Here is a 57,671-nt window from a genome sequence, read left to right on the forward strand (position 1 = left end):
TGACGCGCCAGCGTCTTCGTGATCGCCGCCGTCAGCGTCGTCTTGCCGTGGTCGATGTGTCCTATCGTACCTATGTTGAGGTGCGGCTTATTACGTACAAAATGTTCCTTTGCCATAGTTCTTAACCTCCTCTGATAATTCTCTAGGTATTCTACGCTTTAAGCAGCTCTTCGGCTACATTGCGCGGTACTTCTTCATAATGGTCGAAGCTCATCGTATAGGAAGCGCGCCCTGAAGTTTTGCTTCTCAGGTCCGTCGCGTAGCCGAACATCTCCGCGAGCGGGACGAATGCCTTGACGATGCGTGCGTTGGCGCGTACGCCCATCTCAGCTACTCTGCCGCGGCGCGACGAAAGGTCTCCGATAACGTCGCCCATGTATTCTTCCGGGACAACGACTTCGACGTTCATAACAGGTTCCATAAGGACCGGATCGGCCTTCTTCAGAGCTTCCTTGATCGCCATGGAGCCGGCTATGCGGAAGGCCATTTCGGAGCTGTCAACCTCGTGATAACTTCCGTCGACGAGCGCGACTCTGATTCCGATGACCGGATAGCCGCCGAGTACGCCGTTGTTCAGCGCGTCCTCGACGCCCTTCTGAGCAGCGGGGATATATTCCTTCGGCACCACGCCGCCGACGATCCTGTCTTCCCACTCGAAGCCTTTGCCGTCCTCGAGCGGCTCGATTTCGAGCACCACATCTCCGTACTGCCCTTTACCGCCGGACTGTCTTACGAACTTGCCCTGAGCTCTCGCAGGCTTGCGTATGGCTTCGCGGTAAGCGACCTGCGGACGGCCAACTTTGACCTCGACGTTGAACTCCCTGCGGAGACGGTCGACGATTATCTCAAGGTGAAGCTCGCCCATACCGCTGATAAGAGTCTGACCGGTATCCTCGTTGACCGAGACACGGAAGGTCGGGTCCTCTTCGGAGAGGGCCTCGAGCCCCTTGGCAAGTTTTATCTGATCCGCCTTGCTCATCGGTTCGACGGAGAGAGAGATAACAGGCTCGGGGAAGATCAGGTTCTCGAGGAGAACCGGGCGCTTTTCATCGCAGAGCGTGTCGCCGGTGCGGACCTGCTTTAGACCGGGAATAGCGACGATAAGCCCAGCCTGAGCCCCGTCCATTTCCTCTCTCTTGTTGGCGTGCATACGGAGGATGCGTCCGACTCTTTCGCGGCGTCTCGTGTTGGAGTTGTAGATTGACATACCGCTTTCTATCTTGCCGGAGTATATACGGCAGAACGCGAGGCGTCCGACAAACGGGTCAACCATGATTTTAAACGCAAGAGCGGCAAAGGGTTCGTCCGCAGACGCGGTTATCTCTATTTCTTTAGAGGTGTCGTCGGGATCCACGCCTATTACGTGAGGCATATCGAGAGGACTCGGAAGATAATCGACGACAGCGTCAAGCAGCGGCTGTACGCCTTTATTCTTAAATGCGGAGCCGCACATAACGGGGACTATTTCGAGGGCTATCGTGGATTTTCTGATGACCTTCTTGATGAGCTCGACGGGGATATCCTTGCCTTCAAGGTACATTTCCATCATTTCGTCGTCATGGTCGGCCAGCATCTCGAGCATTTCCATGCGGGCGAGAGCGGCTTCCTCTTCGAGCTGCGGCGGGATCTCAGCGCTGTGGAATTCGGTTCCGAGCGTATCGTCGTAAATGACCGCCTTATAATTCACAAGGTCCACCATGCCAGAGAATCCGTCCTCCACGCCTATCGGAAGCTGGATCGGCACAGCCTTGGCGCCAAGGCGTTTACGCATCTGGTCTACGACAGCGGCGAAGTCGGCGCCGACTCTGTCCATTTTGTTGACGAACGCTATCCTGGGCACACCGTACTTGTCCGCCTGGCGCCATACCGTTTCCGACTGAGGCTCGACTCCTCCGACGGCGCAGAATACAGAAACGGCACCGTCGAGAACGCGCATGGAACGCTCAACTTCGACAGTAAAGTCCACGTGCCCGGGCGTATCAATGATATTGATCAGGCAATCGTGCCAGAAACAGGTAGTCGCGGCCGAAGTGATAGTGATGCCACGTTCGCGCTCCTGCTCCATCCAGTCCATCGTCGCGGCGCCTTCGTGCGTTTCCCCGAGCTTATGTTTACGGCCTGTATAGAACAAGATACGCTCAGTAGTCGTCGTCTTACCCGCATCTATATGCGCAGCTATTCCTATATTGCGCACTTTGCTTAAATCGATGCCCTGCATCGTCAACACCACCAAACAAGATTAAGATTTATCGTTTTCACTACCAACGGTAATGAGCGAAGGCACGGTTGGCTTCAGCCATACGGTGAGTGTCCTCGCGCTTCTTTACAGAACCGCCCTCACCCTTGCAGGCGTCGCCGAACTCTCTCGCGAGACGCTCGACCATCGGAATGCCCTTGCGGGAACGAGAGTAGCTGATGATCCATCTGATCGCCAGCGCCTGCGCCCTGTCGGGCTTCACTTCGACGGGGACCTGGTACGTGGCTCCGCCGACGCGCCTTGGACGGACTTCCACCAACGGGCGGACGTTCGTCATCGCTTTTTCAAATACTTCGCCGGGCTCCATATTCAGCCGGCTTCCGGCCAATTCCAGCGCACCGTAGAGTATACGCTCGGCGGTGCTCTTCTTTCCGCCCATCATGAGACAGTTGATGAACTTCGTCACAGACGGATTGCCATAGATGGAATCGGGCGGCGTTACACGTTTTTTTACATGACCTTTACGCGGCATAAATAACTACCTCCACTGAAATTCCAAAACTACTTCGGCCTACGCGCACCATAGAGCGAACGGCTCTGACGGCGGTTTTCGACTCCACCGCAGTCGAGCGTGCCTCTGATTATGTGATAACGGACGCCCGGCAGGTCTTTTACACGACCGCCGCGCACAAGCACGACAGAGTGCTCCTGAAGATTGTGCCCTACTCCGGGGATATAGGCGGTAACCTCTATACCGTTCGTAAGACGGACACGCGCGACCTTGCGAAGAGCCGAGTTCGGCTTCTTAGGCGTAACTGTGTATACGCGGGTGCAAACGCCGCGGCGCTGGGGATTTTCCTGGAGCGCAGGAGCGCTGGAACGGCGCCTCTTCTCTTCCCTGCCCGTGTGAATGAGCTGATTAATTGTTGGCAACTAGCTCCCTCCTTTTCATAGTAGTCGTTCTACTTTTTAAGAATCGCCGCGACTGCCGTTTTGTGTGGCATTACGCAGGCTCTTCCTAACTTCACCGAATCTTCCGCTGTCTCTATGGGAGTCCGCGTTTCCTCAGAAACACGCCTTACCTCTCCCGCAAGCTTTTCGTCAGCGTCGTCCGCCAGAAAAATCTTCATCACTTCGCCGCGCCGCAGGCTCCTCATGACGCTGTTGAAACCCGCCGTCCTCGGTGAAGAGGATAATTCGATTAAAGGCACACGAACACCTCCTGTGCGCAGCCGCACCGATATATATTAACAGCGCGGGGCATACGTGTCAATAAAGACGATGCCCTGCGCTGTTAAAATTAACGCTGAATGCCGAGCGGAAAAGATTCTATTCCGCGAACGAGACCTCGGTCGGTTCGGATTCTGTCGCGTCGTCGCCGATTTCGGTTATCTCTACCTTGCGGTGACGCTCGACTCCGGTTCCAGCGGGAATCAGGAGGCCGATGATGACGTTTTCCTTCAGGCCCGCCAGGGTATCGACGTCGCCTCTCACTGCCGCAGCGGCGAGGACCTGAGCCGTCTGCTGGAACGACGCCGCTGAGAGGAAGCTGTCCGTCGCGAGCGCCGCCTTCGTCACGCCGTGTACGACGGGGCGCCACTGCGGCTCTTCGCTGAGCCGTCTTACAAACGACACTCTCTGCATAAGTTTCTTGTACTCAGAGGCAGACGACTTGGAGCGCACCGTGATCGTACCGTGCGCGGCGGAGGCTATCTTATCGAGCAGGGAGCTCGTGATCTCCTGCGCGCCGGCGACGGCGACGCCGCCCTTCTCGTCGGTGATGGGCTCGAGCAGTATCTTGCCGAGCACGCGCTCAGTGAGGAGAAGCTTCAGTACGCGCTCGCGCGTCAGAATCATGTCGTCGCATTCAACGCCGCTTATGGAGCCGTCGATGAGTCCGCTTATCACCGCGCCGTCTATGACGTGCGGGATGTCGGTTATAACTTCGCCGTCGGCGTTCATCGCCTGCTTCACGGCTTTCCCGAAGAAGTGCTCGATAAGCACGTGGTGCATCGCGTCCGTGAGATTGATAACCTCTGGCGACTTCCAAAGCTTTATCTGCTTCACGTTATGCTTTCTGAGCAGGGCGATAACGTCGTCGTTCAGCACGGCGTCTGATTTTACTATGACATTTCCTTCCTCGTCCGTTATGTCGCCTGATATCCATGCCTTGTCTTTGTTCTCTTCGAGCAGGTTCATGTCACGGATGCATACAGGTCTCGGAGCGAATCCGGTTATCGCGGAAAGGTCCGAGGATGCGAGGCGCGTGCCTTCTTTTATAAGCACTTCGCCGCTCTCGGGCGAGGTGAAGTCGCTCGTCAGCTCAAGGCCTTCCATAGCGCGTCTGAAATTGCTGTCGCCTATGATCACGCGCACCTCTCCGGCGGAGTCCTCGGCGATTATCTCTGTCGCCGGGCTGCCGGGCTGCAGTATGGTCTCCAGCATTCCCTTCGAGAACGAGGAGAAGTCCTGCGAGCCGTTCTCGGGCGCGGCGGCCCCTACGACGTCGGTCACCTTGTAGTTCTTTATAAACTCGTAGGACTCGTCGAGCGACTGCGCGTTCTGCTCGCGTATCTCTTCGACGGCCTTCTCGAGGTCGTCCTTCCAGACGAGTTCGCCGGAGACGAAGGCGCTGTCGCCCTCCTTCATTACGCGGACCCGGTTGACCGGAGCGACCTTGCGCAGGATCGTCTCGATGTGTTTGTCGTTGATGGAGACGCCCTGTGAACGGTAGACTTCCTGGATGCCGTCGAGCAGATAGTGCTGTACGGCTTCGAGCCCTTCGACTTCAAGGAGCTGCTGAGGATCGATATAGCCTTCGGTGAGGAGCTGCCCCTTCTTGATGTGGCTGCCCTCTTCTATGCCGGAGAGAAGGTTCTGCGAGGCCGGGATGTTGTAGGAGACGCGCTCTTCCGTTCCGTCCTCGTGCTCTTTCGCTATTATCAGTTTGCGCTTGCCGTCCATTTCGCGCACCTCGACGAGCGTGCCCTCTTCCTCCGCGAGGATGGCGACCTTTTTCGGGCGGCGGACTTCAAAGAGCTGTTCGATTCTCGGAAGGCCCTGCGTGATGTCTTCACCGGTGAACTGGCGTACGCCTCCGGTGTGGAATGTGCGCATCGTAAGCTGCGTACCCGGTTCGCCTATCGACTGGGCGGCGACGACGCCGACCGATTCGCCTATGGCGACCTTCTTTCTCGTCGCCAGGTCGCGTCCGTAACAGGTGCGGCAGATGCCGTGGCGCAGGCCGCAGGTCAGCGGGCTGCGTACCCAGACGGAGGTTATGCCGAGGGATTCGATATATTTCGCCTTCTCGGCCGAGATTTCTTCGTTTCTTTCAAGAAGGAGCTCGCCCGTCTCCGGGTTCTTAACGTCCTCGAGGCTGACTCGGCCAGTCAGGCGCTCGGACATGCTGATCGTCGCCTTGCCGTCCTGCTGCAGGAGCGGACGAATCTCGACGCCGTGATGCGTGTCGCAGTCCTCTTCCATTATTATAAGATCCTGCGCGACGTCTACGAGACGGCGGGTCAGGTATCCCGATTTAGCGGTACGAAGGGCCGTGTCGGCGAGTCCTTTTCGGGCTCCGTGCGTGGATATGAAGTATTCCAGCGTATTGAGCCCTTCTTTGAAGTTCGCAGTGATCGGGTAACGGATGATGCGTCCCGACGGGTCGGCCATGAGTCCGCGTATACCGGCCATCTGCGCGACCTGTCCGCGCGAGCCTCGGGCTCCCGAGTCGACCATGACCCACAGCGCGTTGTTGAGGTCCATGCCCTCCATTATCTTGTCGGAGATGCGGCGTCCCGCGTCGGACCAGAGTATATCTTTCTGGCGCATGTACTCGTCCTCGGTGAGGATACCCATTTCGTACTGGCTCGTGAGGTCCTCCTCCTGGACGAGAGTGACGTCGAGTATCTCCTCTTTTTCCTTCGGAACGATGACGTCGCCGACGCCGAGGCTGATGCCGCTTATCGTGGACCACTTGTAGCCGAGCGCCTTGATGGCGTCGAGCATGACGACCATGCCGGTCTGTCCGACTTTGTCGTAGGCCTCGTCAAGAAGCTTGCCCATTACTTTCTTATTTATTATCTCGTTCTTGTAGCGGAAGCCGGGGTGCAGCGCGCAGTTGAAGAGCACGCGGCCCGGAGTCGTCTCTATCCATTTGCCGTCTACAGTGTCGCACTCCCACGCCGGGTCTTTTTTGAGCAGCACCTTTGAGTTGACGTGGACGAGCTCGTGATCGAGCGCCGAGAGCACGTCGTCCATGTCGCGGAAGTGCATACCCTCTCCCTTCATGCCGTCGCGCATCGTCGTGAGGTAGTAGACGCCGAGGATGATGTCCTGCGTCGGCGTTACGACCGGCTTGCCGCTCGCCGGCGAGAGCAGGTTGTTCGAGGAGAGCATGAGGACGCGCGCCTCGGTCTGCGCCTCGAGCGAGAGCGGGACGTGGACGGCCATCTGGTCTCCGTCGAAGTCTGCGTTGAAGGCTGTGCAGACGAGCGGATGCAGGCGTATCGCCTTTCCTTCTATAAGCACCGGCTCGAACGCCTGTATACCGAGGCGGTGGAGCGTCGGCGCGCGGTTGAGCATGACGGGGTGGTCCTTGATGATGTCCTCGAGGATTCCCCATACCTCGTCGCGTCCGCGTTCGATGAAGCGGCGGGCGCTCTTGACGTTCGGAGCGAGGCCGCTCTCGACGAGCTTGTGCATGACGAAGGGCTTGAAGAGCTCGAGCGCCATCTGCTTAGGCAGTCCGCACTGGTATATCTTGAGGTGCGGGCCGATGACGATGACGGAGCGGCCGGAGTAGTCGACGCGCTTGCCGAGAAGGTTCTGACGGAAGCGGCCTTTCTTTCCGCGCAGAAGGTCGGTGAGGCTCTTGAGCGGACGGTTGCCGGCACCAAGCACCGCCTTGCCGCGGCGTCCGTTGTCTATAAGCGCGTCTACGGACTCCTGGAGCATACGCTTCTCGTTGCGCACGATTATCTCGGGCGCGCGGAGCTCCTGAAGCTTGCGCAGACGGTTGTTGCGGTTTATGACGCGGCGGTACAGGTCGTTGAGGTCGGAGGTCGCGAAGCGTCCGCCGTCGAGCTGGACCATCGGGCGAAGGTCGGGCGGGATGACCGGAAGGACGGAGAGCACCATCCATTCTGGGCGTGAGTCGCTCTTGCGGAAATCCTCGGCCACCTGGAGGCGCTTGATCAGCTTGCGCTTCTTCTGCCCTGAGCACTCGGCTATCTCCTCGCGGAGCTGGTCGACGAGCGTGTCGATGTCTATCTCGTGCAGCAGCGTGTAGACGCCCTCTGCTCCGATGCCGGCCTTGAAACCGCCGTCGTAGGCTGCGCAGATATCCTGCTCTCGCTCGAGGATTATGTCGCCGCGCTCGAACGGCGATTCGCCGCCGTTGATGACGATGTAGCACGGGTCTTCTATCGTCTCCGTCTCCTCGACAGCCTGAAAGCGCTTCGGATATTTCTGCGTGTAGAGACGAGACTCGCTTTCTGATATTACGTCGTTTTTCGCGAAAGGAAGGTGGACGACGGCCGTGACTATGTACGCCTCCTGGTTGTTGAGAACCGTGCGGTCGGCCTTGAGCTCCGGATCGCGCTCAAGCATCACCTTTTTCTTGGTTTCCGATACGGTCTTGGCATCTTCCAGGGCTTCACCCTCTTTGTAGACCCTGTAGGCGGGCTCGACCTTGAAGAGGTCGTCTCCGAAGTCGCTGCGGAAACGGCTGACCTGAGACGCGGTGATGATATCGCCTTCGTCGACGGGGACGTCTTCGACCTTCGTTATGCGGTAGGCCTCCTCGGCCTTGAACTTCGGGTCGTAGAAACGATGGATGCGCTCCTCCGAAGCCGACATGAGAGAGCCGCGGCGGGCGAGGTCTATCCTGCGGCCTTCGCTGACTACCTTATATACCTTTTCACGGCGGCGAGTCGGAGCGAAATATACGACTTTCTCAAGTTCCTTCGTCGAAGCGCCGAGCAGCAGGCTGAGGCGGCTCGGTATGCCGCGGAGGTACCAGATATGGACGACGGGAGCGGCGAGCTCGATGTGCCCCATCCTCTCGCGGCGCACACGGTTGTCCGTGACCTCGACTCCGCAGCGTTCGCAGACAACGCCGCGGAATTTCGGGCCGCTGCGCTTATATTTGCCGCAGGCGCACTCGTAGCTCCTGATTGGGCCGAATATGCGCTCGCAGAACAGGCCGTCCTTTTCGGGACGGAGCGATCTGTAGTTTATGGTTTCGGGCTTTTTGACTTCCCCGCTGGAGAGCTCCCTGACTCTCTCCGGGGAAGAAAGCCTCATTCTTACTCCGGCGATTTCATGGCCTATGTTAGTCATTAATCTTCATCCCCCTGGTCACCGGTCTCCGGGCCGCTTTCAAATAAATCGTCGCTCAGCGCCGCGGCCTCTTTTTCCTCGTCGGTCTCGTGCAGTTCGAGCCCGCTGTATTCCGCGGCGTTCTCGTGGAACAGGTCGTCTATGCCGCTCGCGTGCGGCTTGACGGCGTCGCCCTCTCCGAGGAAGGCCGCGTCGATGTCGTCGACGGTCGCGTCGGGCTTGAAGGAGACGCGGCGCGAGCCTCTGTCGTCGTCGTCGCTGAGCACGAGCTCGCCGAATGTGCCGTCGGCGTACATTATCTCGACGTCGAGCGCGAGTCCCTGCAGTTCCTTTATGAGGACGCGGAACGACTCGGGCACGCCGGGCTTCGTGAGGTTTTCGCCCTTGACGATGCGCTCGTAGGTCTTGAGCCGTCCGCGGATGTCGTCGGATTTGACCGTAAGCATTTCCTGGAGCATGTGCGCCGCGCCGTAGCCCTCGAGCGCCCAGACTTCCATTTCGCCAAAACGCTGTCCGCCGAACTGGGTCTTACCGCCGAGCGGCTGCTGCGTGATAAGGCTGTACGGCCCTATCGAACGCGCATGGATCTTATCGTCGACGAGGTGTATGAGTTTAAGCATATACATGACGCCGACCATGACCTTGTTCGCCATCGGCTCCCCGGTGCGTCCGTCGTATATCGTTATCTTACAGTCGTCGCGCATCTCCGGGTATTTCGTGTCCTGTATCTTCTTGATGTCGTCAGCGATGTCCTCGGCGGTCACGGACTCGAATACCGGCGTGACGACCTTGTAGCCGTTCTCCCTCGCTACGAATCCGAGCATAGTCTCGAGAACCTGTCCGAGGTTCATACGGCTAGGAACGCCGAGCGGGTTGAGGACGACGTCTACCGGCGTGCCGTCCGAGAGGTACGGCATATCCTCTTCCGCCATGATGCGGGAGACGACGCCCTTGTTTCCGTGGCGGCCCGCCATCTTGTCGCCTTCCGTGATTTTGCGGAACTGCGCTACATAGACCTTGACGACTTCGTTGACGCCGGGGCTCATATCTTCGCTGTTCTTTTCGCGCGAGAGGCGCTTGATCTCGACGACCTTGCCGCCCTCTCCGTGCGGTACGCGCAGCGAGGTGTCGCGGACTTCGCGGGCCTTTTCGCCGAATATCGCGCGGAGCAGCTTCTCTTCGGGCGACTGGTCGGACTCGCCCTTCGGCGTCACCTTTCCGACGAGTATGTCGCCGGCCTTGACTTCCGCGCCTATTCTAACGATTCCGTCCTCGTCGAGGTTTTTCAGCGCGTCCTCGCCGACGTTCGGGATGTCGCGCGAAATTTCCTCTGGGCCGAGCTTCGTATCGCGGGATTCGACCTCGTATTCTTCTATATGTATAGACGTGTAGTAGTCTTCTTTGACGACGCGCTGCGAGAGCAGGATGGCGTCTTCGAAGTTGTAGCCTTCCCAAGAAACGAAAGCTACGAGCACGTTGCGTCCGAGCGCGAGTTCGCCTTCGTCGCAGGCCTGTCCGTCTCCGATTATCTCGCTCGCGTCTACGTGCTGCCCGTGGGAGACTATCGGGCGCTGGTGTATCGCGGTGCCCTGGTTCGAGCGGCGGAACTTCTGCATGCGGTATTCGTCGTAGCCGCCGTCGTCGGTCTTTATCTCTATGCGGTCGGCGTCCACGTAGGTGACGGTGCCCGCGCGGCGCGATACGACGCAGGAGCCGGAGTCCTTGGCGATGCGGTGCTCGATGCCGGTGCCGACTATCGGCGAGTCTGGGAACACGAGCGGAACGGCCTGGCGCTGCATGTTCGACCCCATGAGCGCGCGGTTCGCGTCGTCGTGCTCGAGGAACGGGATGAGCGCCGTCGATACGGAGACTATCTGTTTCGGCGATATGTCGAGATAGTCGAGCTCCTTCGGGTCTATCTCTATCGTGTTGTCCTGGTGACGGACGTAGATGCCGCCGGTGGACGACGGGACGATGTATCCGTTGTCGTCTATCGGAAGGTCGGCGCGTCCGACATAGAATTCGTCTTCTTCGTCCGCGGAGAGGTAGACTATCTCGTCCGTAACCTTTCCGTCGACGACTTTGCGCCGCGGGCAGACAAGGAAGCCGTATTCGTTAATGCGCGCGAAAGTCGCGAGCGATGTGACGAGTCCGATGTTCGGGCCTTCCGGCGTTTCTATCGGGCAGACGCGTCCATAGTGCGTATGGTGGACGTCGCGGGCCTCGAAGCCGGCGCGTTCGCGCGATAGGCCTCCGGGGCCGAGCGCCGAGAGACGGCGGCGGTGGGTAAGCTCAGCGAGCGGGTTCGTCTGGTCCATGAACTGCGAGAGCTGTCCAGAGCCGAAGAACTCGCGCAGCGCTGCGGATATCGGGCGGACGTTGATAAGGTCTTTCGCCATCGCCGTCGCGAGGTCTGGCGTCGTCGTCATGCGTTCACGCGCGATGCGCTCCATGCGCAGGAGTCCTATGCGGACCTGGTTCTGGAGAAGTTCGCCGACGGCGCGCACGCGGCGGTTGCCGAGGTGGTCGATGTCGTCCGTGTGCTCTTCCCCGTCGCGCAGACGGATGAGACCCTTGACTATCGCGACGACGTCGGTGACCGTCAGCAGGCGCTCCGACTGCGCTATGTCGAGCTGGAGCCTGCGGTTTATCTTATAGCGTCCCACGCGTCCGAGGTTGTAGCGTCTCGGGTCGAAGAAGATGCTCGAGATGTACTCGCGCGCGTTCTCCATACGCGCCGGTTCGTTCGGGCGCAGCTTGCGGAAGAGCTCGAGCATCGCCTCGTCGGGCGTGTTCGTGTTGTCGCGCTCTATGGTCACGGCGAGCGACGGGTCTATGTCCCAGACCCAGACCTTCGTGCGTCCGTGGTTCCATAGGATCTCCATGTGCTCTTTCGTGAGGCGAGTGTTCTTGCGTATCTCGACCGTGCCGGTGCCGTCCGGGGAGATTATGTCCTCCGCGAGCAGCATTCCGCGCACGTCGTCGTCTACGAGGTCCTTCTCCACTTCCTTGCCGTCGAAGAGATGAATCAGCTCGTCGGTGCTCTGCACGCCGAGGGCGCGGAGCATCTGCGTGACGGGTATTTTCTTACGGTTGTCTATCTTCACGGAGAGCACGTCGCCAGCCGCGAGGTCGAACTCAATCCACGCGCCGCGGTCCGGGATGAGCTTCGCGATGAAGGTCTCCTGCCCGGGGATGCCGAACTCCGCGCTGTAATAGACTCCGGCGGAACGCGCAAGCTGGTTGACTACGACGCGCTCCGTGCCGTTGATGATGAATGTTCCCCTTTCGGTCATGGCGGGGAAGTCGCCAAGGTAGATGTCTTCTTCTTTGATTTCGCCGCTCTTTTTGTTCACCAGACGAATCGTCGCGCGCAGAGGTCTCGACCATGTAAGGTCCCTGCTGCGCGCCTCATCCAGACTGATGGGCACGGGATCGACGTAGTATCTTACGAATTCGAGCGCGAAGGAACCGTCGTAGCTTTCGATGGGGAATATCTCATCGAAAAGTTCCTGGAGCCCCTGAGAAGCGCGTCTGTCAGGCTCGGTGTCCGCCTGAAAAAACCACTGGTATGAGTTGCGCTGTACCTCTACAAGGTCCGGCAGCGGAATCAGATTTTTTCCCTTGCCGAATGTCTTGCGGCGTTCGTATGCTTTGCCCGAGGTCTGTCTTACCTGCATGGGCGCATCCTCCCCATTCAAGAATTTATAAGAATGTACAATCGTACAAATGGAAATTATAACAAAAAAGCGACAGCTGTCAATAGACAGGTGTCGCCTGTTTTTATATTCGGCAAGTATTTCCTCTGCGTCCGGTTTCCCGACGTAGGCTATTATGTAACAGCGGACGGTGTTTTGTCAAGCTTTTAGCGCGCCATCACACCGCGCCCAGCGTGATGGCGTTGCCTCGCGGCGCGACGCGCGCTAATATGTCGCTTGACGCGCGCGGAAGTCGCGGCGCGCGGTACAAAGGAGTGTTGTGAGTGAAGAATTATGAAAATCTCTCGTCTTTCAGTAAGGACGAGCTGATAAGGCTCATTGAGATATATTCAAAGAACTGGCTGGCGATGGACGGCGTGTGGTTTCAGTCGGTCGAGCGGCGCGACGGCATGGACGCGGCTATGTATCACGACGCGGAGGCGTGGCGGCGCTTCACGGTCATCGAGGCTAAGCGGATCAAGGAATTTCTCGGGTTGCCGGAGCGCGCGGGGCTCGAAGGGCTGGCTAAGGCGCTTCGGCTTCGCTTCTACGCGAATCTCAACGAGGACGAGCTTACGATAGAGGGGGACAGGCTCGTCTACACGATGGTGAAGTGCCGCGTGCAGACGGCGCGCGGGCGCAAGGGTATGCCCTTCCATCCGTGCAGGCCGGTCGGCTGCATCGAGTACGCCGGCTTCGCGCGAACGATAGACGACCGTATCTCATGCCGCTGCCTGAGCTGCTATCCAGAGGTGACGGACGAGGGCTGCTGCTGCAAGTGGGAGTTCGCGCTCGAAGACGTGGAGGAAGCGTAGCGCAAGGACGGCCGGTCCGCGTGAAGTGACGTTAGAAAATTCCGAGTGGGGCCGAAACGCGCCGGCGCGCGGCAGTTTGCGCCAGGCGCGCCGTCCCGGCGGCGTCCGGATAAAACAGGCGCCGCTTACTCCACGCGTGCAGACGGAGCGGCGGCTTCGCCCGCGCGCCGTGAGTATGCGGCGCTTTTGTTGATTTATGGATTTTTCGAAGAACCCGCAGGCTTCTCCGCGGCGCATGGAAATTTCCGCGGTTCTGCGGATTTTTCCAAACTAATGGAATTCTCCGTAAGCTTACGACGTTTTCATAAGTTCCGTTAAGATTTCCTTTGGCGCGCGAAGCTTTCCAAAGCTTCCGGAAATTGCCGCGCTCGCAGCGTTTTCCGGCGCGCGGAGCTGATTACGCGCAGCGCGCGGCTACGCCTCGCTTTCGTGCTCCTCGGCGTATTTGCTCGCCTCGCGCGTCATGCGCTTGTATATCGCGGAGCAGTAGAGCGCGCCCATCGGGTTGTGCGCGAGGACGCGGTCTTTCGCGGCGACGGGGACGACCGGCGCTTTAGAATATTTTATGAAGAGCGCGTCGTGTCCGACGCAGAGGCCGAGCAGCAGGTTGAGGTCGGTTTTAGCTTCTGCGAGCACTGCGGCCTGTTCGATGGGGTTGCACGAGACTTTGCCGACGCGTTCGCTCTGCATCGCGCCCATCTCGGCCTTCGGCACGCCGCAGACTTTGCAGTTGACGGTCGCTATCTCGAAATATTTTTCGAGTATCGCCGAGAGCTTGGCGGCTTCCTCCGAGAAGGCCGAGCAGAAGGCGAGGCCGAGCTTTTTATAGCCCATTTTCTGCGAGAATATTATTATCTCCTGTATGCGGTTCGCCTCGCCGTAGTATTCGGCCTCGACCTCCGAGGCCGCCCGCATCATGCGGCGGTCGGTCTCGTCCGCGTAGAGCGCCGCGGCGTCGCACGAAGTGCAGGCGTTTCCCTCGCGGCACGGTTTTTCAGTGCATTTGTCGCATCTCATCTATAACTCGCCTCTTTCGTATTTTTTCATATCGTCTGGTATCGGGGCCTCTATCGCGCGTCCGCGCAGCGCCGGCGGCAGGGCCGGGTCGTCGGGGAATTTCACGAGCCGCGCGTGGAGCAGCGGCCGTTTTCCCATTTTGCCGCCGTATTTCGCGTCGCCGGCTATCGGGTGGCCTATCGCGGCGAGGTGAGCGCGCGCCTGATGCGGGCGGCCCGTCACGAGCTCCGCCTCGACGACGCTCCTGTCTCCGGCTGTCGCTATCCTTCTGTATATCGTCAGCGCGCGCTGCCCGCGCTCGTCGGGGCGCACCGTGTTCGTCCGCGCGTCCTTGAGCAGCGGGATTTCGATTCGCCCGCTCTCCTCCGTCACGCCCTCGACGACGGCGCGGTATATCTTTTTTATTTTCCGTTCGCGTACCAGCTCGGCGAGCACGCGCTGCGCCCGCCCAGTGAGCGCTATTATCACCGCGCCCGATGTGTTCCTGTCGAGGCGCTGCACCGTCGCGGGGCGGTAGTCGCTCCGGCTCCAGCCGAGCTCCGCGAGCGCGCGCGTAATCAGCGAGTCGCCGCCGCGCTCGTCGGGCTGGGTCAGAAGCCCCGCCGGTTTGTTGACTATCCAAGCGAAATCGTCCTTGTAGAGCGTTTCTAGCGGCTTCGCGCGGACAGGCCCGCGTTCCGGCGCGGCCGTCTCTTTTAAGCCGTCTTCCCACGGCACGGTCAGCCGCTGGCCTTCGGCGAGGCGCGCTTCGCCTTTGGTGCGCTTCCCGTCGAGGCGCACTTCGCCGGTGCGTATCGCCTTCATTATCGCGCCGAGCGGCACGCCGGGCCACAGGGTCCGCAGCACGCGGTCGACCCTGCGCCCGTCGTTGTCGGCGGATATTATCAGCTCGCGCGCCATGCTATTTTTTCCAGAAACGGCGCTGCGTCGAGTTGTTCCACGCTGATATGGGCTGCTCGTCCGTAAGGTTCTTGACCGAGTCCTTCCAGCAGAACATCTTGAAGTCGAGCTCGTCCGCCGACGAAACTATGAGCGCCTCGGGCGTCGCGGGGACGACGGGCGAGCCGTACTCGCGCAGCCCGTGGTGGCTGAGCAGTATGTGCGAGAGGTGCGTCCTGAGCTTTTCGGAGAGGCCGAACTGCGCGGCGAGCTCCGAGAATTTCAGGTAGCCCTGCGCGACGTGGTCGAGCAGCGCGCCTTCGACCGTGATTTCGGGGACGGGCGTCATGCGGTATGATTCGAGCTTGCCGATGTCGTGCAGCAGGGCCCCCGCGATTACAATTTCCTTGTCCACGTCGTAGCCCGAGGCCGCCATAGACTCGGCCATCGCCTTCGCGCACGATGCGACGGAGACCGTGTGCTCGAGCAGACCGTTGGCGTAGGCGTGATGGTGGCTCACTGCGGCCGGCCAGTCGCGGAAGCGCGTCCAGCGGTCGCCGCCGAATACGAAGCGCAGGAACTTCCCCGCCTCGCCGCGGCACTCGTTCACGAGCCCCTCAAAGCGCGCAGTAAGCTCGCCGACCGGTATCGGCGAGTGCGGCAGGTAGCCCGCGGGCGGATATTTTTCCTGATTGAGCAGAGTTATCTTGTTGAAGTTGAATTGAAGCAGTCCGCGGTACTCGGCGACCTTGCCGTTGACGCCGACCGTGCGGCCAGTTAGCTGGACTATGCGCTCGGGCGGCAGCTTGTCGTCGTCGCTCTGCGGCGCGGCCTCGGACTTGTCGAGCCACTGGGCGTCGGACCAGACCTTCGCCTCGACCGTGCCGAGCGCGTCGGTCGCGGTCACGTCGTAGTACGGCTTGCCGTTTTTATCGCTTTTCTGCGAGATATAGCTGATGACGAATATCGCCTTGAAGAGCGCGCCCGCGGGGAGCTTGCGCACTTCCTGGCTGTTGAGAAGCGTGTTGGAGGTCATACTTCATCTTCCTTCCGTAAAGGCAGTTTCGCATTTGCTAATGATAGCATTTTTCCGCCGATTTCAAAGCGCCGCGGACATTTAATACATCAGCGCTTCGGACAGCGCGCATGCAGCGGCGCGTGTATAATATGGATATGCCATGATTGCTCATTAAAAGGGGGAAATGTCCATGAGTACGGTCAACTGGGAAACAAGGCTTTCCGAGGCGGCGCTCAGCGTCAAGCCGTCGCCGATACGCGCGCTCCTGAAGTACACGAAGACGCCCGGCGTCATATCTTTCGCCGGCGGCAACCCCGACCCCGCGGTCTTCCCCGTCGCCGAGTTCGCGGAGGCCGCGCAGATACTCTCACGCGAAGGACGCGACGTGCTCCAGTACGGCGCGACGAACGGCTACGAGCCTCTCAAAGATTATGTTGCGAAGTGGATGGCCCCGCGCATGGGACGCGAGACAGCGCCCGACGAGATGCTTATCACGACCGGCTCGCAGGAGGGGATGGACCTTCTGTGCGCCGTCCTCATAAACGAGGGCGACACGATAATAGTCGAGGGGCCGACATATCCCGGAGCGCTCCACGCGATGCGCAACCGCGGAGCACGCTTCCTTTCCGTACCGTGCGACAAGGACGGCCTGCGCGTCGATCTTCTGCCTTCCGTCATAGAGGAGGGACGGAAGAACGGGCACAATATCAAATTCATCTATACGATAGTGAATTTTCAAAATCCATCCGGCGCTACTCTGACGGCGGAGCGGCGCGCGGAGCTTCTAAAAATTGCCGAAAAGTACGACCTCGTCATATTCGAGGACGACCCGTACGGACATCTGCGCTACGAGGGCGCGGACGTGCCTACAATCTTCTCGATGGACAAAGAGCGCAGCGGGCGCGTCGTCTACGCCTGCTCCTTCTCGAAGATACTCGCGCCCGGCACTCGCGTCGCGTGGATAGCCGGCGACAAAGAGCTTATAAACAAGATGGTGATGATAAAGCAGGGGACGAACCTCTGCACCAGCGTCGTCGCGCAGGCGCTCGTCTACGAGTACTGCCGCCTCGGCCACCTCGACGGCTTCCTGCCGAAGATAATCTCGCACTACGCGAAGAAGCGCGACGCTATGGACGCGGCCTTCAGGAAGCACCTGCCGCGGAACGCGGTCTTCCACAGGCCGGAGGGAGGCTTCTTCTTCTGGATTCAGGTTCCCGGCGTAGACTCGACGCAGCTCTTTATGAAGGCGATAGAACACGGCGTCGCTTTCGTCACGGGGCCTTCCTTCTACGCCGAGCCGGGAATGGGGACGGACTTCATGCGCACATGCTTCACCTTCGCGCAGCCCGAGGAGATAGAAGAAGGGGCGAAACGTCTCGCCGCGGCGATAAAAGAGCTGTAACGCCGCAGATTTAAGAAAAGCGCGAAGCCGGGGGCGAGCCTCCGGCTTTTTCGTTTTCTTTACAGCGGCGGCGCGCGGTGCTAGACTTTGCCGGAAAACTTGGATTTACGGGGAGAACATGCAAAAAATGGCGGAAGACATAATCACTGCGCAGGCGACGGCGTGGGGCGAGGGCGGCATCGCGATAGTGCGCCTCTCGGGCGAGGGGTGCGCGCGGCTCGCTGGGAAGATTTTCAGCGGGCGGCGCCCGTTCGAGGAACAGCCGCCGCGATATATGGCGCTCGGCACGCTGCGCACGCGCGGCGGCGAAGCCTTCGACGAGGCTCTCGCGGTGCGTTTCCCGCGCGGCGCAAGCTATACAGGCGAGGAGAGCGCGGAGATACACTGCCACGGCGGCCTCCTCTCGGCGCAGAAATGCGTGGAGGAGCTCTGCGCGCTCGGCGCGAGGCTCGCTGAGCCCGGCGAGTTCACGCGGCGCGCCTTCGTCAACGGGCGCGTGGATCTCGCGCAGGCCGAGGCGGTGCTCGGGATAATAAAGGCGCGCAGCGACGAGGCGCTAAAAGCCTCGGCCCGCGCCCTACAGGGAGGGCTGACCGCCGAAATCAAAAAATTCATGGACGAGCTGACGGAACTCGCCGCGGCGCTCGAAGTAGACCTGGATTTTCCCGAAGAGGGCGAGGGCTTCATAGCGCCGGACGAAAGCGCGGCGCGCATAAAGGCTCTCGCGGCACGCGGCGCCGAGCTGCTTTCGAAATGCCGCGCCGGGATGCTGCTCCGCGAGGGGGCGCGCGTCGCCATAATAGGCCGCCCGAACGTCGGCAAATCCTCGCTGCTCAACGCCCTGCTGGAAGAAAACCGTGCGATAGTTACCGCCGCGCCGGGCACGACGCGCGACAGCATAGAGGAAACCTTCATATATAAGGGACTCCCGATACGCATAATAGACACGGCCGGCATCCGCGAGACCTCCGACGAGGCCGAGGCGATAGGCGTCGGCCGCTCGCTGCGCGCGATGAAAGAGGCCGACGTAGTCCTCTGGGTCATAGACGGCTCGGCCCCCGACCTGTCGTGCGGCCCCAACGGCGGTTCCGCCGCGCCCGACGGAACGATAATAGTAGTGAACAAGAGCGACCTGCCGCAGAAAATCACCGAAGAAACCCTGAACGCGGAATACCCCGGCGCGGAAACAGTCTCCATATCGGCGGCGCGCGGCGACGGCATCGAAGAGCTCAAAGAAATAATATTCCGACGCGTCTCCGGCGGAGGCGCGCTCGCGGGCGGCTACGCCGTCACGGCGCGGCAGATGGAATGCCTGACAGAGGCCGGGAAGGCGATAGACGAGGCCGCGGCCTCGATAGAGGCCGGAGCCGGAAACGACGCGACGATAGCCTGCGTGGCGGAGGCGCGCGCCGCGCTTTCGTCGCTGCTCGGCCTCGACGCCTCTGAGAACCTTCTCGACAAGGTCTTCGGAAATTTCTGCGTCGGGAAATAACGTCTTGCCCGAAGAATTTCCGCAGAAGTGCCGCCGCGCGAAGTCGTAAAAAACTCTCCGTTGCAATTTCATAGCGATATGATAGGATTATAAAAAGTTACGGATTCAGGAAATTGTCCAAAAAGGGAGGGGTGCGGCCGATGAAAACGCTGAGAATACATAATTGTAATCTAATAGCCATTACCCCCCCCCCGTGCATACTGTAAGTATTCGTCATTAACTCCACGTGCCAGATATACTCGGACTAAAACGGCGCTCCGTGCGCGGCGTTTTCCTGACGCCGCCGCGGAGCGCCGTCTTTTCATGCAGTACGGAAAATTCGCCGACGACTCGTAGCGCGCGAGGACGGCGCACGCCGCCTGCCTTTTTATACTCGTCAACATCCTAGAAATAATCCAAACCCAACGGCATAAAGGAAGGAACACGGCGCGCATGCTGCTGTTGGTGGTGTGCGCTTCGGCGGACGGTTTTGCGGAACGGCGCGGATTTCGGGAATGCGCGCAAAAACATGCGACAAAAATTCTTAGAAAGGAAGCAACGCAAAGATGATTTCGTCAAAAAGCAGGAAGAAAAAATTTTTCAGAGCGCTCGCAGTCTGCGCGGTCGCGCTGATGTTCAGTACGTCGGTAGTTATTAGCGTGGAAGCGGCAAACGTCGCTCATCCAGACGGAGATGCAAGCGCTACGGGAGTCAACAGCACCGCACTAGGCTCAACAGCCAAAGCAGAAGGCAATCTCAGCACAGCAGTAGGCTACGGCGCTCATACAGACACTACACATGAGGGTACTGCCATCGGATACAACGCACAGACAGGCGGATATCAGGCTACAGCCAGCGGTTCAGGCGCTAACGCAACGGCGCTTCGCAGCACAGCAACAGGAGCTGCCGCCGAAGCGTCTGGCACTCGCGCCACAGCAAGCGGGTACAACGCAGAAGCAACAAAGGAAGATAGTACTGCAACTGGGGTAAACGCATCTGCGTCGGGTACGCGCAGCTCGGCATACGGCAATGCGGCACAAGCCAGTGCAATGGAAAGCACCGCCATCGGTGACGGCGCAATCGCAGAGGCCAATCACAGCTCCGCTTTCGGCGTTGGGGCACATGCGCAGGGAATACAGAGCACGGCCATAGGGCACGATTCACAAGCATCCGGTGTTCTTAGTTACGCAAGTGGGTATCAAGCGAACGCCTCTGGCAATGAAAGCATTGCTATGGGTACGAACGCGACATCAACAGGCTACGCCAACGTCGCCATCGGAAGTAACTCCCAGACGGCAAACCACTACAGCGTAGCAGTCGGAGCAAACAGCAGTGCAACTGCGGAAAACTCTGTCGCAATAGGATACGATTCCATAGCCAACCGAATGAACACCGTCTCCTTCGGTAACGACACGCTCAAACGCCAGCTGACGAACATCGCGGACGGCGGTGTCTATCAGGGAAGCTCTGACGCCGTGACGGGCAATCAGCTCTGGAACGCATACCAGCGCATGGACGACCTGAAGGAAGACATCAACATCGTCGGCGCGCACGCCGCGGCTCTCTCGGGGCTTCACCCGATACAGTACGACCCAGATATGCCGACGACCCTTTCCGCCGCCGTCGGCACGTACCGCGACGAGTACGCAGTCGCGGTCGGCGTCTTCCACTACACGCGCGAGACGGTGATGTTCAACCTCGGCGCTTCGATATGCTCGGACGGCGACCTCATGGGGCGCGCGGGCGTGAGCTTCGCGGTCGGCAAGGGCGGTGAGAAGTCGAATAAGCGCGCGAAGGACGCCGCCTCGATGCAGAAGCGCATGGACGAGTTGGAAGCGATGCTCGCGAAGCTGATGGAGGAAAACGAACAGAACAAGCAGACCATCATCGAGCTTACGTCGCAGCTCGAAGCAAAGAACTGACGAAATTCCGCAGGAGCGACTCAGCTCCGCTCCTGCTTAGGCACGGCCCGCGCGCGGGCGCGCGCCGAAACTCTTAAAAAAGTAAAAAAGTTTGGCGCGCCGCCGCGATTCTGCCAGGGGGACGGCGGCGCGTTACAAGAATCGGGACGGCGAAATCTGCCGTCCCGATTTGGTTTACGCTGTCCGCGAACGGAGCGCGGAGTTTAGTACGACTTCGCGAATATCGCCTTTCTCGCGTTTTCCTTGCCCGTGTAGAAGCATTTGCCGCGCTCTTCGGAGTGGGCGAAGGGGAAGCAGCGCGGGGTCGCGCCTGTCGCTTCTTTGATTGCCTGCTCGTCTTCCTTGCTTCCCGCGAAGAACACTTCGATGAAGCCGCCCTTTTCCTCGAGCACTTTCTTGAATTCCTCAAGGCTCCCGGCCTTGTGGGTGTTCGCGATGCGGAACTGGAGCGCGCGGTTGTAGAGGTTCTGCTGTATCTCGTCGAGCAGCGCGGGAATCGCGGACGCGGCTTCGCTCCACGCTATGTCGAGCTTCTCGCCTGTGTCGCGGCGCACGACGCGCAGCTTCTCCGCAGCGTATTCCTTTTCTCCGAGCTCGATGCGGAGCGGCACGCCTTTCTGGAGGTGCGAGAAGAAGCGGTCGCCCGGGCGCATGTGGAACTGCTTGTCGATGTTGACGCAGCGTCCGCCGAGCGCGGCGTTGAGCTGCGCGCGGAGCTCCTCTGCCTTCGGCAGCAGCGCGCTCTCGATCTTCGCGTCGTCGGTCGAAATCGGGACTATGACGCATTTGACGGGGGCGATGCGCGGCGGCAGGACGAGGCCGTCGTTGTCGGAGTGCGTCATTATGAGAGCTCCGATGAGGCGCGTCGAGACGCCCCAGCTCGTCGTATAGGCGTATTCCATCGCGCCGTCCTTGTTCTGGAACTGGATGTCGAAGGCCTTCGCGAAGTTCTGTCCGAGGAAGTGGCTGGTCCCGGCCTGAAGCGCTTTCTTGTCGCTCATCATGGCCTCGCAGGTGTATGTGCTGTCGGCTCCGGGGAAGCGCTCACCCTCGGTCTTTTCGCCCTCGAGCACGGGAAGCGCGAGGTATTCCGTCATTATGCGGCGGTAGACTTCGAGCATACGCAGCGTCTCTTCGACGGCCTCTTCTTTGGTCGCGTGGGCGGTGTGCCCTTCCTGCCAGAGGAATTCGGAGGTGCGGAGGAAGAGGCGCGGGCGCTTCTCCCAGCGCATGACGTTTGCCCACTGGTTGATGAGTATGGGCAGGTCGCGCCACGACTGCACCCACTTGCTGTACATGTGGCCGATGACGGTCTCGGAGGTCGGGCGCACGATGAGCGGCTCCTCGAGCTCCTCGCCGCCGGCGTGGGTGACGACGGCGCACTCGGGCGCGAAGCCCTCGACGTGCTCGGCCTCTTTGGAGAGGAACGACTGAGGTATCAGCAGCGGGAACGAGGCGTTGACGTGCCCGGTTTCCTTGAATGCGTCGTCGAAGTGCTTCTGTATCATTTCCCAAATCGCGTAGCCGGTCGGGCGTATTACCATGCAGCCGCGCACCGGCGCGTAGTCCGCCATCTCCGCGGCGCGGATGACGTCGAGATACCACTGCGAATAATTTTGTTCCTTCGGCGTAATGTTCTTTGCCATATCCTGTCCTCCAATGAAATTCTATCTTGACGCTTTTTTCAAAGACTTTTTTCCGTAACGGAACGCAGCGCCGCCGCGAGGCCGCGCTTACCTCCTATTCTATCACTTTACGCGCGGCTTTTGAACTTTTACGCGTACGGCGGAGCGCCGCCCTCCGGAGGCGAAGCTCTGGATAACGCCGCCGCGTACGGATTGGCATGGCGCTATACAGATGAATGCGGCTCACGCTTGACTTTTGCCGCTTCGCTGGTATATTTTAATATAGTCGCGAACTAAAGCGCTGAATAAAATACCGGAGGTTCAGCAATGTCAAATCAGTGGAAAGACGATTTTACGGACCAGCTTTGCGACGCCATCGTCGCAATCACCGACAGGGACGAAGCGTACCGCTTCCTCGAGGACCTGGCGACCTTTTCTGAAATCAAGGCCTTTTCGCAGCGGCTCCAGGTCGCCGGGCTTCTCATAAAAGGCTTCTCGTATCCGCAGATTGTCCAGGCGACTGGCGCGAGCACGGCGACTATCAGCCGCGTCAAGAAATTCGTCGAGTACGGCACGGACGGCTACCGCGACGTGCTGCGCAAGCTCGAGAGCAAGGCCGCCGAGGAGGCCGCGCCGAAGAAGAAAAGCGTGAAGAAGTAATGCGCTGCGTATTTTTCCCGCTCGCGCACGGCGGGCCGCTGCCGGACGAGATGGCGGCGCTTCTCGACGGCGCTTCCGTCTGGCTGACCGCACGCGGCGAGGACGAAATTTCACGGCTTTCCGAGACTCTGCCGCCGGGAGCCGAATTTGCGGGCGGTTCCGTGACGGCGGGCGCGGCGCTGTCCGACGTGGCGCCCGCCGCGGTCGCCTGCGCCGAGGCGCTCGGCGGGATAGACGCCCTCGTTTTCGCGCCGGCATTGTCGTCGAAGGAACGCCTGCTCCTCGACATATCGCCCGTGGATTTTTCGGCGCACGTCTCGGCGCTGAACGTTTTCTTCGAGGCCTGCAAATGCGCGCTGCCTTATATGATGGGGCGGGAAGCCCCCGTCATAGCCGTGCGGCTGCCCGGCGAGCCCGCGAATCTCACTGAGCGCATGTACCGCGCCGCGATGGAGTCGATGCTGGAGGACATGGCGTCGGAGCTCGGCGAGTGGGGCGTGGCTGTTAAGAAATTTTACGATTAAGAGGATTTTTCGGCTACGGCGGCCCCGGCCCAGCGCAGCAGTATCGCGTAGGCGGCGAGGTCGTCGACGTTTCTCGGCGGCGTGCGCAGCGAGAGCGGGACGAGCTTCATGAGCCCGCGCGGCGGGTGCAGCCGCCAGTATATTTCGCGCGCTTCGAGCGTGGTTCCGTATTCTTCGACGACCGTATGAGGAAACGTCAGCGCCGAGCGAAATTCCCCGGACGAGGTGCCGCTTCCGACGTATACGGCTTCGGGGCGGATCTGCGGGATTTCCACGGCGCTCCCCTCCTGTTCCCACTCCGCGAGAGATTTCCAGTCGCCGCGCTCTATGGCGAGAATCAGCCTTTTTCTCTCGTCCGACGGCACGATTGCGGAAAAGAGCAGCCGCCCGCCGTCCGCGAGCGCGAAGCCCGTCTTCCAGCGGCCCGGGTCAATTCCCGCGATCATTGAATATCCCGCGCTCGACCGACTCCCAGCGCGGATACATCCACATCCACTGCTCGGGGTGGGCCTTTATGCCCTCCGATATGACGGCGTTGAGGTCGTCTGTGCTTGTCTGTATGTTCTTGCCGAAGGGTTCGCCGTTCCGTCCCTTCATCGGCGGGTAGAATTTCATCGAGAAGGTCACGCCGTCAGGATTGCGCACGCATATCCCGGGAATCACGTCGCAGCCGAGCTTCGCCGCGAGCTTGGCCGGGCCGAGAGGCGTGCTCGCCGGGAAGCCCATGAAGGGCGAGACAACCCCGGCCTCCTTCGCGTCCTGGTCTACTGGGACGGCTATTATTTCGCCGTTTTGGAGCGCCTTTATCATCGACTTGAGGTCGTTCGCCTTGCCGAGCGCCTTCGCTCCGCCCGCACGGCGCAGCTCTTTTATCAGCTCCGTTATGCGTTCGTCGCGCTGGTCGGCCCCGAGAGAATTTATCGGCAGGCCGTGGTGCGCCAGCCAGCAGGCGGAATACTCCCAGTTGCCGATGTGCGCCGTCGCGAGCATCGCACCGCGCCCCGACTTCACCGCCTCGAAGAGATATTCGTGTCCCTCGCTGCTTACGAGCGAGTCTATCTTGTCCGCCATCAGCGGCATACGCGCGAACTCGGCGGCGGCGCGCCCGAAGTGTTCGTATGCCCCGCGCACTATCTCCTCGGCGCGCCCGCGCGAAACCCCGAGGACGCGCGAGCAGCGTTCGGCGGCCTCGGCGACCTTCCTGCGCGAGAAGCGCGCGACGAGCGAGCCGAGCTTTCCGCCGAGCGCGACGGCGCGCTCGTGCTCCATGCGGCAGCAGAGCGCGCGGAATATATTAAGAGAATGCCATATAAGCGGCTGTCCTTTTCCCGGCATGAGAACTCCCCTTATGCGGCGCGGCTCTCCGCGCCCGCGTCATATATGCAGAAATTATACTATAAGCGCGGGGCCCCGAACGAAGCCCCGCGCCTTTCGCCTTCGCGCCGTGAAGCTAGAGAGCTGCGGCGCTGTTTTTGGTTTTTCTGAAGTAGAGTATAAGCACCGCGATTCCGGCGATTGCGGCGACACTCGCTAGGATGTCGTAATGTATCGCGGCGACCGCCGTCAGCCCGAAGGCGACGCGCTCCCAGCGGCGCAGGTTCCTGTAGAACCAGCCCTCGAACGCGCCCGCGAGAGCTATGACGCCGAGCACCGCCGAGACGACGAGTATCACGAGCTCGACCGGCTCCACGTTCTGAAGCAGCAGCATCGGGTTATAGACGAAGCAGTAGGGCAGCAGGTACGACGCAAGCGCTATCTTCGTCGCGGTGACGCCGGTCTTCGCCGGACTCGCGCCCGCAATGCCCGCGCCGGTGAAGGCCGCGAGGCAGACCGGCGGCGTCAGGTCGGCCATGATGCCGAAGTAGAAGACGAAGAGGTGCGCCGATAGCGGCAGGACGTTCATGCCGATGAGCGCCGGCGCTATTATCGTGCTGCACACGATGTAGTTCGCCGTCGTCGGGAGCCCCATGCCGAGTATGAGGCAGGCGACCATCGCCATTATAAGCGTCAGCAGCAGGCTGCCGCCCGAGATTTCTATTATGTTGTTCGAGATGGTGAGGCCGAGCGAGGTCAGAGACGAGGTGCCGACGATGAAGCCGACGAGCGCGCAGGCGAGAGCGACCCCGAGGGCCCCGCGCGCGCCCTCGACGAGCGCCTCTATGTTGTCGCGCAGCGACATGCGCGTGTTCTTCTTGAGCGCGCTGACGAGTATGACCGAGACGACGCCGATGAAGCCCGCGCGCAGCGGCGTGTACTTCATGAGCAGCGTCACGATTATAACGATGACGGGAATCAGCAGATGTCCGTCGCTCTTCATGACCTCGCGCGCGCTTGGGAGCTCCTCCTTCTTTATCCCCTCGAGCCCGTCGCGGCGCGCGCGGACGTGGACGTTGGTGAATATAGCGGTGTAATAGATGAGCGCCGGGATTATCGCCGCCGCCGCTATCGAAAGATAGGGGATGTTAAGGAACTCGCTCATGATGAAGGCTCCGGCCCCCATTATCGGCGGCATGAGCTGACCGCCCGTCGAGGCGCAGGCCTCGACCGCGCCCGCGTAGTGCGGCGCGTAGCCGACCTTTTTCATAAGCGGTATCGTGAAGGTGCCCGTAGTCGCGACGTTGGCGACCGACGAGCCGTTTATCGTGCCGAGCAGCCCCGAGGCCACGACGGCGACCTTGGCAGGGCCGCCCGGGCTGCTGCCCGCGAGCGCGAGCGCGAGCTCGTTGAAGAACTTCGCGCCGCCGCTCTTGCCGAGGAAGGCCCCGAAGATTATGAACACTATGACGAAGGTCGCCGAGACTCCGAGCGCGAGACCGAAGATGCCTTCGGAGGTAAGGTACATGTGCTGTATTATCCTGTTGAGCGAATAGCCGCGAATCTGGAACATCCCGGGCACGTAGTTGCCGAAGTAGCAGTAGAGCAGGAACAGCACGCTGAGACAGGGGAGCACGTTTCCGACGACGCGCCGCCCGGCCTCGACGACCAGCACTATCGCGGCGATGCCGAGATATATCTCGTAGCCGAGCGGCTCCGCGCCGCGCCGCGCGATGTCGTTGAAGAACACCGCGATGTAGCCGACGACGCAGGCCGATGCCGCCGCGAGCAGCCAGTCATACCACGGCGTGCTGACCTTGGACGACCTGCGCGTCGCGGGATAGAGCACGAATACCGCGACGATGGCGAACGTCAGATGCACCGCGCGCTGTATCGTTATCGGTATCGTCGCGACGCCGGCCGTGTAAAGGTGGAACAGCGACATCGCGGCGAGCCAGCAGGTTATGAAGAGCCCCTGCCCGCCCGAGAGTTTTCTGTAGCGGCTCTCCTGGTCGTACTTCTCGACCAGGTTCTGGACCTCCGCCTCGTCCATGCTCACTTTGTCGAGCAGCGACGCGGAGTTTCTGTTTTCTTCCATAAAATTTTTATCCTCCTCAAAGCCGAATGCGCGGCGCGCTTATCCCGCCGCGCGCATCAAAGCGGAATTTCGTTATTTCGCGCTTCCGGCCTCACCGTAATATCTCTGCGCTCCCGGATGGAGCGGTATCTGTATGAATTTAAGGTTCTCGGGCGACATCGAGGAAAGCCTAGACGAAACGTTGAGAATGTCGCCCTTCTTATCGTAAAGAGCCTTCGTCATGCTGTAAGCGAGCTCCTCGCCGAGTTTGTCGTTCGTAACGAGGACGTTCCAGCTCGCCATGGACCTCACGGCCTTCTCCTGTCCTTTATAAGTGTTCGCCGGTATCTCGAAGGGCAGATAGTAGGGCAGCGCCTTGCAGAGGGTCCCTATCACGCCCGGCTCGAAATCTATCAGCTCCGCCGTGTCCACCGTCGTTATCTCAACGACGCCGGCGATGCCCAGAGCTCCGACGACGAGCCCCGCGTCGATCTGCTTGTCGGAAAACGCCGAAGCCGTCTCCGAAAGGCCGAGGTTCTCCGCGCGGATGTCCTTGTCCGGATCTATGCCGTTCGCCTTGAGCAGCGCGCGCACTGTTATCTCCGTGCCGCTTCCGACCGCGCCGACCGAGACGCGCTTACCTTTGAGGTCCTTAATGCTCTTTATGCCGCTGCCCTTGGCGACGAGGAAATGTATCGGCTCGGCGTAGAGCGGCGCGATAGCGCGCAGCCCTTTCATCGCCCTGCCCTCGAACATCCCTTTGCCCTCGTAGGCGAAATAGTACAGCCCGTCGGCGAAGATGACCTCCGCCTCGCCCTTCGAAAGAAGCGAGAGATTCTGCGCCGTGCCGCCAGTGGACTGCGCGTTCGCCCTCATGTCCGGGATCGAGTCGTTCCACACCTTCGCCATCGCCGCTCCGACGGGATAGTATGTTCCTCCGGTCGATCCCGTCGCTATGTTGATAAAGGTAGCCGCCTCGGCCCCGGCCGCGCACGCGCAGAGCGCGAACACCGCAAACGCCGCTCTCACAAAATTCTTCATACTGATATACCCTCCGGCTCTCAAAAAGTTTCAAGCGCCTCATCGTTATGTGAAATTTTCACAATAGATTCGTATCACTTGCAATAGAGAGAGGGTACTATAACGCGGCGCGCGTGTATATAGTTCTACAGACGCATTTGTTCATACAAATTGTGAAATGCCTAAATTATAATAGCCGCTGAAAGGCGGCCGGCACGGCACAGGCCGGCCGCCCGGGCGCGTCTTACTTGACCGCGCCTATTTCCTTGTAGTACTTCTCCGCGCCGGGGTGGAGCGGTATCTTTATGTCCTTGACGTAGCTCGGGTCCATCTCTGACATTCTCGCGCTGATGACGACGAGTTCGTCCTTGTGATCGAAGAGCGCCTTCGTCATCTGATATACGGACTCGTCGGAGAGCTTTTCGTGGACGGCGAGGATGTTCGGGCTGCAGAAGGTCTTTACGTCGCGCTCCTGCCCCTTGTAGCTGCCTTTCGGTATCGTGAGCGGAGCGTAGTAGGGGGTTATCTCTATCATCTTCGCGACGACGCCGTCCGGCACGTCGATAAGGTCCACGATGCCGAGCGTCATAGGCTCGACGACGCTGGCTATGCCTATCGCGCCGACAGTGATGGCGGCGTCGATGTGCTTATCCTGGAAGGCCGCGACGGATTCGCTGTGTCCGAGGTATTCCTTCTTTATGCTCGCGGGGTCGATACCGGCGCACTTGAAAAGATTCTCCGCCGTAAGCTCGACGCTGCCGCCGACCGCTCCGACAGAGACGCGCTTGCCCCGCGAGGTCGGCGAGCGTCTTGATGCCGCTGTCCTTGTGCGCGACGATGTGTATCGCCTCGGGATAGAGCGGAGCCATCGCGCGCAGGAAGGTCTTGGGCTGTCCCTCGTAGCTGTCGCGCCCGTTGTAGGCGTCGTAGTGCAGGCCGTCGGCAAAGATGACCTGCGCCTCGTCCGACTCCATGAGCTGGATGTTGTTGCGCGTGCCGCCGCTGGCCTGCGCGTTGGCGCGCATGTCCTTGACGTTGGCCGTCCATATCTTGGCTATGCCGGCTCCGACCGGGTAATACGTGCCGCCGGTCGGCCCCGTGCCTATCGTGACGAACTCGACCGCCTCGGCGGGACTGCTGCGGACGCGACGGCGAAGGCCGCCGCTACGGCGAAAAATTTCCTGAACGACTTATTCATGATTATCCTCCTGTTGTCTCATGTTATTCCTGATGCCGTAAAAGAAACGACCGCACGGCACAGCGCGCGAGAAATGCTTCAGAGTAGGACAGAGAGCGGGAGGCGGAGAAGACTTTATTTGAAAAGAAGCGATGAAGCGCCGCTTCCGGCCGTCGCAGCCGCCCTCTTAAAACGCACGCCGTGCGCAAAGACCGGGCAGCCGCGTCAGAGATGTAACGGAAGCATCGCCTCACCGCCTTTCATTTAATACAAGCGAGAAATCAAACACTTTGAACAGAATAACATCTAAATATCTCGCCCGTCTATATGCAAAGCAACAAAAAAGTTACTGTATTAACTTTCTCGCCTCCTCGGGGCCGGTTTCGTACAGGTTGCCGCCGTGGCAGTCGGCTATTACGGTCAGCGGCATGGCCTCGACCTCGAGACGCAGCACGGCCTCGGGGCCTAAGTCTTCGTAGGCTATCGTTTCGGCGCTTTTCACGCAGTCGGCGAGCAGCACGGCGGTTCCGCCGGTCGCGCCGAAGTAGACGGCCTTGTGAACCTTCATCGCGTCGAGCACGGCCTGAGTGCGCTTGCCCTTGCCTATCATGCCGCGCAGCCCTTTTTCGATGAGCAGCGGCGCGTACGGGTCCATGCGGCCGCTCGTCGTCGGCCCTATCGGGCCGATGACCGCTCCGGGCGGCGTCGGCGCTGGGCCGGCGTAGTATATGACTTCGCCGCTTATGGGAACGGGCGGCTCTTCGCCGGAGTTTATCGCCTCGACTATGCGCTTGTGCGCAGCATCGCGCCCGACTAATATCTTGCCGGACAGGCGCACGATGTCGCCCGCGCGCAGGGATTCCGCCGTTTCGTCGTCGAGCGGCAGAGTTATGTATTTTATCTCGCTCATTATGTTAGCCTCTCCCTTCAAGACGTCCGTGCGCGTGGCGCAGCGCGTGGCAGCAGATGTTGACGGCGACCGGCATTCCCGCGATGTGGGTCGGCTTCGCTATTATGTGCGCGTCGAGCGCCGTCACTGTGCCGCCGCAGCCGGACGGGCCTATGCCGAGCCTGTTGACCTCGCGCAGTATGTCGGCCTCGAGCTTCGCGTAGAACTCGGTCTTGTTGCGCACGCCGGAGGGGACGAGCAGCGCCTCCTTTGCTGCGAGCGGAGCGGTCTCGAAGTTGCCGCCGATGCCGACGCCTATCACTATAGGCGGACATGGGTTGGAGCCGGCCTCGCGAACCGTCTCGACGACGGCCCTGAGCACGCCCTCCGCGCCGTCGGCGGGCTTTAGCATGTATACACGGCTCATGTTCTCGCTGCCCATGCCCTTCGGCGTTATGGTTATGTTTATGGCCTTGCCGGGGACTATCTTCCAGTGGATTATCGCGGGCGTGTTGTCGCCGGTGTTTTTCCTGTCGGCGAGCGGGTCGCCCACGACGGATTTGCGCAGGTAGCCTTCTTTGTAGGCACGACGCACGCCTTCGTTGACCGCATCCTCGAGGCTCCCGCCCTCGACGTGCAGGTCCTGCCCGAGCTCGATGAACAGCACCGCCATGCCGCAGTCCTGGCATACCGGCATGTATTTTTCAGCGGCGAGTTCCGCGTTCTTTATTATCTCGTCGTACAAAGAGCGCGCCCTCTCTACCCTTTCCGCCGCGCGCGCCCTCCTGAGAGCCTCCGCAACGTCCTCAGGCAGATACATATTGGCGGTCAGCGCGAGCTCGCAGACCTTGTCCGAAATCTCCGCCGCCGTCAGCGTGTATATTTTAGACATAGCAACACCCCTCGCTCATATTTGTTGGAACTGTCCGCCGAATATGATAACAGAGCGAGGGGCTTTGCGGCGAGACGTGCGGCAGGACGCGCCGGATTTTTTCGTGAAGGATATGAATCTTGGAAAAGCGCCTACATGCTGTCGAAGTCGTCGGCGATTTTCAGATTTTTCAGATGTTCGGTAATGTTGAGCGTGCGAAGAGTAAAGCCGCGCTCGGGAGTGTGCGTCAGTACGCCGTAGGCGGCGTTGTCGAGGTGGAGACGCCAGAAGAACGGCGGCGCTACACCGAGCGCGCCCGCGAGCATCGGCTTGAGCAGCGCGCGGTGCGAGACGAGGGCTATCGTCCGGCCTTCGTACTCGGCTATGGTGTTCTGAAGTTCGCGCAGCGAACGGTCGCGGACTGCGTAAAGGCTCTCTGCGCCCTCGACGCGCAGTTCCTCTGGACGAGTCGTCCATGTGCGCCACTGTTCGGGAAACTCGCGCATGATCTCGCTTTGCAGTCTGTTTTCCCATGCGCCGAAGCAGATGTTGCGGAAGCCCTCTTTTATGACCGGCTTTGCTCCGACGGCCTCGCCGAGTATGCTCGCCGTCTCGAGCGCGCGCGCGAGCGGGCTCGTCACTATCGCAGTGATTCCCGCGTTTTTCAGCCGCGCGGCGAGGGCGTGCGCCTGCTTCACGCCGTTCTCGTTGAGCGGGAAGTCTACGCAGCCGCGTATCCTTTTGTCCCTGTTGCCGTCGCATTCGCCGTGTCTGATGAAATATACCGTCGTTTCGCTCATTGCCGCCCCTCTCATACTCCCACAAAAGCAGGGCCGCGCACATACGCTGCGCGCGGCCTCTGATATTTTTGCAGTATCCGTTATTCCCCGAACGAGGGGCCGGCGTCCATGCCGCCGGTGGGAGCTTCCTCTTCCGGCGCTGCTGCCGCCTGCTGGAGATGCGGGAGCGGGAGTTCCACGTTTTCCGCCTCTTCCGCTATCGCGGGCAGCGAGACCATGATTCCCGGTATCGTGCCGAGGCTGAGCCTGCGCTCGACGGTCTTGACGACTTCTTCGGTGTCCTCGTCCATCACTACGATCTTGATCGTGTGGTTCGGGCCGCGGAGCTTCACCACGTCGCGGTCTCCGGCGAAGTATTCCACCGCGTCGTCGTCCTTGCCGTCGAATGACACCGCGATGTATTCCATCTCGGCGTATTCTTTGCCGTCTATCGTAACGGTCTTGTTGTCTATGTAGACGTCGTGCTCTTTGCCTATGTAGTAGAGGCCGAAGCAGAGCAGCACCAGCAGAACGACGAGCGTTATGCGGATGACGAGCCTTCTTTTGTTGATGCCTTCCATCGTTATTCTCCTCTCAGGCTGCTGCGCGCCGCTATCTTGTCGCGGTGGCGCTTCCACGCGTGGAGCACGAGCGCGAGCGCTATTATTCCGTACGAGACGAAGACGCGGAAGTATTCGCCGAGCTGCGCCTGTCCTATGAGCTCCTTGCCGGCCATCGGCGATACGACGAACATCAGGTGGAAGAGCACGACGCCGACGAAGACGTTGGCTATCGTCGCGCGGCTGACTGAGGCTCCGCCTATGAGTATCGCCGCTATCGCGAACATGCCGGCCTGGTCATGGCTGTTGTAGGTGTTCATCGTGCCGATGTTCTGAAGGAATATTATCTGTCCGAAGCAGGCGAGCACGGTCGAGATTATTATCGCGATTATCCTCGTGCGCTCGACCGGGATGCCCGCGGCCTCGGCGACCGCCATGTCCTGCCCTATCGCGCGCATGTCCTGCCCCAGCTTCGTGCGGCGGAACCATATTATGAACAGGCAGAACACGCCGATGAGTATGAACGTCGCGACGGGCACGTCTATCGTACCTATTTTGAACGGGATGAGGGTGTCGAGGGTGCGGCGGATGCCGGTGAGGTTGATGGCGTTGCGTATGCCGTAGCCGCGCGAGAGGACGAGCTGCGGGTTGGATATCGGTATCAGCCTGCCCATGCCGTAGAGCACGACGAGCTGGTAGACGCCGTTGATGAAGAACCCGAGGATATACGAGGTGACCATTTCGCGTCCTTTAGCCCTGTTGAGGACTGCGCCGCATATATAGCCGAGCACTATAGCTATCGGCATTCCGACGATAGACGCGAGCAGCATCCCCGGCCATCCCGCGACGGCCCAGTCGGTGACGAAGATCAGCCCTATCTGACCGGCCATAGCGCCGAGCACCATCCCGAAGTTCAGCCCCATGCCCGCGAGTATCGGGATGAGCAGCGATAGAACTAGGAAGGAGTTGCGCGCGAGGCGCGTCAGCATTTCCTGTATGAGGTACGTCGCGGAGAAGCCCGAGAGCGGAATGGCTATCGCCGAGAGGCCGATGAAAACGATCGGGACGGCGTAGTCCGCGAGCACGCTTCTTATGTCTTTTTTATTGCCGGCCATTATCGTTTCACCGTCACTTTCCTGGTAAGAGCGTAGAGGATCATTCCGTTGCTGACTATGATTCGTATGACTTCGGACATGTCCGTCTGCATGACGCTGTTGATGACGGACGGAGTCATCGTGAGTATCCCCTGGAAGAGGAAGGTGCCGACTACGACGTTCACCATGGTGGCCTTATTCACCGTAGCTCCGCCGAGGAGTATAGCGGCGACCGCGGGGAAAGCCATGTAGAACGGCCCCATGTAGAGCTGGATGAATCCGAAGCTCTGCTCGTAGACGAGTATCCCTATAGCTCCGAGCACGGTGGACATGACGACCGATATGGTGCGCATTTTATCGACGTTGATGCCGGAGGCGCGCGCGAACTCAGGGTTCGAGCCGACGGCGGTTATCGCGGTCCCGGTCTTGGTGCGGAAGAAGGCCCAGACGAGGAATGCCACGAAGGCGAAGAAGAGGAACATCCCGACGGGGATGTAGAAGAACTCGCCTATCCTGATGTTGACGTACTGGCTGAGCGCGTTGAGCCAGAAGCCTTCGACGCTTATCGTCGTGCGGAGGCCGGAGCCGCCGTAGCCCCATATCATAGTCGGACTCGTGTATGGCAGCAGAAGCCACGCTATGCACATGAGCGCGACGGATGAGAATCCGACGTAGGTCGCTATCATCATTTCGTCGCCCTTGACCTTGTTGAGAAGCTGTCCGTACATCCATCCGAGGACGGCGGCTATCGGGACGGCTATCGCCAGCGCAATGACGAAGCCTATCGCGCCCTCGACGCCTATCTGTATGGAGGTGACGGCTCCGAGAAGTCCCGCGATTATGCCGAGCGGCAGCCCGAAGTTGAGGCCGCACCCCGACTGTATCATCGGCACCATCGCTAGCACCAGTATGCCGTTCATTCCGACGCGGACGAGCGTGTCGGAGATGGATGCGTCGAGCCTGACGCCGACGAACGGCGCCGCGACGAACAGCGCGAGAAGGAACAGCGCTATTATTATTCGCGGCCAGCCGGCGTTTTCGATAAATTCATGCAGTTTGCCCTTCATTAGTCTCTCACCTGTCGTTCATTTATTGGTTTGCCGCGGCGGCCTCTTCGGAGACGTGGCCGAGCATCAGCATACCGAACTCCTCGGCCTCCGCCGACGCCGGAAGTATTCCGCATACGCGCCCTTCGTTGATTATCGCTATGCGGTCGCATATCGAACGGAGCTCCTCGAGCTCCGAGGAGGTCATGATGATCGTCGTGCCGTTCTCCCTGTTGGCGCGCCGCAGCGTGTCTAGGACTAGCTTCTTCGCGCCGACGTCGATGCCGCGCGTCGGCTCTGATACGAAGAGTATCTCAGGCTTCACGGCGAAAGCTTTCGCGAGGCACACCTTCTGCTGGTTGCCGCCCGAGAGCTCTATCGCGCGCTGCTTCGGTCCAGTGCAGCGTATTTCGAGCGACTTGATGTATTCGCGCGCGCATTCCTCGATGGCCTTGTCGTCGCGCCACTTCACAAGCCCGCCGAAGAGATTCTTTATAAATTTCTCCTGCACCTGCATCGCCGTGAAGGTTATGTTCCAGTCTATTCCCTCTTCGAGAAGAAGGCCGACCCCGCGGCGGTCCTCAGAGACGAAAGCCATGCCCTCCTTGAGCGCCGCGTCGGGGTCGTTGAGCTTTATCTCCTTGCCGCGCAGCCACACCTTGCCGCCCGCGGCGTAGAGGCCCATGATTCCGTTGGATATGCCGACTTTTCCCTGTCCCGCAAGGCCGCCGAAGCCTAATATCTCGCCGCGGCGCACCTCTATCGACACGTCGCGCACAGTTTCTCCAGGCATGTCCACCCACAGGTGCTCCGTCTTCAGAATGACGCCGCCGATTTCTCTTTCATGCGCCTGTTCGTCCTTGACCTCTTCGACGGGGCCGCTCCCCTTTCTGTCGACCATCCACGCGGCTATCTGGCGCACGTTCGTCTCCGAGGTCTTGGCCTCCTGTATGACGCGCCCGTCGCGCAGCACTATGAGTTTGTCGCAGAGGTCTATTATCTCCTGAAGGCGGTGGGATATGAATATTATCGCGATGCCCTGCTCCGAGAGCTTGCGCAGCGCCGATATGAGGACCGTCGCCTCGCTCTCCGCAAGGACCGCCGTAGGCTCGTCGAGAACGAGCAGCCTCGTCTTGCTCCTGTCTATCTCTCGGGCTATTTCCGTGAACTGCTTGTGCCCTACCGGCATCTCGCTGATCAGAGTGTCGGGGCTGAGGTCGACGCCGAGCGTCTTGATGGCCTTCTCCGCCCTCGCTCTCATGTCGGCCCTGTCGAGCGTCTTGAGCCTGTCGCCGAACACCTCGACGATGACGTTGTATTTTGTCGATTCTCTGTTAAGCAGGATGTTCTCCGTCGCCGTGAAGCCGGGAATGAGCGAAAATTCCTGATGCACCATTCCAATGCCGGCTTTGAGCGCGTCGAGCGGGTCCTTAAAATGAACTTCTTCCCCGTCGATTTTTATTTTCCCTTCATATCCGCCGGTTTCTGCGATGACTGGCATACCGAAAAGTATATTCATCAGCGTGGATTTACCGGCGCCGTTCTCGCCGACCAGCCCCATAATCTCCCCCGGCTGAAGCGAAAAGCTGACGTCCTGGAGAACGCGGTTTCCAAAGTATTCCTTCCCGATGTTCTCCATCTTCAATAGCGGGACTCCTGTGCCCATACACTTCACCTCATTGAACGATACGTATAATTTTATGGCTTACATTATGTCAATCGCTTTGCGCATAAAACCCAACTTATGATAGTTGATTTGTCTAAAAACTACAAGATAACAAGGAGGATACGATACAGCGCTTTACGCAGAAAAAAAATCTTTCCGGCGCTGCCGCCGGAAAGATTTTTAGGCGAACTCACAAAACGAGCGAGTTTACTTTATCGTCATATATTTCTCAGGGACCTGGACGTTGGTGATGCCCATGTAGCCCTTGCCGAAGATGTAGGTGTCCTGGTAGACGAGCAGGAAGTTGCGCATCTTGACCTGCGTCGCCACGTCGAAGTACTCGGAGCCCATCCACTGCGCGCCGGGCGTGTACTTGTCGTAGCAGGCCCAGAGGTCCTTCAGGCGGTAGAGCTTCGCGTCGCCCTCGACTATGCGCTTGCCGTATTCGGCCAGCGCGCAGACGGTGCTCCATCCGAAGGAGTAGCTCCACGTCCCCATCCTTCCGGCTCCTCCGGCGTCTATGACGGCCTGCTCGACCTTCTTCATTATCGCCGGGAAGTCGCCCGACTCGTCTTTAAGGTCGATGCCGAGAGCTCCGGGGTAGCCCATGAGGGGCGACGGAAGGTCGGGTTCAACGAAGATTCCGCCGTATTTCGCTATCTGCTTGAGAAGAGGCTCGGTCTGAGCGTCGTTGGTGCAGAAGAAGGCCGTTTCCTTGCCGTACTTGTCTATCCAAGCCGGGGTCTTTTCGAGTACGAACTGCTGCGCGCCCGCTACGCCGACGTCGCTCGTCGGGTCCGGGGCCGTCTCGAAGATGAATTCGAGGCCGAGGTCTTTGCAGGCCTGTTCCATTATCGCGCGGCGGCGCGCGAGGGTCTCATAGCTCATGTGGCGCGGGAAGGAAATGTGGACGAATTTCTTCGCGCCGAGCTTCTTCGCGGTGTCTATCATAAGGTAGCCGCGCGAGATGAAGTCCACGCTGACTGAGAGGTCTGCGACGCTCGATATGACGCCGGGATCCTCCTGCGGCTGTCCCGCAAAGCAGAGAATGTCCTTCCTCTTTTCCTTGACGCGGCGGAAGGCTTCCGTCGTGCCGGGGATGGCGTCATCGACTACGATGACCTTCATCTTGGGGTCGTCGGCGAGGCCGACTATCTGCGATATGGTCGTCTCCATCTCGGACATGAAGTTGTCCGGCATCGTGACGTGCTGGATCATCCCGCCGTCGGCTACGTCGCCGTATTCCTTGATCATGCGCTCTGCGCCGCGGTAGGTGTCTTCAGCCTGCGAGACGGTGAGCGTGGCGATGCCGATGTGGAACGGAGCTTCCGCGAACGCGGCGGCCGTCATGACGAGCGTCGCCGCCAATGCAAGAATCAATGCGCTGGTTCTTTTCATCTTCCCGTTTCCTCCTCAGAAAAAATGAATAATGTATGCGCTAAGTCCGCGCGGACTTAATGCCTTATTCGCCGCAGATCGTTATGTCGCGCGTGAAGTGGTTCAGCGCCTCGCCGGTCCCGTCCTTTCTGACGGCGACGAGGTTCTCGATGCGGACGCCGAACTTTCCTGGGATGTAGATGCCAGGCTCGACGCTGAATACGTTGCCCGGTTCGAGCGGCACGGTGTTGCCCTCTATCATGTACGGCCCCTCGTGTACCGCGACGCCTACTCCGTGGCCCACGCGGTTGAAGAAATATTTGCCGTAGCCCGCATCTATTATGACCTGGCGCGCGGCGCGGTCGACGTCCTGCCCGGTCGCGCCGGGCTGCACCGCCGCTTCGCCGGCCGCCTGCGCTTTACGTACTATTTCGTAGATGTCGCGCATCTCCTGCGTCGGCGTGCCGGTGAAGAATGTGCGCGTCGTGTCGGAGCAGTAGCTCTTCCAGCGTCCGCCTAGGTCGAGGATCATTATATCGTTCTCTTCTATCACGCGGCCGCCGCCGGAGTAGTGCGGCATGGAGCCGTTGGGGCCGCTCGCGACTATCGGACTGAAGGACATCTGCGTCACGCCGTCCTCCTCGAAGAACTCGGCTATCTTCTTCGCCACGTCGCGCTCCTTCATGCCTGGCTTTATGAATTTCTGGAGCTTTGCGACCACATTATCGACGATACGCGACGACTCGCGCATTATCTCGAGCTCCTCGTCGTCTTTGCGCGAGCGCTGGCCCGTGAGGATGTCGAAGCCGTTGACCATCTCGAGCGGCATCGTGTCGCGCACCGCGAGCATATCCACGGCGCGCACGCCGTCGTTGAAAGCAATCTTTCCACCGACTATGCCGAGGTGCTCGCAGCCGCGGCGGAAGGCCCCTGTGAAGCCCTCGTGGTCGTCCCACTCGGCGTAGAAAGGCACGTCTCCGAACGCCTTGACCATCTCCTCGCGGTAAAGCAGCGGCGTCATTGCGAAGCAGCGCCCGTCCTTCGCGACCATGAGGCCGCGCACACGCTCGTCTGGATGGGTGTCGAGCCCGCTGATATATTCAAGGTCAGTAGACGGCCCGATATAAACGGCGTCAAGCCCCCTCCTGCGAAGCTCTTCCGCGAGGCGCGCGACCCTTTCTTTTCTTATCATTAAAGAGGACCTCCAATGTGAGTTGAGATGTTTTCCGTTCTCTTAAAGTTTCCCGTAACGGGGTCAGCCGCCGAACAAACAAGCCGAAACGGCAATTTCGGTCAATTTTTTACAAAACTTTAAGCAAACGAACGAAACTTGCTCTACATTGATGATAATATTACAAGCAATCGGCGTTAGTCAAGATACGGCGCGCCGTATCGGCGATTATGCCTGTACCTTCGGGCGCGCGGTTGACACCCGCGCGCGGGGGCAACTATAATGCGGCTAACTCACGGAACAAGGGCAAGCGGAAGGTTTCAGCGTTTGAACTGCGCGCCCCGTTCCGTAAATTTCAGAGGGAGGAATTTTTTATGAAAAAGGCAGCGTTGATGCTGGCCGTCGCTATGCTGGCGTTCTGCTTCTGCGCCCCGGCTATGGCCGACGCCCCGTTCCACATCGGGATAGTCACAGGCACGGTCTCGCAGAGCGAGGACGACCTCCGCGGCGCGGAGCTCATGATCCAGAAGTACGGCGACGTCGCCGACGGCGGAATGATCCAGCACCTAACCTACCCCGACAACTTCATGTCAGAGATGGAGACGACCATCTCGCAGATAGCGGGTCTCGCCGACGACCCGAAGATGAAGGTCATCGTCGTCAACCAGGCAATCCCGGGAACGGCCGAAGCTTTCCGCCGCGTCAAGGAGAAGAGGCAGGACATCCTCTGCTTCGCCGGTGAAGCCCACGAAGACCCGAACGTCATCACCTCCGTCGCGGATATGGCGGTAAACGCCGACTTCGTATCGCGCGGCTACCTCATTATCGACACCGCGAAGAAACTCGGCTGCAAGACATTCGTCCACATTTCCTTCCCGCGCCACATGAGCTATGAGACTCTCGGACGCCGCCGCGCGATAATGGAGCAGGCCTGCAAGGACCTCGGCATCCAGTTCGTCTTCGAGACGGCTCCGGACCCGACGAGCGACGTCGGCGTAGCGGGCGCGCAGCAGTTCATCCTTGAAAAGACTCCCGCGTGGGTCAGCAAGTACGGCAAGAACACTGCGTTCTTCTGCACCAACGACGCGCACACCGAGCCGCTTCTCAAGCAGCTCGCGAAGCACGGCGGATACTTCATCGAAGCCGACCTTCCCTCGCCGCTCATGGGCTACCCGGGAGCGTTCGGCATCGACCTCACCAAGGAAGCCGGAGACTGGCCGACGATACTCAAGAAGGTCGAGCAGGCCGTCTGCGACGCGGGAGCGAAGGGCCGCATGGGCACCTGGGCCTACTCCTACGGCTACACCAACAGCGCCGCTCTCGCCGAGTTCGGCAAGCGCATAGTCGAGGGCAAGGCGAAGCTCAACAGCAAGAAGGACCTCCTCGCCTGCTACGAAGAGTACACGCCAGGCACGAAGTGGAACGGAAACTACTACACCGACCTCGGCACCGGCGTGACGAAGCGCAACCTCATGCTCGTCTACGAGGACACCTATATCCTTGGCAAAGGCTACATGGGAACGACGAGCATAGAAGTCCCCGAGAAGTACATGAAGATCAAATTCAGCGGAAATTAACGAAAATCCGTAAATTTCATGAAGAGGCCGCGGGCTTGCCCCGCGGCCTCTTTCGTATGCGCGCGCGGAGCCGCGGGGCGCTCCGGCTGTTGACACTCGCGTTCAGACGCAACTATAATGCGGGTGACTCACGGAACAAAGCAAGCGAAAAAATATGAAACGTCCGAACCGCACGCCGCGTTCCGCAAATTTCCCAGAGGGAGGAATTTTTATGAAAAAGGCAGCGTTACTGTTGGCGGCCGTCATGCTGGCGTTCTGCTTCTGCGCCCCGGCTATGGCCGACGCCCCGTTCCACATCGGGATAGTCACAGGCACGGTCTCGCAGAGCGAGGACGACCTTCGCGGCGCGGAGCTCATGCTCCAGAAGTACGGCGACGTGTCGAACGGCGGAATGATCCAGCACCTCACCTACCCGGACAACTTCATGTCCGAGATGGAGACGACCATCTCGCAGATAGCGGGGCTCGCCGACGACCCGAAGATGAAGGTCATCGTCGTCAACCAGGCCATCCCGGGAACGGCCGAGGCCTTCCGCCGCGTCAAGGAGAAGAGGCCGGACGTCCTCTGCTTCGCCGGAGAGCCGCACGAGGACCCGAACGTCATCGCCTCGGTAGCGGATATGTCCACACATACGGACTTCGTCAACCGCGGCTACCTCATCATCCACACGGCGAAACAGCTCGGCTGCAAGACATTCGTCCACATCTCCTTCCCGCGCCACATGAGCTATGAGACGCTCGGACGCCGCGCCGCGATAATGGAGCAGGCCTGCAAGGACCTCGGCATCCAGTTCGTCTTCGAGACGGCCCCGGACCCGACGAGCGACGTGGGCACCGCCGGAGCGCAGCAGTTCATCCTTGAAAAGACCCCTGCGTGGGTCAGCAAGTACGGCAAGGACACGGCGTTCTTCTGCACCAACGACGCGCACACCGAGCCTCTTCTCAAGCAGCTTGCGAAGTACGGCGGATATTTCATCGAGGCCGACCTTCCCTCGCCGCTCATGGGCTACCCCGGAGCGTTCGGCATCGACCTTAAGGACGAGGCCGGAGACTTCCCCGCGATAATGAAGAAGGTCGAGCAGGCCGTCATAGACGCGGGAGCGAAAGGGCGCATGGGCACCTGGGCTTACTCGTACGGCTACACGAACAGCGCCGCTCTCGCAGAGTTCGGCAAACGCATAGTCGAGGGCAAGGCGAAGCTCAACAGCAAGAAGGACCTCATGGACGCATTCAACTCCTACACGCCCGGCGCGACGTGGAACGGAGCCGCCTACACCGACGTCGGCACAGGCGTGACGATGAGAAATTACATGATGATCTACGAGGACACCTACATCTTCGGCAAGGGCTACATGAACGCGACGGAAGTACAGGTGCCGGAGAAATACCAGACCATCAAATTCAGCGGAAATTAACGAAGCTCCGCATGATACAGGAAAATGCCGCCGGCTCGCCCGGCGGCATTTTTCATGCGTGCCGCGCACAGCCATCGCGCGCGTAAGCCGCGCCGCATTCCATCGCAGAACGCGCGCGCTTCGGATGCGAGGGCTTTTCCTCGCGTTAGGCGGCGAGCGGGAAATTTTCGCGCGGCCTTTGACAGCGCGGGGATTTGTCTGTATAGTCTTGCATTGACTGCGGATGTGTTCCGGCAGCGAAAAAATATAAGGCCTTGCGGCTTGAGAAGGGACGTGGGGATAGGGTTGAACGAGAAGATCCAGCTTTATGGCTTCAACAACCTGACTAAGACTCTTAGTTTCAACATCTACGACATATGCTACGCAAAGACGGAGCGCGAGAAGAAGGATTATATCGCCTACATCGACGAGCAATATAATTCCGAACGATTGACGAACATTCTGTGCGGCGTCACGGACATCATCGGAGCGTGCGTGCTCAACATATCGAAGCAGGACTACGACCCTCAGGGCGCGAGCGTCACGATCCTCATATCTGAGGAGACCGTCCCCCCGGAGCAGATCGACGAAACCTGCAACGGCGGATACTGGGCAAAGAAGATAAACGACGAACGCGAGACGGTCGTCGCGCATCTCGACAAAAGCCACGTGACCGTGCATACCTACCCTGAATTCCATCCGAACAACGACATCAGCTCTTTCCGCGTCGACATCGACGTATCGACCTGCGGCAAAATATCGCCGCTCAACGCGCTCAACTTCCTCATCGGACAATTCGACTCTGACGTGCTCGCGCTCGACTACCGCATCCGCGGCTTCACGCGCGACGTGAACGGGAAGAAATATTATAAAGACCACGACATAAACTCTATACAGAATTTTATCGACGAACAGACGCTCGCACGCTACGACGCGATAGACGTCAACGTCTATCAGTCGAACATCTTCCATACGAAGATGATGCTGAAGGAGATACGCCTCGCGGACTATCTCTTCAACATCGACCCGCGCGAGCTCCCGCCGCAGGAGCGCCTTTCGATAAAGGACCGAATAACGAAAGAGATGCTCGAAATCTACTACGGCATGAACATGTACTAGTGCAGGGCGGAAAAATGTCAGAAACGACGTACCGTCTCGACCAGCGGCGCGCGCCGCTGTACGAAGCGCTCGCGGAGTACCGCAGGAGCCGCGTCGTCCCGTTCGACGTGCCGGGGCACAAGCAGGGGCGCGGCACGCCGGAGCTGACGCGCTTCCTCGGCAGGGAGTGCCTCTCTGTCGATGTGAACTCCATGAAGCCGCTCGACAACCTGAGCCATCCGACCTCGGTTATTAAAGAGGCGGAGGAGCTCGCCGCAGACGCCTTCGGAGCCGGCGCCGCCTTCCTCATAGTCGGAGGCACGACGGCGGCGGTGCAGGCTATGGTGATGTCCGTCTGCAAGGCCGGCGACTCTATGATAATTCCGCGCAACGTCCACAAGTCGGCGATAAACGCAATGATTCTGTGCGGGGTCACTCCGGTCTACGTAGACCCCGGCATACACCCGGAGCTCGGGATATCGCTCGGGATGCGCGCGGAGGACGTGGAAGCCGCGATAAAGGCGCACCCCGAGGCGAAGGCCGTATTCGTCAACAACCCTACATACTACGGGATATGCACAGACATCCGGCGCATAACCGAAGCGGCGCACGCGGCCGGCATGGCCGTGCTCGCCGACGAGGCGCACGGCACGCATTTCTACTTCGGCGAGGGGATGCCGCTTCCCGCGATGGCGGCGGGCGCGGATATGAGCGCCGTCAGCATGCACAAGACCGGCGGCTCCCTTACGCAGAGCTCGCTGCTGCTCATGCGCCGCGGCCGCGTCAACGCGGACTACGTGCGGACGATAATCGGACTGACTCAGACGACGAGCGCATCATACCTGCTCATGAGCTCGCTCGACATCGCGCGCAAGGCGCTCGCGACGGAGGGGCGCGAGACCTTCCGCCGCGTCGTCTCGCTCGCGGAGTACGCGCGCGGGGAAATAAACAAAATCGGCGGCTATTACGCCTTCTCGCGCGAGATTATCGACGGCGGCGCGGTCTACGACTTCGACGTGACGAAGCTCTCCGTCAACACGCTTAAGACGGGGCTCGCGGGCGTGGAGGTCTACGACCTTCTGCGCGACGACTACGGCATACAGATAGAGTTCGGCGACATGGGCAACATGCTCGCTATAGTCTCGGTCGGCGACAACCATTACGCGATAGAGCGGCTCGTCGCGGCGCTTTCGGAAATCAAGCGGCTGCACGGCAAAGAGGGTCTGAAGCTGCTCGACCACGAATACATCACGCCGGTCGTGCGCATGACGCCGCGCGACGCCTTTTACGCACCGAGCGAACCGGTGCCGGTGCGCGAAAGCCTCGGCAGGATAACGGCGGAATCCGTCATGTGCTATCCGCCGGGAATCCCGATACTCTCCCCGGGCGAAGAGGTCACGCCCGAGGCGCTGGAGTACATACTGTACGCGAAGGAAAAGGGCTGCCTCGTCATGGGGCCGCAGGACATGAATCTCGACAATCTATACGTTGTGAAATAGGAGGAAAAATTATGGAGCTTTGGTACACGGAGGAGCATACGCCCTCGACGCGCTTTTCGATAAAGGTAAAGAAGCAGCTCTTCAGCGAGAAGAGCCCCTTCCAGCAGATAGACGTCTTCGACTCCGAGGAGTTCGGACGCTTCTTCACGCTCGACGGCCTCATGATGCTGACCGAGAAGGACGAATTCATCTACCACGACATGATAGTCCACGTGCCGATGGCGACGAACCCGAATATAAAGCGCGTGCTCGTCATAGGCGGCGGCGACGGCGGCACCGTGCGCGAGCTGACGCGCTACAAGACCGTCGAAAAGATAGACATGGTGGACATCGACGAGCTGGTCGTAAAGACCTGCATGAAGCTGCTGCCCTTCACGGCGTGCGAGCTCGACGACCCGCGCGTGACGCTGCATTTCGAAGACGGTCTGAAGTTCGTCCGCACGGTGGAAGAGAAATACGACCTCATCATCGTCGATTCGACCGACCCGTTCGGCCCCGGCGAAGGGCTCTTCACGAAGGAGTTCTACGGCAACTGCTTCAAGGCGCTCGGCGACGACGGCATACTCGTCAACCAGCACGAGAATCCCTACTACGAATCATACTCCGCGGCGATGAAGCGCGCGCACCAGCGCATCGAGGACTTCTTCCCGATATGCCGCGTCTATCAGGCGCATATCCCGACCTATCCGTCGGGCCACTGGCTCTTCGGCTTCGCCTCGAAGAAATACGACCCCGTCAAAGACCTCGACGCGGCGGCGTGGAACGCGCTCGGCATCGAGACGAAATACTACAACACCGACCTGCACGCCGGCTGCTTCATGCTGCCGACCTACGTCAAAAAGGCGCTGGCGCTGAAAGACTAGCGGCGCGATGAAAAGCTCGATACAGGGCTTCATAAACTGCGAAAGCGAGTGGAACGAGGCGCGCGCCGTGATATTCGGCGCGCCGTTCGACTCGACGACCTCCTTCCGCCCCGGCGCGCGATTCGGCCCGGCGGCGATGCGATCAGAATCATTCGGCATCGAGACCTACAGCCCCTATCAGGACAAGGACCTCGAGGACTTAAAAGTTTTCGACGCCGGCGACCTGGAGCTGCCATTCGGCAACGCGGCCGCCGCGCTCGACGAGATAGAGAACGCCGCGGACGAGATACTGAGCGCGGGAAAGACGCCCGTCATGCTCGGCGGCGAGCATCTGGTCACGCTCGGCGCCGTGCGCGCGGCGGCGAAGAAATACCCGGAGCTGCGCATCGTCCACTTCGACGCGCACGCCGACCTGCGCGAAGACTACCTCGGCGAAAAGCTCTCTCACGCATCGGTAATCCGCCGCTGCTGGGACATATTGGGCGACGGCAGGATATTCCAATTCGCGATACGCTCCGGCAGCCGCGAAGAAATGTATTGGGGCCGCGAACATACGACGATGGAGAAATTCCACGCTGCTACGATAAACGAAGCCGTCCGCGCGATAGGAGGCGCGCCGGTATACGTGACGCTCGACCTCGACGCGGTAGACCCGTCGGAATTTCCCGGCACCGGCACGCCGGAGGCCGGCGGCCTTCGCTTCACGGAGCTTCTCTCGGCTCTGCTCGCGCTGCGCGGCCTTAACGTCGCAGCATTCGACCTCTGCGAGCTGTCGCCGCACTACGACCACTCCGGAGCCTCCACGGCTCTGGCCTGCAAGACGCTGCGCGAGATGCTGCTGGCCTACTGCGGATAAGACGCACGCGTCAAAAGATAAAAAACGGCGGCAGGGACGGCATCGCGCCTACCCGCCGCCGTTTCACTTTTGAAGCTCAGCGTATCAAAAGGCCCGCTTGCTATTCCGTGATTTTACAAATATTTGCAGTTTCCCGGTGTAGGGCCTGCGCCGCGCGGTTTCTGCAATTTTTGCGCGGCTTTGATTTTCGGCCTCTTTTGAGCAGCTAGAAAGGCCTCCTCTGTTATATACTTGTCATATCTTTCGGATATGCGAGGCGATTGGCCAGCCGCTATGAAAACGCCGTATACGAAACAGATACTTATCTACATTCTGATATTTTTCAGCATAACCTTCACAAGCGCTTCGATGGAGAGCGGCTACTACTTCCTCATACCGTTCCTCGAGGCCGCCGGCGCGGAGGTCGGGACGCTGGGCGGCCTCGTGATGGGGGCCTGCTACGGCGTTTCGCTCGTTCTGCGTCCGCTCGTGCCGTTCTTTGAGCGGCTAGCCGGCAAGGAAAGGGTCATACGGGCGGGGTATTTCTGCTTCTTCATCAGCGCCTGCGGCATCGCGCTCTTCGCGCGCACGGCGGAGGGAGTCATTCTGTGCCGCGCGATAGCCGGCGTCGGGATGGGCGTCGTCACTATAATCCTGCAAAGCTACGAATATCAGCTCCTTCCCGCCGGCGTGCGCGGGCGCTGCGTCTCGCTGATAACGGTCGCCTACAGCCTTCCGGCGCTGATAGTCGTGCCGCCGATGGAATATCTGATACGGAGCGGGCATTACAACATGTACGCCGCGACATTCCCGTTCATCGCGGCGCTCGGCCTCTACACCGTGATGAAGCTGCCGAAGACGGGAGGCTCTGCCGCTCCGGCGAAAAGCGCGCCGGAAGAAAAGGTTTCGTACCTTTGGCTGCTGCGCTCGCCTCAGGTGCTCTTTTTCGCGCTGTCCGCCGCGCTCTTCGCCTTCACCGACGCCGGACAGCTCCGCTTCGTGCAGCTCGCCGGCGAACGCGGCCCAGCCGCCTCGTATTTCTTCAGCGTCTCGGCATGCACCGCGATGATATTCCGCCTATCGTGCGGCAAGCTCGTGGACAAGCTGCCGCGCAAGGTATGCGCCCCGGCCTCTACTCTGCTGACGGCCGGAATGATGTTCGCGGCGGCCTTCGCCTCAAGCCCGCGCGCCTTCATGCTCTGCGGCTTTATATTCGGCCTCGGCATGGGCTTCGGTTATCCTGCCTTCATGTGCCTGACTCTCGACATAGGAGGCCGCCGCTCAGCCGTGACGACGCTCGCCGTCGTCTTCGGCTTCATCTACTCGCTGCAGTCCTTCGTCTGTCCGATATTCCTCCAGCAGGTCATCAACATCGCCGGCAGCGTGACGTGGGCCTACCGCGCCATGTACGGGACGGTGATACTGCTCGCCGCAGTCATCGTCTACTTCAGCCCGAGGGTTTACAGGGACTTATAAGCGGAAGCTCGATGGGCCGTCAGACCCACTCGCGCCGCGTGAGGCTCAGGTATGTGGACTTGATGTGCTCTGACATGACGGAGGCCGCGGCCTCGGCTTTGCCGGAGGCTATCGCCTCAACCAGCGCGTCGTGCTCGCGGCAGCTTTTCGACTCGGACGGGTCCCAAAGCTTTTTCCTCGTCGGGATGGCGCCCTTGTCGTAAAAGCGGTCGAAGAAGAAGATATAAAGTTCCGAACGCCAGTAGCACTGCGAAAGATAGCGCTCGACGTAGGCGTTCTTAGACAGCATCCCTACGCCGAGGTGGATGCGCTCGTTCACCCCGGCGTAGGAGGCGACGTCGCCTTTTCTGTAGTAATCTTTTTCCTCTTCCAGAAGCTTGAAAAGATTCTCCACTTCGACGTTCGTCGCCCGCATCGTAGCGAGCGCCGCTGCCTTCGATTCGAGAATCTCGCGCGTCTGGAAGACGCTCTCCATATCGTAGGGAGTCAGCACCGGCACACGGCAGCCGATATTTTTGACGTACTCCAGCATTCCGCACGCTGCCATTTTTTTCAGAGCGCCGCGCACCGGCGTGCGGCTCATGTTAAGATCCTCCGCGACCTTGGCCTCGGTGAGCCTGTCGCCAGGCATATACCTTTGTCTCACTATTGCGTGCAGTATTTCGGAATAGGCCCTTTCTTCTGCCTCGGCGTCTCTCAAATGCAGCTCCTCCTGTCGCGCGGCGAAAAACGCGAAAAAATTGAACGATGCCGTTATATTAGCACTTTTGTCTCGCGGACGGCTAGTAAAAATACGCCCGCGGGCGAAGATGGAACACTTTCTCCGTCCGCGGGCTGAATTTTCGTTATCGCGCCAAGTTTCGCGCCGGGCTAGGCTTCCTCTTCGTGCTCGGCGAAGGATATACCTTCCCTGCCGAGCTCTTCGAGCGCAGGAACGTATATATCCTCCGTCGTCGGGATGAGGACGCCGGTTCCCTTTACTGCTCCGGAAGCGGCCAGGTGCGCGCCTATTCCCATAGGCAGCCCCGTCGTGCGCGCTATCGCGCTCTCCTCCGAAACGACCCCGCGGTCGACCATCGTAGACGTTACGCGCTTGCGCGCGCCGCACTTTTCGCGGACGACGTACTGATGCTGCATGACGACTATATCCTTTTCGCCCGGCTCGAAAACGAGCTTCTGCCCGTAAATCGCCGTTATCATGTCGCGCAGGCTCCCATTCGCGGGCATGACCGGCTTTTCGTCGAACAGTCCGAGCCATTCAAGCTTCATTATGGAGGTCGAATAGGGTTCGACGCCGAGGAACTCAGCCGCGCACGCTTTCGCGCCGCGCCCGTCTCCCGCCATGCCGCACAGCTCTTTCGTCAGCGCGGCGTAGGTGTACCCGCCGAAATCGCGCGGCTCTTCGTCGAAGATGTGAAGCTTCTGCATGTGCGTCACCATTTCGCACCAGCCCGGATAGCGCAGCGTCCCGCGCTCAATCGTGGTCGCGCCGTCGATGCCGTAGGCCTCAAGGTAAGGAATGGAATCGGCGTTGCAGTAGGTTTCGAACCACCCCAGCCCCTTTATCTCCATAAACGACGGATTCTGATACGTCGTGCCGCCGTTCATCTCGCGCACCGCTCCGTCCGTCATTATCCTGGCGTCGCGCAGGCTCGCGCCGACGAGGCTCTCCGGGGCCCATGAGAGCTTGTAGCCTATCGGGTTGTTGTTCGCGGAAAGGTCTGGCAGCGCGCCGCAGACCGAGACGAAGCTCTCGATTTCTCCCCCCGCAGCCTGTATCTCCTTGATTTTATGCACCGCCGACATATGGTCTATTCCGGGGTCTACGCCCATCTCGCACAGTATGCGGAGCCCCTTCGCCTTGGCTTCGGCGTCGAGCGCGCGCACCGGCTCTTTAGCGTAGGATGCGCCTATCATCGAAACGCCTTCGTCGAGGCACTTTTTCGCCGTCTGCGCCATGAACGCGGTCGGAAGCATACAGACTACGACGTCGGGCGCGAACTCGCGTATATACTTCTCCGGCTCGGCGACCGCGTTGCCGACCACCGGGACGGCGTTCGGGTGTCCGCCCGCGGTGCGCAGCACGTTCTGCTCGAACTGATCGACCACCATCACCTTGTAACCGCGCCTCAGAAGATACTGCACGCAGGGCTTGGATATTTTACCGGCGCCAAAAGCGAGAATTTTCTTTTCTTTGCTCATCTTTGCTTCCTCCGTATAGTTTTGTATTTTTTAGCTATCTGATTCTCTGTCCCCAGAGCTTTGAAAAGACGACTGTGAGGATGAACACCGCCGCCAGAGACACGGCGAGCACCGCGGGAGTCGGGAAAAATCCCGCTACGATATATCCGACGAGGCTGGCTGCCGCGACGGTCAGAGCGTAAGGGAGCTGCGTCTTGACGTGGTCGAGATGGTCGCAGCCCGCGCCCATCGACGAAAGTATCGTCGTGTCGGAAATCGGCGAGCAGTGGTCGCCGAACAGCCCGCCCGAAAGCACGGCGCCTATGCAGGGCAGCAGCGGCGCTTCGAGGCCGTAGGCCATAGGGATGGCGAGCGGGATAAGGATCGCGAACGCGCCCCACGAAGAGCCGGTCGAAAAACTGATTATCGCGCCGGTGACGAAGAGCAGGGCGGGGACTATCCATCCGGGCACGTTGCCCTGCGCCATCATTACTATGTACTGCGCGGTGCCGACCTTCTTGCACACTGAGCCTATCGACCAGGCGAGCACGAGAATGAGAAGAATGAACACAATTTCTTTCACGCCGCGCATATACATCTCATACGCCTCCGAGGTCGTCTTGACCTTCGCGTGGACCATGAGGGCTATACAGGCTATCGAAGCGACGAAATACCCCGAGCAGAGCGCGGTGCGGAGCAGGGCCCCAGGCGCGGGCTTCACAGGGAAGCCGGTCGGAATGAGAATGGCGAGGAACACTGTGAACATAAGTATAAGCGGGACGACGATGAAGCGCGCCTTGCCGTGCGTAATGTCGTCGGCGTCCACGCTGCCCATGACCTTCGCTTCCGGCCAGTAAGGCATACCGGTATCGACGGTCCTCTTCTCCGCCCTGTGCATCGCGGAAAATTCAAATCCCATCACGGCGACCAGCGGAACGAGCAGCAGCGCGCCGAGAGCGTAGAACTGATAAGGGATGACCTCGATGAAGGTCGTCCACTCCGAAGCGTGGTTGCCGAGCGCGTCGAACTCGTTGCGAATAAGTCCCTGGATATATATGCCCCACCCGATGAACGGGATGAGTATGCAGACGGGCGAAGCGGTGGTGTCGAGCATCCACGCGAGCTTCTCGCGGCTGACCTTCATGCGGTCGCATATCGGGCGGAAGATGGAGCCGACGAGCAGCGGGCTGCACGAGTCGGAGAAGAAAATAAGTATCCCCGCGAGCCACGTGCCTATCTGCGCGCCGGTGCGTCCGCCTATCTTATTCGCCGCGAGTTCGGCGAACGCCTTCGCGCCGCCTGAATATGTGACCACCCCGACGAAGCCTCCGACGAACACCATCATGACGAGCAGATTGGAATTATACGAGTCCGCAGCCTGGACTAAAATAAAGTCCTTTACGAGCATAACGAGCGCGGCGAACGGGTTCCATCCGGTCAATATGAGAGCGCCGACATACGCGCCGAGAAAAAGAGCGACCAGAACATTCTTGAACTTCCACGCCACAAGAACCGCGACGACCGGCGGCAGAACAGATAAAATACCGAAATAACCTTCCACGTTTTTCCCTTCTTTCTACAGCTTGTACCCCACTTCTCTGCGCCTCGCGGCGCGCGCCCAGCAGGCCGCCCGCGCGCTGCGGCGCCGTATTAACGCGCTCCGTCCCTCCTTTCCGCAAACTCCCGCCCGGCGCGCGCCGTACATAGACGCCCGTGGCCGCACGGCGCGCGCTGACGAATAAATTATTTTCAGAAATATAGTATCCTTATTTCAGTGAAGATAGTATACTATAAAGAATACAAGCTTTCAATATATTTTTTCAATTCAATTGATTGCAAATCAAAAAAGAAAAATTTGTTATTATTCTTATATCGTTATGACGATTTGTTTTTCAGTATAAAAGCATACCCTTAGAGCGAAGCCGCCAACCTAAGGCCGTAGAGCCCGCTCGCCGGCGGTGCGGCACGCCTTCGCCTTTAAGTAAAAGCATGAAAGGCTCCGCCGGCATTTAAAAACTGCGCAAGCGCAGCACGGCAAGCCACGCAGCCCTCGCCGCGGCACTCGCAGCGCACGGACTTTATAAAATGCAATTTGCATCTCTGCCGCGTAGATTCCGAAAACGCACGGCGCACGGTCGGAGTTCTGCCGGACCGCCGTGAGCGTCCGGCGCGCCGGCCGGCGAGCGCGCGCTCCGCATTCTTTCAGCTTCACGGATGACGCGGCCGACGGAGCATCGCGCTTCGCTGCCATAGGTTCTGCCGTAAGAATTTCACCCATGATCCCCCGCCATTCGCGCCGCGCGCGGCATATACCATCCAGACGCCTCCGTCGCCTGCGCCCGCCTTTTTCATACAATGCGCCGGCCCGGACTGGCGGATATTCATATCCTGAAAAATGCGGCGTAACAATATAACCAGCCTCATTCGAAATCTATTAAGCGGATTGTTTTTCCCCGCCCCGGATCATACAGTCCGTCATCGCGGAAAACACGAAACGAGCGGGCAATCGCGCATTCCTTTCAATCAATTCCGCGCACCGAGCGCCGCTTGCGTTCATCGCCTGCGGAACCCCGCGTCCATGCGCCGTTCGCGCGCTTTCGACGCGCTTACGGCGGCGGTGCGGCGTTATAACGACGCCCCGAAGACGCTTTATGCGCATAAGCCCGCACAGATATGCGGATTTTCTATTGACAAATGCCGCAGAGTACCATACAATACAATCAGGAACAAAAGTATCAAAAATATTTTCTGCAATTTATTTTATTCCTGCTCTATTTTCACTGCCTTCATCTCAACGGGCAGAGAGAGCCTTGCACTATCCGCCCGCGGCGCGGCGGCATGCGGAGTTTATATGGGGACGGACGGATTTTTTTCGTCCGGGGCGCGTGAGGATCGTTCCGTCTGTCGGGTTGGGGATCGTCCTGTTGGTTTGCCGTCATTACCGCAGCGCGTTGATGGGCGCGCCGAACGTTTGAAGCGGCGGCCCGGCGTCGGAACATCGCGGTGTGGATGCGTTTTCAGCGCGGTTTCGCGCTTTCGCCTTCATTAACCACTTCAAAACATCTTTTCCCCAGACAGCGGCTTTCCCGCTGCGCTTTCAAGGAGCCCTCGCGTTTTTCTACAACTTCACCGCGCGGGCTTCTTTAATTTTTGCCGCCTCCGCGCGAGTCTAATCCGACCGGCCGCGGCGGCGGCCGACAGTTTCAGCCTTTCCGTCCCAGGAGCGTCGCCGGTCCGCGGCTTCCCGACGTCAGAATCCGTTTGAAGCCCCGGATATATAGTGAATTAACTAAAACAGCAAACATTTATGTCATTCCGGCAATCTTCTGGCCGGAATCTCCATCCCCAGCACCGAGGCTGAATGAAGCGGTATAGAGGCGACGGAGGCTATTAGGCATGGGGCGGAGGCCCCGCCCACAGTTTCACTCACCGGGTGCAGGCGATTTGCGGGACGGCATACATTTTTTTAAAAAGTTAATCAAGTATAGCGTCTCGCATTGCCGCGGCGCCGTCACGAATTTTGGCCGTTTGCTGAGAAAATGAGTCGATCAGCCGCGCCTATGCTCAGGCGGCGGGAGGCGTCTGCCGTTTCGCGCGGCCCGCGCGCGCAGTCTGCTGCTACAGCAGCAGGGCCGCGAGCGGGACCGCCGCCACGGTGACGAGGCCGGCCGCCGCTATCGCGAGGCTGCTCATGGCTCCCTCCGCCTCGCCCATCTCGAACGCCTTGAGCGTGCCGAAGGCGTGTGAGCTGGTGCCTATCGCTATGCCTTTCGCCACCGGGTCTGTAACGCGCAGCAGGCGCAGCAGCGGAGCCGCGGTGAGGTATCCGAAGGCCCCTGTTATTACGGTCGCAAGCATCGTGAGCGCCGCGACGCCGCCCATTTCCTCGCTGAGTTTCATGCCTATCGCCGCCGTGATGGATTTCGGCAGAAGCGTAGTGTAGACATGGTGCTCGAAGCCTGCGAGGGCGGAGACGGCGAATATGCTCAGCACGTTGGCTGCGACGCCCGCCGCAATGCCGCAGCATATCGCGCGCGCGTTGCGCTTCAGCAGGTGGAGCTGGCGATAGAGCGGTATCGCGAGGCAGACGGTAGCGGGGGTGAGCAGGTCGCCGATGTATTTAGCTCCAAGGTTGTATGTGTCGTAGGAGACGCCGGAGACCGCGAGGAAGGCTATCACGAGGACGTTGGTCGTGATGAGCGGGTTCAGCAGCGGCGTCTTCACTTTTTTGTGCAGGGCGGAGCCTATGAGGTACGCGCCGAAGGTGAGCGCGAGGCCGAAGAAGAGCGAGCCGGAGATTATTCCGTCCATCTGCCGCTTTTCCTCCTTATCACGTGCTGGGTGACGAGGCCCGTGACCGCCATCACGACGACGGTCGAGAGCAGCACCGCGATGACGAACGGCCAGAGGACGCGCATGACCTCTTTGTAGTGCTCGATGACTCCCGCGGAGCCCGGAATGAACATCAGCGGCATCATTTCTATCAGGAAGCGCCCGGCGTCTTCTACGTCAGGAAGTTTCACTATGCCGGCGCAGAGCGCCACGAGCATCAGCAGGAGGCCGTAGACGCCGGCGGGGATCGGGAGCGGCACGCAGAGGTTGCAGAGCTCCCCGAGGAAGCTTATGAAGAATATGATAAAGACCTGTTTCAAATATTTCATTAAGAGTAAATCTCTCCAAGCGCGGGCAGGAGGCCCGCAAGAAAAGCTTTTGTTTTATTTTTTGTACAGCATCGCCGCGCCTGAGCAGAAGGCGGCGACGGCGGTGCTCGCGCGCATTATCCTGGCGCCGAGCGAAACGGGGGCGAAGCCCTCGGCGAGCAGCAACTCCGCCTCTTCCGGAGCCCAGTCGCCCTCGGGGCCTACGGCGAGCGCGAGCGCGCTTTCTATAGCAGCATCGCGCAGCGGCAGGGTTCCGTCGGAAAGCATCGCGGCCAGGCGCTGCGCCGGCATCGCTGCGAAATCCATCGCGGAGAGGGGCACAGGCTCGCACAGCAGCGGCGGCGCGGCGGCCCCGGCCTGTTTCGTCGCTTCGTCGAGGATTTTGCGCCAGCGCTTCATCTTATCGGCGAGGCGCGCGCCCTCGTAGCGCGGGACGCTTCTTTCGCAGACTGCGAGGTGTATGCGGAATACCCCGGTCTCGGCGCAGAAGCGCAGCGCCTCGTCGAGCTGGTCGTTTTTGAGCAGCCCCAGCACGAGCTCCATGCGCGGCTCGAAGGCCGCCTCCGTCTCGCGCGAAAGCTCGCGCGCCGTGACCGCGCCGCCGCCGCAATGAAGCCGCAGAGTTATCTTCTCTCCGTTCAGCAGCCCTTCGACCAGCGAGCCGGTGTAGCAGTGACGGACGCGGACGAGGTGGTGCGCCTCCTCCGCGTCTATCGTCCAGATGCCGTTATCGAAGGAACAGCGCTCAAGCCTCAGCCTTGGCAGCGACACCCCACCATTCTCCTTTTACGAGCTGTTCAACCGGCTTCATTCCCGCCTTTTTCAGCGCTTCGAGGAAAACGGGCTTTTCCTTCTCGAGCATGCCGGAGAATATCGCCGTTCCCTCCGCGCCTATAACGCCGGGAACGTCGCCTACCATCGTCGTGAGCGGGTCGAGCAGGATGTTCGCCGTCAGTATGTCGGCCTTATGCCCGAAGTCTTTGAGCAGGTCTCCGACTGCAAGGTCTATCTTCTCCGGCGGCAGGTCGTTGAGCTCGAAGTTTTTGCGTACTTCTTCGATGACCGCCGGATCTATGTCGCGCGCGTAGGCGAAGTCAGCGCCGAGCTTAAGCGCGCCTATCGTCAGTATGCCGGAGCCGGTGCCGATGTCCGCCGTCGTCATGCCGGGGCGCAGATATTTTTCAAGCAGCTCGAGCACTATCTGAGTGCTCTCATGGTATCCCGTGCCGAAGGCGCTTCCCGGGTTGATGTACAGCGGTATGCGGTCCGCCGGCTCCGTCCCGCGGTGCCACGGCGCGAGGACGACGAGGCCGCGGCCGACGGGAAGCGGAGGGAAAGCCTCTTCTACGACGACGTTCCACGGCTGGTTCTCAATCTTGCCGGAATCTTCTATCTCTACGCCGGGGAATTCCTTCATAGCCTCGGCGAGCCTGTTTTTCCAGTACGATATGTCTTCGGCGCTCTTATAGTACATGCGGAGTCTCGAAACGCCGTCGGGCATCTCCTGAAGCTCCGTGCCGATGCTTCCAGATATATCTGCGAGCGAAAGGAGATTATCCTCGCAGCCCGCGCTCGTATTTATAGTTATATACCACCAGTAGCCGTCAGCGGCGTTCATGGCGACAGCCTCCTTCCGCCTTTATAAAAAGGCCCGCGCGTCGCGCGGAATATCTTTTCTAGTTGAGCTTGGCTCCGCAGTCGGTGCAGAACTTCGCGCACTCCTCGTTCACCGCGCCGCACGACGGACACACGACGACCGAGGGCTGCGGCTTTTCAAGCTGCGCGCCGCACTCCTGGCAGAACTTCGCCTGTTTCCCGTTTTTCGCGCCGCACGCCTGGCAGGTGACGAACGAAGCTTCCGCAGCCTCCTTGGCCGCGCGCTCGCGTTCGAGCTCGGCTTCGAGTTCTGATATGACCCTCATGTGCTCGTCTATCTCTATGCAGTATTCGAGAATGTCGTCGTCTACCGGCCCCATGTCGCCGGCGCGCTTCGCGTAATAGTATTCGCCTATCTTGCGGCACGCCTCGTCGACGGCCCTTTTTTCGGAGCTTATCCTGCTCTTTATGCGCGTGGTCTCTACGGCGTCGTTCGCCGCATCCTTCACGCTTTTAGCCAGATCGTTGAGCTTGTCAAAAAACGCCATTACGTCTCCTCCTCCGTATTGGATGACACACTTACCAGTATAGCACATCGCGCCGCGCGCGAAGCGCCGTGAAACGGAGGAACGGGCGCGGAACGGCATCGCGGCGGCAGTTCCGCGTTTCCTTATCCACGTTCTTTCGTTACGCGAACACCTGCCGGTATTTCTCTTTCAGCGCGTCGGGCGCGGCCTTGATAATCTCGCCGCCGCCATTTCCGGACTCACGTCCCCATATCGCCCAGAGCACGCCGCGCCATAGGAAGTCTTTCGCATCCTCGTCATGCTCATCCTCTTCCGGCAGATAATCTGCCAGACGGTTCTTGATTTCAAGCAGAGAGTCGAGGCTTTCGTCATTGGCTATCAGAGAGCGGAACTCTTTCGCTGGGTCAAGCGACTGCATAGACTGGACGCCGTGGAGCAATACGGGCATGGTCTGCCGCGTGAAGCCGAACTTTTTAAAAAAGGCGTGGATGAATTTTTCCTGCAATGACGAATGTTCGTCGTCGCAGAGGTCTAAGTAACCGCACACCAGAGGCAGCCATTCAGGCCCCTCCATGCCGAGCGCGAATACGGCGAATGTTCCGGGCATTGCGCAGAGCTCGTCGCTCATGTTGTTGTACCACTCGTCCTCGCGCATAGCGAGCCGCGCGTACCGCTCTATCAGGCCGTGAAGCCGCGGATACCGCACCGCGCAGGCGAAGAGCTGGTTGACTCCCTTCTTCGGAAGCCCGGGAATTGGCAGGTAAATCTTTTCCGGCCCGCGGAACTCTACGGAGTAGCTGCGCGGAAACTCCGGATGCTCCAGCGCCTCGCACAGATAGCCCAGCGCCTCGGCGCAGCATTCCTCGGAGCAGTCTCTCGCTGTGATGCGGATCACGGCGAACGCGTCGTTGGCGGACGCGGTTAGATGTTCTGTCTTCCTCTTTTGAATATTGGGAGGCAGTTTGCCGCTTCCGTTGTTTTTAAGCTCCTTCACTATGTCGGGGCGAAGCTGCGAAACCAGTCCAAATAAATGCCTCGTTGTCACGGATTCAAAGCTGGCACCGTAGACCGTATGGCAGACCGCGGCGTAGCACGTGAAGCGGAGCAGGTTTTCGTCCACATCTTCCTGCCGCAGCTCCGGGGATACCGTGCATGGCGGATAGCACGAAAAATAGTTGTCTTTCTCCCCCTCCACAAAATAGCGTTTCTGTACGGTCTTTTCTATGTATTTTCCCAACGAATGACCGATCTCGCGCCAGCCGGCCAGCCGCCGCAGAGCGTCGCAGAAGGCGACTGCCTCATCGTAGGGGAATCCTTTCAGCGGCAGCCGCCCCAAGTATCGCTCAAGAAT

Annotated in this window: 46 protein-coding genes and 1 pseudogene (1 of these 47 running past the window's edge); 13 read left to right on the forward strand and 34 right to left on the reverse strand. The window is 59.8% G+C overall.

The window, feature by feature from the left end:
• The 6 genes from B5F39_RS04460 to rpoB all read right to left on the reverse strand — a co-directional run.
• Positions 1-116: GTP-binding protein (locus B5F39_RS04460; protein WP_143330653.1), on the reverse strand; the 116-nt coding region annotated here is incomplete at its 3' end.
• 35 nt (positions 117-151) lie between these two features.
• The gene (gene fusA / locus B5F39_RS04465; protein ID WP_087364398.1) at positions 152-2,218 is read right to left on the reverse strand and encodes an elongation factor G; all 2,067 of its coding nucleotides are present in this window, start codon (positions 2,216-2,218) and stop codon (positions 152-154) included.
• Positions 2,219-2,258: 40 nt separating this feature from the next.
• Positions 2,259-2,729 (reverse strand): 30S ribosomal protein S7, encoded by a 471-nt coding sequence (gene rpsG / locus B5F39_RS04470; RefSeq protein ID WP_087364400.1) that lies wholly within the window; start codon positions 2,727-2,729, stop codon positions 2,259-2,261.
• 29 nt (positions 2,730-2,758) lie between these two features.
• On the reverse strand, positions 2,759-3,130 hold the full coding sequence (rpsL, locus tag B5F39_RS04475; RefSeq protein ID WP_087364402.1) for a 30S ribosomal protein S12: 372 nt from the start codon (positions 3,128-3,130) through the stop codon (positions 2,759-2,761).
• Between the two features lie 396 nt (positions 3,131-3,526).
• On the reverse strand, positions 3,527-8,542 hold the full coding sequence (rpoC, locus tag B5F39_RS04485) for a DNA-directed RNA polymerase subunit beta' (protein ID WP_087364405.1): 5,016 nt from the start codon (positions 8,540-8,542) through the stop codon (positions 3,527-3,529).
• Positions 8,542-12,222, reverse strand: coding sequence for a DNA-directed RNA polymerase subunit beta (gene rpoB / locus B5F39_RS04490; protein WP_087364407.1), 3,681 nt, complete (start codon positions 12,220-12,222; stop codon positions 8,542-8,544). Before rpoB ends, rpoC begins: the two co-directional genes overlap by 1 nt.
• A gap of 302 nt (positions 12,223-12,524) precedes the next feature.
• On the opposite strand from rpoB, the gene B5F39_RS04495 reads away from it, so the two are divergent.
• The gene (locus tag B5F39_RS04495) at positions 12,525-13,055 is read left to right on the forward strand and encodes a DUF6125 family protein (RefSeq protein ID WP_087364409.1); all 531 of its coding nucleotides are present in this window, start codon (positions 12,525-12,527) and stop codon (positions 13,053-13,055) included.
• Between the two features lie 414 nt (positions 13,056-13,469).
• Here B5F39_RS04495 and B5F39_RS04500 read toward each other — a convergent pair whose 3' ends face one another.
• From B5F39_RS04500 to B5F39_RS04510, 3 genes are read right to left on the reverse strand one after another with little or no spacing between them, the layout of a single operon-like run.
• Positions 13,470-14,072 (reverse strand): DUF1847 domain-containing protein, encoded by a 603-nt coding sequence (locus B5F39_RS04500; protein ID WP_087364411.1) that lies wholly within the window; start codon positions 14,070-14,072, stop codon positions 13,470-13,472.
• Entirely contained in the window at positions 14,073-14,972 is a 900-nt protein-coding gene (locus B5F39_RS04505) for an RluA family pseudouridine synthase (RefSeq protein WP_087364413.1), read from the reverse strand.
• A gap of 1 nt (position 14,973) precedes the next feature.
• Positions 14,974-15,987, reverse strand: a complete 1,014-nt coding sequence (locus B5F39_RS04510; protein WP_087364415.1) for an HD domain-containing protein — start codon at positions 15,985-15,987, stop codon at positions 14,974-14,976.
• Between the two features lie 172 nt (positions 15,988-16,159).
• Here B5F39_RS04510 and B5F39_RS04515 point away from each other — a divergent pair, with 172 nt between their 5' ends.
• The 3 genes from B5F39_RS04515 to B5F39_RS14560 all read left to right on the forward strand — a co-directional run bounded on the left by B5F39_RS04515 (position 16,160) and on the right by B5F39_RS14560 (position 20,764).
• Positions 16,160-17,371 carry a PLP-dependent aminotransferase family protein gene (locus tag B5F39_RS04515; RefSeq protein WP_087364417.1) on the forward strand — a complete coding sequence of 404 codons (1,212 nt, stop codon included), beginning with the start codon at positions 16,160-16,162 and terminating at the stop codon, positions 17,369-17,371.
• A gap of 127 nt (positions 17,372-17,498) precedes the next feature.
• Positions 17,499-18,863 (forward strand): tRNA uridine-5-carboxymethylaminomethyl(34) synthesis GTPase MnmE, encoded by a 1,365-nt coding sequence (mnmE, locus tag B5F39_RS04520; RefSeq protein ID WP_087364419.1) that lies wholly within the window; start codon positions 17,499-17,501, stop codon positions 18,861-18,863.
• A gap of 1,028 nt (positions 18,864-19,891) precedes the next feature.
• Positions 19,892-20,764 carry a YadA-like family protein gene (locus B5F39_RS14560; RefSeq protein WP_255376010.1) on the forward strand — a complete coding sequence of 291 codons (873 nt, stop codon included), beginning with the start codon at positions 19,892-19,894 and terminating at the stop codon, positions 20,762-20,764.
• A gap of 203 nt (positions 20,765-20,967) precedes the next feature.
• On the opposite strand, the gene proS is transcribed toward B5F39_RS14560, so the two are convergent.
• On the reverse strand, positions 20,968-22,410 hold the full coding sequence (proS, locus tag B5F39_RS04530) for a proline--tRNA ligase (RefSeq protein ID WP_087364423.1): 1,443 nt from the start codon (positions 22,408-22,410) through the stop codon (positions 20,968-20,970).
• 306 nt (positions 22,411-22,716) lie between these two features.
• Here proS and B5F39_RS04535 point away from each other — a divergent pair, with 306 nt between their 5' ends.
• Complete coding sequence (locus B5F39_RS04535; RefSeq protein ID WP_087364425.1) at positions 22,717-23,049, forward strand: YerC/YecD family TrpR-related protein; 333 nt, start codon at positions 22,717-22,719, stop codon at positions 23,047-23,049.
• On the forward strand, positions 23,049-23,573 hold the full coding sequence (locus tag B5F39_RS04540) for a hypothetical protein (RefSeq protein ID WP_087364427.1): 525 nt from the start codon (positions 23,049-23,051) through the stop codon (positions 23,571-23,573). Before B5F39_RS04535 ends, B5F39_RS04540 begins: the two co-directional genes overlap by 1 nt.
• On the opposite strand, the gene B5F39_RS04545 is transcribed toward B5F39_RS04540, so the two are convergent.
• The 15 genes and pseudogenes from B5F39_RS04545 to B5F39_RS04610 form a co-directional block, all read right to left on the reverse strand.
• Positions 23,570-24,019 (reverse strand): hypothetical protein, encoded by a 450-nt coding sequence (locus B5F39_RS04545; RefSeq protein WP_087364428.1) that lies wholly within the window; start codon positions 24,017-24,019, stop codon positions 23,570-23,572. The two genes, B5F39_RS04540 and B5F39_RS04545, sit on opposite strands and share 4 nt — an antisense overlap.
• On the reverse strand, positions 24,003-24,908 hold the full coding sequence (locus B5F39_RS04550) for a lysophospholipid acyltransferase family protein (protein WP_087364430.1): 906 nt from the start codon (positions 24,906-24,908) through the stop codon (positions 24,003-24,005). The genes B5F39_RS04545 and B5F39_RS04550 overlap by 17 nt, the downstream gene beginning before the upstream one ends.
• 115 nt (positions 24,909-25,023) lie before the next feature.
• Positions 25,024-26,985 (reverse strand): TRAP transporter permease, encoded by a 1,962-nt coding sequence (locus tag B5F39_RS04555; protein WP_087364432.1) that lies wholly within the window; start codon positions 26,983-26,985, stop codon positions 25,024-25,026.
• A 72-nt stretch (positions 26,986-27,057) separates the two neighbouring features.
• Entirely contained in the window at positions 27,058-28,005 is a 948-nt protein-coding gene (locus B5F39_RS04560) for a TAXI family TRAP transporter solute-binding subunit (RefSeq protein ID WP_087364434.1), read from the reverse strand.
• A 223-nt stretch (positions 28,006-28,228) separates the two neighbouring features.
• Positions 28,229-28,930, reverse strand: coding sequence for a TAXI family TRAP transporter solute-binding subunit (locus B5F39_RS04565; protein ID WP_239391104.1), 702 nt, complete (start codon positions 28,928-28,930; stop codon positions 28,229-28,231).
• A pseudogene (locus B5F39_RS14565) lies at positions 28,830-29,090 on the reverse strand (TAXI family TRAP transporter solute-binding subunit); the annotation flags it as partial. The gene B5F39_RS04565 and the pseudogene B5F39_RS14565, both read right to left, overlap by 101 nt.
• Before the next feature lie 417 nt (positions 29,091-29,507).
• The gene (locus B5F39_RS04570) at positions 29,508-30,071 is read right to left on the reverse strand and encodes a FumA C-terminus/TtdB family hydratase beta subunit (RefSeq protein ID WP_087364435.1); all 564 of its coding nucleotides are present in this window, start codon (positions 30,069-30,071) and stop codon (positions 29,508-29,510) included.
• Positions 30,072-30,075: 4 nt separating this feature from the next.
• Positions 30,076-30,942, reverse strand: a complete 867-nt coding sequence (locus B5F39_RS04575) for a fumarate hydratase (protein WP_087364437.1) — start codon at positions 30,940-30,942, stop codon at positions 30,076-30,078.
• 131 nt (positions 30,943-31,073) lie between these two features.
• On the reverse strand, positions 31,074-31,721 hold the full coding sequence (locus B5F39_RS04580) for a histidine phosphatase family protein (protein WP_087364439.1): 648 nt from the start codon (positions 31,719-31,721) through the stop codon (positions 31,074-31,076).
• Between the two features lie 80 nt (positions 31,722-31,801).
• Positions 31,802-32,281 (reverse strand): DUF6672 family protein, encoded by a 480-nt coding sequence (locus B5F39_RS04585; protein WP_087364442.1) that lies wholly within the window; start codon positions 32,279-32,281, stop codon positions 31,802-31,804.
• Between the two features lie 2 nt (positions 32,282-32,283).
• Positions 32,284-33,375, reverse strand: coding sequence for an ABC transporter permease (locus B5F39_RS04590; protein WP_087364444.1), 1,092 nt, complete (start codon positions 33,373-33,375; stop codon positions 32,284-32,286).
• Positions 33,375-34,421 carry an ABC transporter gene (locus B5F39_RS04595; protein WP_087364446.1) on the reverse strand — a complete coding sequence of 349 codons (1,047 nt, stop codon included), beginning with the start codon at positions 34,419-34,421 and terminating at the stop codon, positions 33,375-33,377. The genes B5F39_RS04590 and B5F39_RS04595 overlap by 1 nt, the downstream gene beginning before the upstream one ends.
• Before the next feature lie 22 nt (positions 34,422-34,443).
• Positions 34,444-36,066 (reverse strand): sugar ABC transporter ATP-binding protein, encoded by a 1,623-nt coding sequence (locus tag B5F39_RS04600; RefSeq protein WP_087364448.1) that lies wholly within the window; start codon positions 36,064-36,066, stop codon positions 34,444-34,446.
• A gap of 207 nt (positions 36,067-36,273) precedes the next feature.
• Complete coding sequence (locus B5F39_RS04605) at positions 36,274-37,464, reverse strand: DUF3798 domain-containing protein (RefSeq protein ID WP_087364451.1); 1,191 nt, start codon at positions 37,462-37,464, stop codon at positions 36,274-36,276.
• 64 nt (positions 37,465-37,528) lie between these two features.
• Positions 37,529-38,635, reverse strand: coding sequence for a Xaa-Pro peptidase family protein (locus B5F39_RS04610; RefSeq protein WP_087364453.1), 1,107 nt, complete (start codon positions 38,633-38,635; stop codon positions 37,529-37,531).
• 353 nt (positions 38,636-38,988) lie between these two features.
• Here B5F39_RS04610 and B5F39_RS04615 point away from each other — a divergent pair, with 353 nt between their 5' ends.
• From B5F39_RS04615 to B5F39_RS04645, 7 genes are all read left to right on the forward strand, one after another.
• Positions 38,989-40,191: a DUF3798 domain-containing protein gene (locus B5F39_RS04615; RefSeq protein ID WP_087364455.1), complete on the forward strand. Its 1,203-nt coding sequence runs from the start codon at positions 38,989-38,991 to the stop codon at positions 40,189-40,191.
• A gap of 211 nt (positions 40,192-40,402) precedes the next feature.
• Entirely contained in the window at positions 40,403-41,605 is a 1,203-nt protein-coding gene (locus B5F39_RS04620; RefSeq protein WP_087364457.1) for a DUF3798 domain-containing protein, read from the forward strand.
• Between the two features lie 285 nt (positions 41,606-41,890).
• On the forward strand, positions 41,891-42,703 hold the full coding sequence (speD, locus tag B5F39_RS04625) for an adenosylmethionine decarboxylase (protein ID WP_087364459.1): 813 nt from the start codon (positions 41,891-41,893) through the stop codon (positions 42,701-42,703).
• Between the two features lie 14 nt (positions 42,704-42,717).
• Positions 42,718-44,181, forward strand: coding sequence for an aminotransferase class I/II-fold pyridoxal phosphate-dependent enzyme (locus B5F39_RS04630; protein ID WP_087364831.1), 1,464 nt, complete (start codon positions 42,718-42,720; stop codon positions 44,179-44,181).
• A gap of 11 nt (positions 44,182-44,192) precedes the next feature.
• Complete coding sequence (gene speE, locus B5F39_RS04635) at positions 44,193-45,044, forward strand: polyamine aminopropyltransferase (protein ID WP_087364461.1); 852 nt, start codon at positions 44,193-44,195, stop codon at positions 45,042-45,044.
• Between the two features lie 7 nt (positions 45,045-45,051).
• A complete protein-coding gene (gene speB / locus B5F39_RS04640; protein WP_087364463.1) occupies positions 45,052-45,900 on the forward strand; it encodes an agmatinase in 849 nt (282 codons plus the stop codon).
• A gap of 273 nt (positions 45,901-46,173) precedes the next feature.
• Complete coding sequence (locus B5F39_RS04645) at positions 46,174-47,355, forward strand: MFS transporter (RefSeq protein WP_087364465.1); 1,182 nt, start codon at positions 46,174-46,176, stop codon at positions 47,353-47,355.
• A gap of 19 nt (positions 47,356-47,374) precedes the next feature.
• Here B5F39_RS04645 and B5F39_RS04650 read toward each other — a convergent pair whose 3' ends face one another.
• The 9 genes from B5F39_RS04650 to B5F39_RS04690 all read right to left on the reverse strand — a co-directional run.
• Complete coding sequence (locus B5F39_RS04650; RefSeq protein WP_087364467.1) at positions 47,375-48,055, reverse strand: GntR family transcriptional regulator; 681 nt, start codon at positions 48,053-48,055, stop codon at positions 47,375-47,377.
• A gap of 170 nt (positions 48,056-48,225) precedes the next feature.
• Positions 48,226-49,557, reverse strand: a complete 1,332-nt coding sequence (locus B5F39_RS04655) for a saccharopine dehydrogenase C-terminal domain-containing protein (RefSeq protein WP_087364469.1) — start codon at positions 49,555-49,557, stop codon at positions 48,226-48,228.
• 34 nt (positions 49,558-49,591) lie between these two features.
• Positions 49,592-51,097 carry a Na+/H+ antiporter NhaC family protein gene (locus tag B5F39_RS04660; RefSeq protein WP_087364472.1) on the reverse strand — a complete coding sequence of 502 codons (1,506 nt, stop codon included), beginning with the start codon at positions 51,095-51,097 and terminating at the stop codon, positions 49,592-49,594.
• A 2,057-nt stretch (positions 51,098-53,154) separates the two neighbouring features.
• Positions 53,155-53,847, reverse strand: a complete 693-nt coding sequence (locus B5F39_RS04665; RefSeq protein ID WP_087364473.1) for an LrgB family protein — start codon at positions 53,845-53,847, stop codon at positions 53,155-53,157.
• Positions 53,835-54,197: a CidA/LrgA family protein gene (locus B5F39_RS04670; RefSeq protein WP_087364475.1), complete on the reverse strand. Its 363-nt coding sequence runs from the start codon at positions 54,195-54,197 to the stop codon at positions 53,835-53,837. Before B5F39_RS04670 ends, B5F39_RS04665 begins: the two co-directional genes overlap by 13 nt.
• A gap of 54 nt (positions 54,198-54,251) precedes the next feature.
• Complete coding sequence (locus B5F39_RS04675) at positions 54,252-54,968, reverse strand: RsmE family RNA methyltransferase (protein WP_087364477.1); 717 nt, start codon at positions 54,966-54,968, stop codon at positions 54,252-54,254.
• Positions 54,943-55,815, reverse strand: coding sequence for a 50S ribosomal protein L11 methyltransferase (locus B5F39_RS04680; RefSeq protein ID WP_087364479.1), 873 nt, complete (start codon positions 55,813-55,815; stop codon positions 54,943-54,945). The genes B5F39_RS04675 and B5F39_RS04680 overlap by 26 nt, the downstream gene beginning before the upstream one ends.
• Before the next feature lie 58 nt (positions 55,816-55,873).
• Positions 55,874-56,341 carry a zinc ribbon domain-containing protein gene (locus tag B5F39_RS04685; RefSeq protein WP_204245036.1) on the reverse strand — a complete coding sequence of 156 codons (468 nt, stop codon included), beginning with the start codon at positions 56,339-56,341 and terminating at the stop codon, positions 55,874-55,876.
• 139 nt (positions 56,342-56,480) lie between these two features.
• Positions 56,481-57,671: the 3' portion of a DUF6138 family protein gene (locus B5F39_RS04690; protein ID WP_087364481.1), read on the reverse strand. It continues 192 nt past the right edge of the window; only the last 1,191 of its 1,383 coding nucleotides appear in the window; its start codon lies off the right edge, out of view; the stop codon is at positions 56,481-56,483.

Source organism: Cloacibacillus sp. An23 (assembly GCF_002159945.1).
In the GTDB taxonomy this organism is placed as follows: Bacteria; Synergistota; Synergistia; order Synergistales; family Synergistaceae; genus Caccocola.

What these genes read in the sequence shown, in the direction of transcription:
- fusA (WP_087364398.1), bottom strand. Translation starts at nt 2,218, where the DNA reads ATGCAGGGCATCGATTTAAGCAAAGTGCGCAATATAGGAATAGCTGCG.
- rpsG (WP_087364400.1), bottom strand. Translation starts at nt 2,729, where the DNA reads ATGCCGCGTAAAGGTCATGTAAAAAAACGTGTAACGCCGCCCGATTCC.
- rpoC (WP_087364405.1), bottom strand. Translation starts at nt 8,542, where the DNA reads ATGACTAACATAGGCCATGAAATCGCCGGAGTAAGAATGAGGCTTTCT.
- rpoB (WP_087364407.1), bottom strand. Translation starts at nt 12,222, where the DNA reads ATGCAGGTAAGACAGACCTCGGGCAAAGCATACGAACGCCGCAAGACA.
- B5F39_RS04500 (WP_087364411.1), bottom strand. Translation starts at nt 14,072, where the DNA reads ATGAGATGCGACAAATGCACTGAAAAACCGTGCCGCGAGGGAAACGCC.
- B5F39_RS04505 (WP_087364413.1), bottom strand. Translation starts at nt 14,972, where the DNA reads ATGGCGCGCGAGCTGATAATATCCGCCGACAACGACGGGCGCAGGGTC.
- B5F39_RS04510 (WP_087364415.1), bottom strand. Translation starts at nt 15,987, where the DNA reads ATGACCTCCAACACGCTTCTCAACAGCCAGGAAGTGCGCAAGCTCCCC.
- B5F39_RS04515 (WP_087364417.1), top strand. Translation starts at nt 16,160, where the DNA reads ATGAGTACGGTCAACTGGGAAACAAGGCTTTCCGAGGCGGCGCTCAGC.
- mnmE (WP_087364419.1), top strand. Translation starts at nt 17,499, where the DNA reads ATGGCGGAAGACATAATCACTGCGCAGGCGACGGCGTGGGGCGAGGGC.
- B5F39_RS14560 (WP_255376010.1), top strand. Translation starts at nt 19,892, where the DNA reads ATGGAAAGCACCGCCATCGGTGACGGCGCAATCGCAGAGGCCAATCAC.
- proS (WP_087364423.1), bottom strand. Translation starts at nt 22,410, where the DNA reads ATGGCAAAGAACATTACGCCGAAGGAACAAAATTATTCGCAGTGGTAT.
- B5F39_RS04535 (WP_087364425.1), top strand. Translation starts at nt 22,717, where the DNA reads ATGTCAAATCAGTGGAAAGACGATTTTACGGACCAGCTTTGCGACGCC.
- B5F39_RS04540 (WP_087364427.1), top strand. Translation starts at nt 23,049, where the DNA reads ATGCGCTGCGTATTTTTCCCGCTCGCGCACGGCGGGCCGCTGCCGGAC.
- B5F39_RS04545 (WP_087364428.1), bottom strand. Translation starts at nt 24,019, where the DNA reads ATGATCGCGGGAATTGACCCGGGCCGCTGGAAGACGGGCTTCGCGCTC.
- B5F39_RS04550 (WP_087364430.1), bottom strand. Translation starts at nt 24,908, where the DNA reads ATGCCGGGAAAAGGACAGCCGCTTATATGGCATTCTCTTAATATATTC.
- B5F39_RS04555 (WP_087364432.1), bottom strand. Translation starts at nt 26,985, where the DNA reads ATGGAAGAAAACAGAAACTCCGCGTCGCTGCTCGACAAAGTGAGCATG.
- B5F39_RS04560 (WP_087364434.1), bottom strand. Translation starts at nt 28,005, where the DNA reads ATGAAGAATTTTGTGAGAGCGGCGTTTGCGGTGTTCGCGCTCTGCGCG.
- B5F39_RS04570 (WP_087364435.1), bottom strand. Translation starts at nt 30,071, where the DNA reads ATGAGCGAGATAAAATACATAACTCTGCCGCTCGACGACGAAACGGCG.
- B5F39_RS04575 (WP_087364437.1), bottom strand. Translation starts at nt 30,942, where the DNA reads ATGTCTAAAATATACACGCTGACGGCGGCGGAGATTTCGGACAAGGTC.
- B5F39_RS04580 (WP_087364439.1), bottom strand. Translation starts at nt 31,721, where the DNA reads ATGAGCGAAACGACGGTATATTTCATCAGACACGGCGAATGCGACGGC.
- B5F39_RS04585 (WP_087364442.1), bottom strand. Translation starts at nt 32,281, where the DNA reads ATGGAAGGCATCAACAAAAGAAGGCTCGTCATCCGCATAACGCTCGTC.
- B5F39_RS04590 (WP_087364444.1), bottom strand. Translation starts at nt 33,375, where the DNA reads ATGGCCGGCAATAAAAAAGACATAAGAAGCGTGCTCGCGGACTACGCC.
- B5F39_RS04595 (WP_087364446.1), bottom strand. Translation starts at nt 34,421, where the DNA reads ATGAAGGGCAAACTGCATGAATTTATCGAAAACGCCGGCTGGCCGCGA.
- B5F39_RS04600 (WP_087364448.1), bottom strand. Translation starts at nt 36,066, where the DNA reads ATGGGCACAGGAGTCCCGCTATTGAAGATGGAGAACATCGGGAAGGAA.
- B5F39_RS04605 (WP_087364451.1), bottom strand. Translation starts at nt 37,464, where the DNA reads ATGAAAAGAACCAGCGCATTGATTCTTGCATTGGCGGCGACGCTCGTC.
- B5F39_RS04610 (WP_087364453.1), bottom strand. Translation starts at nt 38,635, where the DNA reads ATGATAAGAAAAGAAAGGGTCGCGCGCCTCGCGGAAGAGCTTCGCAGG.
- B5F39_RS04615 (WP_087364455.1), top strand. Translation starts at nt 38,989, where the DNA reads ATGAAAAAGGCAGCGTTGATGCTGGCCGTCGCTATGCTGGCGTTCTGC.
- B5F39_RS04620 (WP_087364457.1), top strand. Translation starts at nt 40,403, where the DNA reads ATGAAAAAGGCAGCGTTACTGTTGGCGGCCGTCATGCTGGCGTTCTGC.
- B5F39_RS04630 (WP_087364831.1), top strand. Translation starts at nt 42,718, where the DNA reads ATGTCAGAAACGACGTACCGTCTCGACCAGCGGCGCGCGCCGCTGTAC.
- speE (WP_087364461.1), top strand. Translation starts at nt 44,193, where the DNA reads ATGGAGCTTTGGTACACGGAGGAGCATACGCCCTCGACGCGCTTTTCG.
- speB (WP_087364463.1), top strand. Translation starts at nt 45,052, where the DNA reads ATGAAAAGCTCGATACAGGGCTTCATAAACTGCGAAAGCGAGTGGAAC.
- B5F39_RS04645 (WP_087364465.1), top strand. Translation starts at nt 46,174, where the DNA reads ATGAAAACGCCGTATACGAAACAGATACTTATCTACATTCTGATATTT.
- B5F39_RS04655 (WP_087364469.1), bottom strand. Translation starts at nt 49,557, where the DNA reads ATGAGCAAAGAAAAGAAAATTCTCGCTTTTGGCGCCGGTAAAATATCC.
- B5F39_RS04665 (WP_087364473.1), bottom strand. Translation starts at nt 53,847, where the DNA reads ATGGACGGAATAATCTCCGGCTCGCTCTTCTTCGGCCTCGCGCTCACC.
- B5F39_RS04670 (WP_087364475.1), bottom strand. Translation starts at nt 54,197, where the DNA reads ATGAAATATTTGAAACAGGTCTTTATCATATTCTTCATAAGCTTCCTC.
- B5F39_RS04680 (WP_087364479.1), bottom strand. Translation starts at nt 55,815, where the DNA reads ATGAACGCCGCTGACGGCTACTGGTGGTATATAACTATAAATACGAGC.
- B5F39_RS04685 (WP_204245036.1), bottom strand. Translation starts at nt 56,341, where the DNA reads ATGGCGTTTTTTGACAAGCTCAACGATCTGGCTAAAAGCGTGAAGGAT.